General features: G+C 67.6%; 50 protein-coding genes and 2 tRNA genes. 23 read left to right on the top strand and 29 right to left on the bottom strand.

From position 1 onward, the window contains the following. The coding region (locus tag CEF10_RS13015; RefSeq protein WP_269801323.1) for a sugar phosphate nucleotidyltransferase at nt 1–229 on the bottom strand (229 nt) is incomplete at its 3' end. A 133-nt stretch (nt 230–362) separates the two neighbouring features. Then, nucleotides 363–578 (bottom strand): hypothetical protein, encoded by a 216-nt coding sequence (locus tag CEF10_RS13010; RefSeq protein ID WP_101068600.1) that lies wholly within the window; start codon nt 576–578, stop codon nt 363–365. Between the two features lie 133 nt (nt 579–711). Here CEF10_RS13010 and CEF10_RS13005 point away from each other — a divergent pair, with 133 nt between their 5' ends. After that, a complete protein-coding gene (locus CEF10_RS13005) occupies nt 712–981 on the top strand; it encodes a DUF2312 domain-containing protein (RefSeq protein ID WP_101068599.1) in 270 nt (89 codons plus the stop codon). A gap of 18 nt (nt 982–999) precedes the next feature. Here the strand turns inward: CEF10_RS13005 and CEF10_RS13000 are convergent, their stop codons facing one another. Continuing rightward, the gene (locus CEF10_RS13000; protein WP_101068598.1) at nt 1,000–1,875 is read right to left on the bottom strand and encodes a hypothetical protein; all 876 of its coding nucleotides are present in this window, start codon (nt 1,873–1,875) and stop codon (nt 1,000–1,002) included. A gap of 170 nt (nt 1,876–2,045) precedes the next feature. Between CEF10_RS13000 and CEF10_RS12995 the strand changes: the two genes are divergently transcribed. Further along, nucleotides 2,046–2,121 (top strand) — tRNA-Thr (locus CEF10_RS12995). 46 nt (nt 2,122–2,167) lie between these two features. Here the strand turns inward: CEF10_RS12995 and CEF10_RS12990 are convergent. The 4 genes from CEF10_RS12990 to CEF10_RS12975 form a co-directional block, all read right to left on the bottom strand. Beyond that, on the bottom strand, nt 2,168–2,770 hold the full coding sequence (locus CEF10_RS12990; protein ID WP_232796505.1) for a hypothetical protein: 603 nt from the start codon (nt 2,768–2,770) through the stop codon (nt 2,168–2,170). A 241-nt stretch (nt 2,771–3,011) separates the two neighbouring features. After that, the gene (locus tag CEF10_RS12985; RefSeq protein ID WP_101068611.1) at nt 3,012–4,157 is read right to left on the bottom strand and encodes a UDP-galactopyranose/dTDP-fucopyranose mutase family protein; all 1,146 of its coding nucleotides are present in this window, start codon (nt 4,155–4,157) and stop codon (nt 3,012–3,014) included. Nucleotides 4,158–4,238: 81 nt separating this feature from the next. Then, complete coding sequence (locus CEF10_RS12980; protein ID WP_101068596.1) at nt 4,239–4,892, bottom strand: ABC transporter ATP-binding protein; 654 nt, start codon at nt 4,890–4,892, stop codon at nt 4,239–4,241. A gap of 3 nt (nt 4,893–4,895) precedes the next feature. Beyond that, nucleotides 4,896–6,215: a sugar transporter gene (locus CEF10_RS12975; RefSeq protein ID WP_157933028.1), complete on the bottom strand. Its 1,320-nt coding sequence runs from the start codon at nt 6,213–6,215 to the stop codon at nt 4,896–4,898. Nucleotides 6,216–6,304: 89 nt separating this feature from the next. On the opposite strand from CEF10_RS12975, the gene CEF10_RS12970 reads away from it, so the two are divergent. After that, nucleotides 6,305–7,132, top strand: coding sequence for an ABC transporter permease (locus CEF10_RS12970; RefSeq protein WP_101068594.1), 828 nt, complete (start codon nt 6,305–6,307; stop codon nt 7,130–7,132). A 67-nt stretch (nt 7,133–7,199) separates the two neighbouring features. Here the strand turns inward: CEF10_RS12970 and CEF10_RS12965 are convergent, their stop codons facing one another. Beyond that, nucleotides 7,200–7,409 carry a hypothetical protein gene (locus tag CEF10_RS12965; RefSeq protein ID WP_101068593.1) on the bottom strand — a complete coding sequence of 70 codons (210 nt, stop codon included), beginning with the start codon at nt 7,407–7,409 and terminating at the stop codon, nt 7,200–7,202. 96 nt (nt 7,410–7,505) lie between these two features. After that, nucleotides 7,506–7,829, bottom strand: coding sequence for a TraR/DksA family transcriptional regulator (locus CEF10_RS12960; RefSeq protein ID WP_101068592.1), 324 nt, complete (start codon nt 7,827–7,829; stop codon nt 7,506–7,508). Nucleotides 7,830–7,966: 137 nt separating this feature from the next. Between CEF10_RS12960 and CEF10_RS12955 the strand changes: the two genes are divergently transcribed. The 4 genes from CEF10_RS12955 to CEF10_RS12940 all read left to right on the top strand — a co-directional run bounded on the left by CEF10_RS12955 (nt 7,967) and on the right by CEF10_RS12940 (nt 10,206). Further along, complete coding sequence (locus CEF10_RS12955; RefSeq protein WP_101068591.1) at nt 7,967–8,830, top strand: MBL fold metallo-hydrolase; 864 nt, start codon at nt 7,967–7,969, stop codon at nt 8,828–8,830. 81 nt (nt 8,831–8,911) lie between these two features. Then, nucleotides 8,912–9,337, top strand: a complete 426-nt coding sequence (locus tag CEF10_RS12950; RefSeq protein ID WP_101068610.1) for a YeeE/YedE family protein — start codon at nt 8,912–8,914, stop codon at nt 9,335–9,337. Further along, nucleotides 9,337–9,774 (top strand): DUF6691 family protein, encoded by a 438-nt coding sequence (locus tag CEF10_RS12945; protein WP_101068590.1) that lies wholly within the window; start codon nt 9,337–9,339, stop codon nt 9,772–9,774. The genes CEF10_RS12950 and CEF10_RS12945 overlap by 1 nt, the downstream gene beginning before the upstream one ends. A 225-nt stretch (nt 9,775–9,999) precedes the next feature. After that, a complete protein-coding gene (locus tag CEF10_RS12940) occupies nt 10,000–10,206 on the top strand; it encodes a hypothetical protein (protein ID WP_101068589.1) in 207 nt (68 codons plus the stop codon). Here the strand turns inward: CEF10_RS12940 and CEF10_RS12935 are convergent. The 5 genes from CEF10_RS12935 to CEF10_RS12915 all read right to left on the bottom strand — a co-directional run bounded on the left by CEF10_RS12935 (nt 10,203) and on the right by CEF10_RS12915 (nt 16,127). Further along, on the bottom strand, nt 10,203–11,294 hold the full coding sequence (locus CEF10_RS12935; RefSeq protein WP_157933027.1) for a FliM/FliN family flagellar motor C-terminal domain-containing protein: 1,092 nt from the start codon (nt 11,292–11,294) through the stop codon (nt 10,203–10,205). The genes CEF10_RS12940 and CEF10_RS12935 overlap by 4 nt on opposite strands. A gap of 123 nt (nt 11,295–11,417) precedes the next feature. Then, a complete protein-coding gene (locus tag CEF10_RS12930) occupies nt 11,418–14,102 on the bottom strand; it encodes a sensor histidine kinase (protein WP_101068587.1) in 2,685 nt (894 codons plus the stop codon). Continuing rightward, the gene (locus CEF10_RS12925) at nt 14,102–14,386 is read right to left on the bottom strand and encodes a hypothetical protein (RefSeq protein WP_101068586.1); all 285 of its coding nucleotides are present in this window, start codon (nt 14,384–14,386) and stop codon (nt 14,102–14,104) included. The genes CEF10_RS12930 and CEF10_RS12925 overlap by 1 nt, the downstream gene beginning before the upstream one ends. Further along, a complete protein-coding gene (locus CEF10_RS12920) occupies nt 14,383–14,751 on the bottom strand; it encodes a response regulator transcription factor (RefSeq protein ID WP_101068585.1) in 369 nt (122 codons plus the stop codon). The genes CEF10_RS12925 and CEF10_RS12920 overlap by 4 nt, the downstream gene beginning before the upstream one ends. A gap of 71 nt (nt 14,752–14,822) precedes the next feature. Then, nucleotides 14,823–16,127 (bottom strand): helix-turn-helix domain-containing protein, encoded by a 1,305-nt coding sequence (locus CEF10_RS12915; protein ID WP_101068584.1) that lies wholly within the window; start codon nt 16,125–16,127, stop codon nt 14,823–14,825. 222 nt (nt 16,128–16,349) lie between these two features. Between CEF10_RS12915 and CEF10_RS12910 the strand changes: the two genes are divergently transcribed. The 7 genes from CEF10_RS12910 to CEF10_RS12880 all read left to right on the top strand — a co-directional run bounded on the left by CEF10_RS12910 (nt 16,350) and on the right by CEF10_RS12880 (nt 24,066). Next, complete coding sequence (locus CEF10_RS12910; RefSeq protein WP_101068583.1) at nt 16,350–17,693, top strand: substrate-binding protein; 1,344 nt, start codon at nt 16,350–16,352, stop codon at nt 17,691–17,693. A gap of 105 nt (nt 17,694–17,798) precedes the next feature. Continuing rightward, nucleotides 17,799–18,830: a branched-chain amino acid ABC transporter permease gene (locus tag CEF10_RS12905; RefSeq protein WP_101068582.1), complete on the top strand. Its 1,032-nt coding sequence runs from the start codon at nt 17,799–17,801 to the stop codon at nt 18,828–18,830. Between the two features lie 3 nt (nt 18,831–18,833). Next, nucleotides 18,834–20,042, top strand: coding sequence for a branched-chain amino acid ABC transporter permease (locus CEF10_RS12900; protein ID WP_101068581.1), 1,209 nt, complete (start codon nt 18,834–18,836; stop codon nt 20,040–20,042). Nucleotides 20,043–20,054: 12 nt separating this feature from the next. Further along, entirely contained in the window at nt 20,055–20,810 is a 756-nt protein-coding gene (locus CEF10_RS12895; protein WP_101068580.1) for an ABC transporter ATP-binding protein, read from the top strand. Nucleotides 20,811–20,826: 16 nt separating this feature from the next. Then, nucleotides 20,827–21,582: an ABC transporter ATP-binding protein gene (locus tag CEF10_RS12890; protein WP_101068579.1), complete on the top strand. Its 756-nt coding sequence runs from the start codon at nt 20,827–20,829 to the stop codon at nt 21,580–21,582. Nucleotides 21,583–21,665: 83 nt separating this feature from the next. Continuing rightward, nucleotides 21,666–23,615 carry an acetate--CoA ligase gene (gene acs, locus CEF10_RS12885; RefSeq protein WP_101068578.1) on the top strand — a complete coding sequence of 650 codons (1,950 nt, stop codon included), beginning with the start codon at nt 21,666–21,668 and terminating at the stop codon, nt 23,613–23,615. A 178-nt stretch (nt 23,616–23,793) separates the two neighbouring features. Continuing rightward, on the top strand, nt 23,794–24,066 hold the full coding sequence (locus CEF10_RS12880) for a glucose-6-phosphate isomerase (RefSeq protein WP_101068577.1): 273 nt from the start codon (nt 23,794–23,796) through the stop codon (nt 24,064–24,066). Between the two features lie 264 nt (nt 24,067–24,330). Here CEF10_RS12880 and queF read toward each other — a convergent pair whose 3' ends face one another. From queF to rlmB, 7 genes are all read right to left on the bottom strand, one after another. Next, on the bottom strand, nt 24,331–24,798 hold the full coding sequence (queF, locus tag CEF10_RS12875; RefSeq protein ID WP_101068576.1) for a preQ(1) synthase: 468 nt from the start codon (nt 24,796–24,798) through the stop codon (nt 24,331–24,333). Nucleotides 24,799–24,810: 12 nt separating this feature from the next. After that, nucleotides 24,811–25,557 (bottom strand): 7-carboxy-7-deazaguanine synthase QueE, encoded by a 747-nt coding sequence (gene queE / locus CEF10_RS12870; RefSeq protein ID WP_101068575.1) that lies wholly within the window; start codon nt 25,555–25,557, stop codon nt 24,811–24,813. Next, the gene (queD, locus tag CEF10_RS12865) at nt 25,536–25,892 is read right to left on the bottom strand and encodes a 6-carboxytetrahydropterin synthase QueD (protein WP_198586198.1); all 357 of its coding nucleotides are present in this window, start codon (nt 25,890–25,892) and stop codon (nt 25,536–25,538) included. The genes queE and queD overlap by 22 nt, the downstream gene beginning before the upstream one ends. Next, complete coding sequence (gene queC / locus CEF10_RS12860) at nt 25,892–26,584, bottom strand: 7-cyano-7-deazaguanine synthase QueC (protein ID WP_101068573.1); 693 nt, start codon at nt 26,582–26,584, stop codon at nt 25,892–25,894. The genes queD and queC overlap by 1 nt, the downstream gene beginning before the upstream one ends. Nucleotides 26,585–26,695: 111 nt before the next feature. Then, the gene (locus CEF10_RS12855; RefSeq protein ID WP_101068572.1) at nt 26,696–27,169 is read right to left on the bottom strand and encodes a CoA-binding protein; all 474 of its coding nucleotides are present in this window, start codon (nt 27,167–27,169) and stop codon (nt 26,696–26,698) included. Nucleotides 27,170–27,376: 207 nt separating this feature from the next. After that, a complete protein-coding gene (locus tag CEF10_RS12850; RefSeq protein ID WP_101068571.1) occupies nt 27,377–27,742 on the bottom strand; it encodes a hypothetical protein in 366 nt (121 codons plus the stop codon). Continuing rightward, nucleotides 27,742–28,542: a 23S rRNA (guanosine(2251)-2'-O)-methyltransferase RlmB gene (rlmB, locus tag CEF10_RS12845; protein WP_101068570.1), complete on the bottom strand. Its 801-nt coding sequence runs from the start codon at nt 28,540–28,542 to the stop codon at nt 27,742–27,744. The genes CEF10_RS12850 and rlmB overlap by 1 nt, the downstream gene beginning before the upstream one ends. Nucleotides 28,543–28,677: 135 nt before the next feature. Here rlmB and CEF10_RS16930 point away from each other — a divergent pair. Further along, a tRNA-Tyr gene (locus CEF10_RS16930) sits at nt 28,678–28,761 on the top strand. A 12-nt stretch (nt 28,762–28,773) separates the two neighbouring features. On the opposite strand, the gene CEF10_RS12840 is transcribed toward CEF10_RS16930, so the two are convergent. Continuing rightward, the gene (locus tag CEF10_RS12840) at nt 28,774–29,262 is read right to left on the bottom strand and encodes a hypothetical protein (protein WP_101068569.1); all 489 of its coding nucleotides are present in this window, start codon (nt 29,260–29,262) and stop codon (nt 28,774–28,776) included. A gap of 97 nt (nt 29,263–29,359) precedes the next feature. On the opposite strand from CEF10_RS12840, the gene CEF10_RS12835 reads away from it, so the two are divergent. From CEF10_RS12835 to CEF10_RS12825, 3 genes are all read left to right on the top strand, one after another. Further along, nucleotides 29,360–30,364, top strand: coding sequence for a hypothetical protein (locus CEF10_RS12835; RefSeq protein WP_101068568.1), 1,005 nt, complete (start codon nt 29,360–29,362; stop codon nt 30,362–30,364). Nucleotides 30,365–30,619: 255 nt separating this feature from the next. Next, entirely contained in the window at nt 30,620–30,976 is a 357-nt protein-coding gene (locus CEF10_RS12830; RefSeq protein WP_101068567.1) for a hypothetical protein, read from the top strand. 93 nt (nt 30,977–31,069) lie between these two features. Continuing rightward, the gene (locus tag CEF10_RS12825) at nt 31,070–31,705 is read left to right on the top strand and encodes a ParA family protein (protein WP_101068566.1); all 636 of its coding nucleotides are present in this window, start codon (nt 31,070–31,072) and stop codon (nt 31,703–31,705) included. 59 nt (nt 31,706–31,764) lie between these two features. On the opposite strand, the gene CEF10_RS12820 is transcribed toward CEF10_RS12825, so the two are convergent. Next, nucleotides 31,765–32,178 carry a VOC family protein gene (locus CEF10_RS12820; protein ID WP_101068565.1) on the bottom strand — a complete coding sequence of 138 codons (414 nt, stop codon included), beginning with the start codon at nt 32,176–32,178 and terminating at the stop codon, nt 31,765–31,767. 90 nt (nt 32,179–32,268) lie between these two features. Between CEF10_RS12820 and CEF10_RS12815 the strand changes: the two genes are divergently transcribed. The 4 genes from CEF10_RS12815 (at nt 32,269) to CEF10_RS12800 (ending at nt 39,044) form a co-directional block, all read left to right on the top strand. Then, a complete protein-coding gene (locus tag CEF10_RS12815) occupies nt 32,269–33,549 on the top strand; it encodes an O-acetylhomoserine aminocarboxypropyltransferase/cysteine synthase family protein (protein ID WP_101068564.1) in 1,281 nt (426 codons plus the stop codon). A 137-nt stretch (nt 33,550–33,686) separates the two neighbouring features. After that, nucleotides 33,687–36,308, top strand: a complete 2,622-nt coding sequence (locus tag CEF10_RS12810) for a hypothetical protein (RefSeq protein ID WP_101068563.1) — start codon at nt 33,687–33,689, stop codon at nt 36,306–36,308. Nucleotides 36,309–36,664: 356 nt separating this feature from the next. Next, entirely contained in the window at nt 36,665–37,120 is a 456-nt protein-coding gene (locus CEF10_RS12805; protein WP_101068562.1) for an Lrp/AsnC family transcriptional regulator, read from the top strand. Nucleotides 37,121–37,139: 19 nt separating this feature from the next. Then, nucleotides 37,140–39,044: a monovalent cation:proton antiporter-2 (CPA2) family protein gene (locus CEF10_RS12800; RefSeq protein WP_101068561.1), complete on the top strand. Its 1,905-nt coding sequence runs from the start codon at nt 37,140–37,142 to the stop codon at nt 39,042–39,044. 151 nt (nt 39,045–39,195) lie between these two features. Here the strand turns inward: CEF10_RS12800 and cobT are convergent, their stop codons facing one another. Next, complete coding sequence (gene cobT, locus CEF10_RS12795; RefSeq protein ID WP_101068560.1) at nt 39,196–40,212, bottom strand: nicotinate-nucleotide--dimethylbenzimidazole phosphoribosyltransferase; 1,017 nt, start codon at nt 40,210–40,212, stop codon at nt 39,196–39,198. A 76-nt stretch (nt 40,213–40,288) separates the two neighbouring features. On the opposite strand from cobT, the gene cobS reads away from it, so the two are divergent. Beyond that, nucleotides 40,289–41,053: an adenosylcobinamide-GDP ribazoletransferase gene (cobS, locus tag CEF10_RS12790; RefSeq protein WP_101068559.1), complete on the top strand. Its 765-nt coding sequence runs from the start codon at nt 40,289–40,291 to the stop codon at nt 41,051–41,053. Nucleotides 41,054–41,124: 71 nt separating this feature from the next. Here the strand turns inward: cobS and CEF10_RS12785 are convergent, their stop codons facing one another. The 5 genes from CEF10_RS12785 to CEF10_RS12765 form a co-directional block, all read right to left on the bottom strand. Then, nucleotides 41,125–41,634: a CarD family transcriptional regulator gene (locus CEF10_RS12785; RefSeq protein ID WP_101068558.1), complete on the bottom strand. Its 510-nt coding sequence runs from the start codon at nt 41,632–41,634 to the stop codon at nt 41,125–41,127. Nucleotides 41,635–41,925: 291 nt separating this feature from the next. Then, entirely contained in the window at nt 41,926–42,264 is a 339-nt protein-coding gene (gene fdxA, locus CEF10_RS12780; protein WP_101068557.1) for a ferredoxin FdxA, read from the bottom strand. Nucleotides 42,265–42,316: 52 nt separating this feature from the next. Further along, nucleotides 42,317–42,697: an RNA-binding S4 domain-containing protein gene (locus CEF10_RS12775; RefSeq protein ID WP_101068556.1), complete on the bottom strand. Its 381-nt coding sequence runs from the start codon at nt 42,695–42,697 to the stop codon at nt 42,317–42,319. Between the two features lie 13 nt (nt 42,698–42,710). Then, on the bottom strand, nt 42,711–45,566 hold the full coding sequence (locus CEF10_RS12770) for a helicase-related protein (RefSeq protein ID WP_101068555.1): 2,856 nt from the start codon (nt 45,564–45,566) through the stop codon (nt 42,711–42,713). Between the two features lie 22 nt (nt 45,567–45,588). After that, a complete protein-coding gene (locus tag CEF10_RS12765) occupies nt 45,589–46,107 on the bottom strand; it encodes a tetratricopeptide repeat protein (protein WP_232796503.1) in 519 nt (172 codons plus the stop codon). Nucleotides 46,108–46,190: the final 83 nt, after the last annotated feature.

The raw sequence follows: 46,190 nt of genomic DNA, 5'->3' as shown, positions 1-46,190 counted from the left end.
GCTCGAGCTGCGGCGCCGCGTCGAAGTAATCCTCCAGCGCCCCCTTGCCGCGCGACGTCACGAAGATGAATTCCTTGATCCCCGCCGCGCGCGCCTCGTCGATCGCGTACTGGACCAGCGGACGGTCCACCAGCGTCATGATCTCCTTGGGTACCGACTTCGTCGCCGGAAGAAAACGGGTCCCCAGACCCGCAACCGGCAAAATCGCCTTCGTCACCTTGTTCTGCATAATGCGCTCCGGGCTACAAAATCCTGAAAAACGACAAATACACGCGCCGCGGTGGCAGGTCGCGCACCTCGACATGGCATGGTGTCATAACGCCAAACCGCCACCATTCCAAGAGCCGCGCCCGCCGGCGGCCTCAGCCGAGAAGGATGCCCACGACGACCATCATCAGCCCCAGCGCGGACAACAGGAATGCACCCAGGTTGACCGGCAGAACCGACTGGATGCGCGCGCGCAGTTCCTCGTCGCTCAACCCGGCGCGCCGCGCCCGCCAGACACGCAGGATGCACCACACGAGCCCGCCCAGTCCCGCCAGCGACACCGCCGCGCCGATCCAGATCAGTATGTCCATGGCCACCTCCGCCGCGCTCCTGCCGCGCGTCGTCGCCTAGACGATCCGGCGGCGCACCGCAAGCCGCCCGCGCCGCCCTTGCAGGCGCCCGGCACGCAGGCTACGAGGACGCCGGGCAGCCGAGGGATCAGAGATGACCGACACCAGCACAGACGCCAGCACCGAGGCAAACTACCGCGTGACCGCCGAGGAGCTGCGCCAGTTCGTCGAACGCTTCGAGCGGCTCGAGGCGGAAAAGAAGGACCTCGCCGACCAGCAGAAGGAAGTCATGGCCGAGGCCAAGTCGCGCGGCTACGACACCAAGGTGATGCGAAAGCTGATCGCGCTACGCAAGCGCGACAAGGAAGACATCGCCGAGGAGGAGGCCGTGCTGGAAATGTACAAGGAAGCGCTGGGCATGTGAGCCGCGGGCGGCCGCGCCTCAGGGCGCGATCATGGTGACGCCCGGCATTCGCTGGATCTCGTAGACATCCTCGTCGTAGATCTCCGACAGCCGGTCGACGAAGGCCTCGGTCCAGCCGGGAACGTCGAGTTCCTCCTCGATCTCCGTCTCGCGGGCGAACTTGTCGAGGAACGCGGCGATGACCCGGCGCTTCTGCACCTCGGGCATGCCGGGGTGGCTTTCGAGATAGGCGTTGAAACGCTGCATGCCCGTATCGGTCATGATCTCCGAGAGCAACGCGTGCTCGCCCTCGAAGGGCACCGTCGGGTCGAGGCCGGCCATCTCGCGCACGATCTCCGCCCAGATGAACGGCGTATCCTCGTTGCACCAGACGGTGATCTGCAAGCCGGGGACGGCCGCGCGGATGCGTGTCAGCATCTCGGACCACCGCATCTCGAGCGGGTCCACCCCGTCCATGAAGTCGGTGAAATTCTCGAAGGGGGTTTCACGGAAGATCGCGGGCAGGAACGTGGCCGGGTTGCGGATGGCAAAGAAAAGCTCGACCTCGTCGGGACCGAAGAGCCTGTTGAAAACCTCCATGCGCGGCCCGGCGGCACGGTAGAACTGGCCGCCCGAAACAGCCATCTTCGGCATCCCGAAAAAACCGGGGTTGCCCAGCACCAGCCGGTCGACCGCCGCGCCCTGAACAATGGCGTCGAGCAGGACGTCGCGCGCGTCATCGCTCACGCCGTTGCCCTGCGCGGCATGGATCGCGTCGCGCAGGAGCTTGCGGTAGCTGCCGGTGCCGGGGACGACCGTGCCGTGGCGCGACAGCAGGTCCCGGTTCTTCATCAGACACTTCAGCAGCCGGTCCTCGTCGGTCTTGTGGGCGCCTGCGTGAAGAACGACCTGCATGCGAAAAACGAACCCCGTGTCCTCTCTGACGGTCCGGCACACTATAAGAGCTTTTCCAGTCAGTTAAACCGATTTCGCTCGCGCGCGGCAGGCACCACCGCGGTCGCCGCAGCGGCGGCGCCCGGTTTTCGCTTGCGACCTGCCGGCTCAGCGCCTATCCAGATGCCCGGGCCCCTATAGCTCAGCTGGTAGAGCAACTGATTTGTAATCAGTAGGCCGGGAGTTCGAGTCTCTCTGGGGGCACCAACGCAGCCCAACCTGCATGTCCAGCCCCTGAACACCGGCCCGCGGGTCAAAACCCCCTGCGCACGCCCACCGCGAGGGCGTTGGAGCCCGTGTCGGTCGCGAACAGCCCGTAGGCGTCCGAACGATGGTGCAGGCGCAGGAAGGCTGAATCGCCGGTATCGTTGAGCGCGAACGCGGTTTCGAGGAAGAAGTAGAGCAATCCCCGCTGGGACGCGCCGCGGGTGGCCACCTCTACCCGCGGCGTTTCGGTCGCGTAGGACATTCCGATTCCGAACCCGAAACTGTCGAAGGCCGGCACCCAGGGATCGCGCGGGCTGTAGCGGATCGTGGCCGGCACCACGAATTCCTGGTACTCCTGCTGCCCGAAATGCTGGTTGAGCTGGAACTCGACGCCCAGATCCCAGCGCATGTCGCGAAGCGGTCTTTCGTACCCCACGACAAGCCCCGCGAGACCGTTGTCGGCGAAATCCGTCTTGCCGGGGACAAGGACTTCGTCGATGCCGTTCGTTGTCATCTGACCTGCGACGACCGCGACGGACCAGCCGCCATCGTGCCGGTCGCGGTCCTGCGCGGTCGCGATGCGGGGATCGATCAGGGAAACTGCCGCGACCAACGCAACGGCAAGCTGCGTGTTCTCAGGGAATGACAAAAAGCGGTCCTCACCTTCTTGACGGACATCCCCCAGGCGCCGCGCCTTTGATTCTACACGCGCTTCGCCGCGGGGAACAAGCCTCAAGACGCCGGTTGCGCGGCAATATGGCCGGCGGCGCACGGGCGGGACGTTGGCCGGGGCCCCGGGCGCCGTTCCTCGGGCCCGGGCGGTGTTTATCCGGGCGCGCGTCTTCCCGGCGGCCGCACGCACGCCTGACGCGCGCGGCCCGAGCGCCGCCTCACAGAGGCGGCTTGACGAAGGCGGGCATGGCCTTGCCCCGTTTCTCGCAGTCGAGAAAGGTTCGCGCGGTGTCCAGTGCCTCGCGGATCGTCACGTCCATGTCGAGGTAGCGGTAGGTGCCCAGCCGGCCCACGAATGTCACCCCGCCGGTGGCCTCCGCGCGGTCGATGTAGTCGGCCAGCAGCGCCTTCTCCTCGACCAGCCGGATCGGGTAATAGGGGATGTCGCCGGCGTCGCAGGCGCGGGAATACTCGCGGTAGCACACGGTTGCGTCGTGGCTTTCCCACGGCGAGAAATACTTGTGCTCGGTGATGCGGGTATAGGGCACCTCGGCATCGCCGTAGTTCATCACCGCGCAACCCTGGTAGTCGCCCGTGTCGGTGAACCGTTCGAAATCGAGGGTGCGGTACCCCAGCCGGCCCAGTTCGTAGTCGAAGAACCCGTCGAGCGGCCCGGACCAGAAGACGTGGTCATACCGTGCGCCCATCCCTGCGCCGTAGGGCGTGTCGAGGTGCACGTCGATGCCGGGATGGTCGGCCATCGCTTCGATCATGTCCGTGTAGCCATGCTCGGGCATGCCCTGGAAGCGGTGGAAGAAGTAGTTGTCGTCGTAGGTGAACCGCAGCGGCAGCCGCTTGAGGATCGAAGCGGGCAGCTGCGTCGGCGAACAGCCCCACTGCTTCTCGGTGTAGCCCTTGAAGAAGGTCTCGTAGATGTCGCGGCCCACGAAACGCAGCGCCTGTTCCTCGAAGCTGCGGGGATCGTCGATCCCGGTCTCGGCGCGGGCCTCGACGAAGGCGCGCGCCTCGGCCGGGCGCATGGTGGCGCCGAAGAACTGGTTGATCGTGTGGAGGTTGATGGGCATCGAAAAGACCTGCCCGCGCGCGGTGGTCTTCACCTGGTGGCGGTAGGGCATGAACCTCTGGAAGCGCGTCACGTACTCCCAGACCTCCGCGTCATCGGTGTGAAAGATGTGCGGGCCGTAGACATGCACCTGCACCCCCGTCTCACTGTCGCGTTCGGTATGGCAGTTCCCGCCCAGGTGCGGCCGGCTGTCGATGATCGTGGCCTTGTGGCCCGCTTCGGCCAGTTCCCGGCCGATGACAACGCCGGACAGCCCGGCCCCCACAAGCAGAACGTGCAATGCCTTCACTCCCCGTTACTCTCGCTTCCGGGTGATGTCAGAGTTCGCCGGGCGAAACAACTCGGCACTTGCCGGCGCATGTCACGCCGTCAGTTGCTGGTGGCGTTCGATCGCCTCGTCGAGGTCATCATAGTATTCCAGCCGCCCGTTGTTGAGCACGACGCCGGAATCGCAGAAATCCCGCACCTGCTTCATCTGGTGGCTGACCATGATGGCGCTGGCGTTCTTGACGCGGTGCTTGAAGACCGCCCGGCTCTTGCGGTTGAAGGCCGGGTCGCCCACGGCGGTGGTTTCGTCGATGAGATAGGTGTCGAACCTGATCCCCATGGACAGGCCGAAGCCCAGGCGCGCCTTCATTCCCGAGGAGTATGTGCGGACGGGCATGTCGAAATGCGCCCCGATCTCGGCAAAGTCGGCGACGAAATTGACCAGCTGCTCGGTGTCGACCCCGTAGACGCGGGCGACGAAGCGCACGTTCTGCGTGCCTGTCATCTGCGGGTGGAACGACCCGCCGAAGCCGACGGGCCAGGACATCGTTCCGTCGGTAATCACGCGGCCGGTATCGGGGGCCTGGATGCCCGCGACGATTTCGAGCAGCGTTGACTTGCCCGCGCCGTTGCGCCCCAGCAACGCGAGCGACCTGCCCGTCGGCAGGGTCAGGTTGAGGTTGTCGATGACGGTCTTGCGCCGCCCCTTGATCCAGAAGCTCTTGGACAGGTTCTCGAACTTGATCATCGCTTACCGGCTGTCACGCACCGAGTAGAAGATCAGCGTGGCGATGGCCCATGCCAGCAGAAGGAACAGAGCCGACAACCCGAAGAGCATCCAGCGCTGGGGGAACTCCGAACTGTGCGGGTAGGTCGGCTTCACGTAGGCGGCCAGGTAGCGCGTCTGCCGCATCGCTTTCGAGCGCGCCTGCTCGAGCGCGGTCAACGCCGCACCATAGCTTTTCTCGGCGAATTCCCGCTCAACGACAAGGCCCTCGTACTCGGAAATCAGCTTGGGATACCCCGGGCCACCCTCGGTGGGCGTTTCGGAGGTCACGTTCGCGCGCTCTTCGGCGATGCGTTCGCGAATCACTTCGATCCGCCGTTTGGCCTGCTGGATGCGGGGGTCATCGCCGTTGTTGCTCTCGCGGATCAGGTCGAGCTGGATCAGCGCCTCCGCCAGCTGTTGCTGGAGGGTGTTGAGCACCCCCATGCGGCCCTGGATATCGGTCTCGGGATCCACGATCTGGGTTTCCGTCCGGTAACGTGTCAGCGCCTCGCGCGCTGCCTTCAGCCTTGCCTGCGCTTCTTCGAGGTCAGCCTTGGCATACTGGATCATGTCCTCGCGCGCGTTCGCGTTAAGATCGTTGATCAGGTCCTGGCTTTCGCTGACGACGCTCTGCGCGATCGTCTGCGCCATGTCCGGTTCGAAGGCGAGGACTCGCAACTCGATCAATCCCGTGGACTGGTCGTAGGAGATCCGGATGATGCTACTCCAGAAATCCACGAGGTCCGACATGCTGGCCTCGGGCGACAGCCCGAAGATCGGATCGCTGTCGTAGTGGGACTGGTAATGCTCGGAGATCGAAAGATCCTCCTCCAGCCGCTCGACCAGCGCCGGGCTCTGAATGAACTCGTAAAGGATATCGGTGTCCGAACCAGAGCCGCTGGCACCGGCGAACTGCGCAAGGCCGCCGATCAGGTCCGACGCGGAGGTACTGTTTTCCTGCCGGACGGTGAACCCGACCTTCGAGGCGTACTGGTCGTCGGCCACCATCCAAAGGTAGGACGCCACGGCGATCAAAGGCACCAGAACCATCAGCCCGAAGGACGCGACCAGCCCCCAGTGCCGCTGCTTCATCTTTGCCGGTTCGGCCGGCGGCGCGATCTCCACGACCCGGGGCGCGGGCTTGTCAGCGGCTTTCTGCCCGCCTTTCCCCGCTTTCCGCTTCGCACCACCGCGCGACGGCTGCTTCTGCTCGGCCTGTGTCTCGGCCTCCTCCGACTGCGTCTGTGACGCAGCGTCCTCCGTCGAAGGATCCGGGGCGACCTTTAGTCTGTCGTTGGACATCAAATCCTATTACTGCTCAGGTTGCCGTTGAACATGCTCGTGCGACTCTACATAATGGCGCGTGCAAACACCAGACGCATGGCGTTTCCTTGTCAGACACCGCCGACGACGAACACATTCCCCAGCCGCTGGAGGCCCGCGGGCCCGACAACCTACTCTGGGTGCGGACGCGCACGATCTTCGCGCTCATGCTGCGCGAGATGTCGGCGCGCTACGGCAAGTCGCCGGGTGGCTACATGTGGGCCGTGCTGGAGCCGCTTGGCATGATCATCGTGCTGTCATTTGCGTTCTCGCTCGTGTTGCGGTCACCCTCGCTGGGCAACAGCTTCATCCTGTTCTACTCGGCGGCATACATTCCGTTCATCTTCTATTCCAACATCCAGCGGTTCGCAGGCGCCGCGATCAACTTTTCCAAGCAACTGCTGAAATACCCGATCGTCAGCTGGCTTGACGCCGTCATGGCGCGCGTGGCGCTCAACGCCCTGACGGGCCTGCTGGTCGCCTACATCATCATGACCGGGATCCTGGCGCTGAACGACACGGTCGCCGTGCTCGACTTCGAGCCGATGATCGTCGCCATGACACTGGCCCTGCTACTGGGAACCGGCGTGGGCCTCACGAACTGCGTTCTCTTCGCCTTCTTCCCGGCATGGCAGAACACCTGGAGCATCGCGACCCGCCCGTTGTTCCTGGCGTCCGCGATCCTCTACATCTACGAGGATCTGCCGCCGATGGCGCAGGCCGTGCTGTGGTACAACCCTCTGGCGCATGTGACCGGGATGATGCGCACGGGGTTCTTCCCGATGTACGAGGCACAGTACATCTCGACGATCTACGTGCTTTCGTTCGCGCTGATTCTCAATGCATTGGGCTTCATGCTGATGCGGCGGCACCACAAGGAGGTGCTCAACCGCTGAGTGCGAGGCGGGGCATGCCGCACTCGCTCCTGCCTGCCGCGCGCCCGCACGCAGAGGCGCCCGGAATTCAGACCGGCATGTTGTCGAATTCCGCCTCGATCGCGTCCTCGGCAAGCTGATCGTCCAAATCGCGCAGTTTGCTCGGCACCGGCTGGCCGCTGTGCGACAGCTTCTCGATCAGACGGTGCAGTTGCGACTGGAACTTGTAGCGGTTCGCGGGATCGGCCGCGCGAATCCGGATTTCCAGCGCTTCGAGTTCCTTGTGGAGGTCTTTCATCACATCGCCTCTTGCTTGTCCGTCCCGTCGGCCCGCGCGACCCGAGGCGCCGCGACCGGAAGTCGTGGCGTACCACGCGCCTGCGACGGTTTCGTGTCAGCCACCCGCGGCGCAGGTACGGCAGAACGGCGTGTCCGGCAGGATCTCCAGCCTTGCCTCCGAGATCTCCTCGCCGCAACGCACGCATTCCCCGTACACGCCGTCGCGGATGCGCTGGAGGGCTGCACGGATACGCGCGATTTCCGCCTCGCCGCTGTGGCCCAGCTGCTCGAGCACCTCGTCACCCTCGCGTTCGACGGCCTTTTCTTCCCAATCCTTGGGTGGGGGGGTGTCGAGCTCGGATTCGATCTCGTGAAGCCGCGAGTCGAGCTCGGCCAGCCGGTCGAGCAGCATGCGGCGGTACTTTTCGGTGTCGTGCATCAGTTCCTCCCTGACAGCGGATAAAATGTCAGATTGACGGTCTTGCAACCTTGATGCAGGTCAACCGCATTTCTCAACTCGCCCCTTGCGACATATGCAGTTTTTGCTATATGAGCGGTGGAAACGGAGGTCCCAACATGTCACCAGACGTCAAAGCATTCTTCGACGACGCAACGAACACGATATCCTATGTCGTCCGCGACCCGGCGGGCAGCGCCTGCGCGGTCATCGATTCCGTGCTGGACTTCGATTATTCGTCGGGCCGCACCGACACGAAGTCGGCCGACGAGATCATCGCCTACATCAAGGCCGAAGGGCTCGACGTTCAGTGGCTGCTCGAAAGCCATGTCCACGCCGACCACCTGTCGGCTGCGCCCTACATCCAGCAGGAACTGGGCGGCAAGATCGGAATCGGCGAAAAGATCCGCGTGGTGCAGGACACCTTCGGCAAGGTGTTCAACGAAGGCACCGAGTTCCAGCGCGACGGCAGCCAGTTCGACAGGCTGTTCGAGGAAGGCGACAGCTTCCACATCGGCCAGCTGCGCGGCGACGTGCTGCACACGCCCGGCCACACGCCGGCCTGCCTGACCTACGTGATCGGCGACGCAGCCTTCGTGGGCGACACGATCTTCATGCCCGACTTCGGCACGGCGCGCTGCGATTTCCCCGGCGGCTCGTCCGAGAAACTCTACGAGTCGATCCAGAAGATCCTCGCCCTGCCCGACGAGACGCGCATCTTCGTCGGCCACGACTACAAGGCGCCCGGCCGCGACGATTACGCCTGGGAATCGACGGTCGGTGAACAGAAGGCCAAGAACGTGCACGTCGGCGCCGGCAAGAGCCGCGACGAGTTCGTCGAGATGCGCGACACCCGCGATGCGAAACTCGGCATGCCCAAGCTGATCATCCCCTCGCTGCAGGTGAACATGCGCGCCGGCCAGATGCCGCCCGCCGACGATCAGGGCGACGTCTTTCTCAAGGTGCCCGTCAACAAGATCTGACGAACCGCCGGTCGGCGGCGGGCGCGAACACCGCCGCCGACCGGGTTCTATTCTCATGGACCAAAAGGAAACGCGACAATGATTGACCCCGACTGGATCTGGGGGCTGGTGGGCGGCGTGCTCATCGGCCTCGGCGGCGCCGTCTACCTGCTGGGTAACGGCCGCATCATGGGTGCCAGCGGCATCCTCGGCGGGCTGGTGGACGGCTCCGGCCGCCGCTCGGCCGGCGAACGGCTGGCGTTCCTCGCCGGCGTGGTGCTGCTGCCCGTCCTGCTTCTGCCCCTCTACGGCACGGTGGATACCCACATCACGGAAAACGCGGTGGTGCTGATCGCCGGTGGCCTGCTGGTGGGGCTCGGCACGCGCCTGGCCAACGGGTGCACCTCGGGCCACGGCGTCTGTGGCATGTCACGCCTGTCGGCACGCGGCATCGCGGCCACGGTCGTCTACCTTGCCGCCGGCGGGCTGGCCCTGCTGATATTCCGTCACGGACTGGGGGTGGTGTGATGCGCATACTTCTTGCTCTCGTCGCCGGCGGGCTGTTCGGTGCCGGGCTGTTCGTCTCGGGGATGACCGACACCGCCAAGGTCCAGGGCTGGCTGGATGTCTTCGGCAACTGGGATCCCACGCTTGCCTTCGTGCTGGGCGGCGCCTTGCTGCCGATGGCCGTGGCGTGGCGGTTGGCGCGCGCGCACCGTCCCGTTGTGGGCGGAGAGATCCCGCAGCCGCCAACGTCGCCGGTGGACGCGCGGCTTCTGGCGGGCTCGGCGCTTTTCGGGGCCGGCTGGGGTCTCGTGGGCCTGTGCCCCGGCCCCGCGATCGCATCGCTGACCTACGGCGGGACCGGCCACATCGTCTTCTTCGTGGCGATGGTGGCAGGCATGATCCTGCTGCCCCTGGTGACACGCGCCGCGGCACGCCGCAGCACTGTCGCCGCCGAATAAGGCCCGATTCCGAAACAGGCGGCGCGGGCAGGATTCCGCGCCTCAGGACGGGCGCCGCCAAGCGGCGCCCGTTTTCCCGTTTTCGCAGAATCAACCAATTTCTGCCACTTTCTGAAGAAATTTGATGAGCTATTTTCAACCGAGGCGGGTTCCGTTCCGGCGCGGTTGGCACCGCCTTGTCTTTGCCAAACCCGCGCCGCCCGCGGGCTCGGCAAGGAGGTTGACATGCGCCCCACCCGTCTTTTCGTTTCGATCGCCCGGGACGAATCCGGCGTGGTCAACGTGGACTGGGTCGTGCTGAGCGTCGCGATCCTGGGCGGCACGGTGCTGGGCCTCGCCGTGCTCAACCACGGCGTCGCCGGACTGAGAAACGAGATCGTCAGCGGATTCGACCGGACAATCACCGCCTCGGAGACGGTCAGCGGCCCCTAACCGTCCACGTCCGCGTGTCCGCCAGTCAGGGTTGGCCGCGGGTCGGTCGCCTCGCGCGCGGCGCCTTCCCCGGTCGCACCGAGCGCCGGCACCTCGTTGCCCGTCTCGCCGGACCTGCCGTCCCCGTCGGCGCCCGTTGGCGGTACCGCAACCTCGCCCGCCTGATCCTGCTCGGCGCCGGACCTTCCGGTGTCCGGTACCGCGTCGTCGGCCGCCGCCGGGCCAGGCGCCCTGCCCTGTGGCAGGCCGCCGCCCATCCGCACCGCCCGGGCGCCGTTCAACTGTCCCAGCCGCACCTGCGCGACGCTGACGTTGCCGGTCGTCACCAGGTCCGTGGCATCGAAATCGGCCCCCGTCACCGGCACCACGTCGCCAACGCGCAGCCCGGCAACGGCATCCAGCGGCAGGCTGACACGGGCAATCACGGCGTCGAACGTCGCGCGGGCGCCCAGGACGTTGGCGGCGATGCCCGGGCAGGGCGCGCCATGGGTTTCCTCGCTTGCGCGGTCCGCTGCGGCATCTGCCGGCGGCGCCGCGGCGGGCACCGGCAGGACAAGCACGATCTGCCCGGTCCGTGCCCCGCCCGCGATATCGAGCGACACGCGGAACACGTCGTATTCCGGCATCTCCAGTGCAAGACAAAGCGCCCGCGCCGCGCCGACGCGGTCGCCGAAGCGATAGGGCGTCGCCCACCGGTCGACACCCGCCTCCTGCATCGTGGCCTCGAACCGCCGCAACGTTTCGTCCACGTAGGGCGCGGCGATCGCGGCGTCGGTCCGCGTCATCTCGCGCGCGGGCACGGGCGCGCCGGCGACCCGGCCCATCGTCTGAACCTCGATCAGCGCCGCGACAAGCTGAGGGTCGAGCGCGGCACCACCGCGCCGGCCGCCCTGTCCGTCCAGCAACACCAGCAGCGCATCGTCGTCGAAAAAACCGTGCAGGGCATCCTGAGGCACGCGCGTCTGTTCCACCGTCGCGACGGTCATCGCGAGGTCGAACAACGCATCGGCGGCCTTCGCGAGCGCCAGACGCAGCGCCTTGGCCGGCGAGGTCGCCCGCCCGTCAAACCCGTCCCGGGCGATCTTCACCTTGCGTTGCAAAGCCGGGTTATGCGTCACCGTAACCAATTCCTCCGCCGGGGCCCGCCGCGGGGGCTTGGCAGCATCCTAGCGGGCGCATGGTTACCAGTGTGTTGACCGTCGCGAAGGCGGCTACTGCGCGGCCATTTGCTCGCCCAGCGGCAGAATCACCCGGAAGGCCGCCCCGCGCTGGCCCGGCAAATAGGTGATCGAGCCGCCAAGCCGCGCCATGATCTCGCGGCAGATGGCCAGCCCCAGCCCCGCGCCGGCCACCCTGGTCTGCCGCACGCGCGAGAACTTCTCGAAGATCATCGCGTGCTGGTCCGCGGGGATTCCCGAGCCGTTGTCCGAGAAATCCACGACGAGCTGGCCATCACGTTCAGCCGCCGAGATGGTCAGCACCGGGGTTTCGGCATCGCAGTATTTCCGGGCGTTCGAGATCAGGTTGATGAAGACCTGCGCCAGCCGTTCGGGGTCGGTCGTCAGCGCGATGTTCTCGGCCGCGCGATTGCGCTGGATCCTGAAACCGCCGGCTTCGCCGCCGGTGGCGTCCACCGCCCGGTCGAGCATCCCGGCCAGCGTGCCGTGCTGGATGTTGAGGTTGACCCGACCGCTTTCCAGCACGCTGAGATCGAGAAGATCGTCGAGGAGCCGGGTCAGGCGCACAGCCTCGTCGTGGATGATCGACGAATACTTGCTCTGCTCGTCCGCGCCGAGCCCCTCGGTATCGCGCAGGATTTCCGAAAAGGACCGGATCGAGGTCATCGGCGTGCGCAACTCGTGACTGACCTGGCTGAGAAAGGCATCCTTCTGCAGCGACAGTTGCGTGAGTTTCTCGTTCGCTTCGCGCAACTGCCGGGCGGTGCGGGCCTGTTCGGCCGACTTGGCCTCGAGCCGGCTGGAGTACTCCATGATCTGGGCGGTCTCGTCGGCCACCGCCATGAGATCCTCGACCGAGACCGAGGTCCCGCCCACGATCTGGGAGATCATCGCGTGGGCCGTGGCGGCGCCGACCGAGCCCGACAGTTCACGCTCGAGCTCGCGCAGGAAATCCGGCGTCGGATCGGGCAGGTAGCCCGCGATCCCCTGCCGCCGCGCGGCATCCGAAAACAGCTTCTGCGCCTGCGGCGCCCCCATGATCCGCTGCGCCATGATCAGAAGGTCCTCGGTCTCGCCCTTGCCGGCGCGCCAGCTGCCGCCGGTGTTGGAATGCTCGAAGACGTTGACGAACTGTGCCCCCTGAAGCCGCTCGATCGGCTTGGGGAAGGTGATGAGAGAGACAACCACGAAGGCGCCCGTGTTGAACAGCATGCTCCACATGACCGCGTGCACGACCGGGTCCATCCCGTCCGCGCCGAACAGCGCCTGCGGCCGCAGCCACGCCATCCCGAAAAGCCCCGAGTCCAGCACGTGCTGCGGCAGGAAGACCGTCGGCCCGAAACTGGGCAGGAACATGCTGTAGAGCCAGACGACGAAGCCCAGCGCCAGCCCCGTCACGGCACCGTTGCGCGTTGCGCCACGCCAGAACAGCCCGCCCAGAAGCGCGGGCAGGAATTGCGCGACCCCCGCGAAGGAGACCAGCCCGATCGCCGCCAGCGCGGCGCCCCCGCCCGACAGGCGGTAATAGAGGTAGCCCAGCAGCACCACACCCGCGATGCTAAGCCGCCGTGTCAGCAGGGCGACGCTGCGCAGATCGCCAGAGACGACGGCCGAGCCGCCGGTCGCCCACAGCCAGATCGGCATGACGATGTGGTTCGACACCATAGTGGACAGCGCGATGGCGGCGACGATCACCATCGAGGTGGCCGAGGAAAACCCGCCGAGGAATGACAGGATCGCCAACCCCTCCTGCCCCTGGGTGAGCGGCAGCGACAGCACGAACAGGTCGGGGTTGGCGTCGGCCGGCAGAAGATCGAGGCCCACCGCGGCGATCGGCACCACGAACAGGCTCATCAGCATCAGGTAGGCCGGGAAGGCCCAGGCGGCAGTGCGCAGGTGGCTTTCATCCTCGTTTTCCACCACCATCACCTGGAACATGCGCGGCAGGCACAGGAACGCCGCTGCCGACAGCAGGCTCAAGCCGATCCAGCGGCTGCCGGAGACCTGCCAGGCAGCGATGTTCGAGGCATCGATGCGCGCCATCGTGTCGGCGATCCCGTCGGTCAGCCCCCATACGACGAAGACGCCGACGGCCAGAAGCGCGAAGAGCTTCACGATCGCCTCGAGCGCGATCGCCATGACCACGCCGTGATGGCGTTCATTGGCATCGAGGTTACGGGTGCCGAACAGGATCGTGAACAACGCCAGCCCCAGCGCGACCAGCAGCGCGGTGGACTGGCGGCTGGGCTGCGTGGCGGTCGTCGGATCCAGCTCGGCAAATGTCGCGAAGGAAAGCGTCACCGACTGCAGCTGCAACGCGATGTAGGGCGTCGTGCCGATGACCGCCAGCAGGGTGACGATGATGGCCAGCAGGTTCGACTTGCCGAACCGGGACGAGATCAGGTCGGCGACCGAGGTGATCCGCTGGCTGCGGCCAAGGCGCACCATCTTGCGCAATGCCCACCACCAGCCGATCATCACCAGTGTCGGCCCGATGTAGATGGTCAGATACTCCAGTCCCGACCGGGCCGCGAAACCCACCGCGCCGTAGAACGTCCAGGCCGTGCAGTAGATCGACAGCGACAACGTGTAGACGACCGGGGAGCGCAGCCACCGCCCCCGGCCACGCCGGGCCGCGCGGTCGGCGCCGAAAGCCACCGCGAACAGCAGCACCACGTAGAGAAGGCAGAAGACGACGAGAAGATTGAGCGTGGGCATCAGCCGTCTCCCGCGTCGGAGCGGTCCTTTCTCACGGCCGGGTCGTCATGGCCGGGCAGGCGCGCCGAAATGACCGCCGAGAGCGCCACGAGCCCCGCCCAGACACCGAAGACGTACAGCATCACCGTGGTGGTGCGCGCCGGCTCGGCCTCCGGCGACCGCCACAGCAGCGGGATGCAGAACAGCACAACGCCCAGCAGCGGCAGCATACGCGCGGCATCCGTGAGCCGGCGCCGCCGGTAGGTCCGACGGGCCAGGAAGACGGGACCGGGATCGCGGCTCATGACTCCACCAGGCCGCGCACCGCGTCGAGAACATCGGCGTTCGAGAACGGCTTGGTCATGAAACGGCTGGCGCCGGCACGCTCGGCGAATTCACGATCCTTGGTCTGGCCGCGCGCGGTCAGCATCAGCACGGGCATTTCGGCCAGCGCGTCGTCCGCGCGCATCTCGCCGAGGATGTCAAAGCCGCTTCGCCCGGGCAGCATCACGTCGAGGATGACCAGCTGGGGCGCCGTCCGTCGGATGGCTTCCATCGCGTCGTGACCGTTGGAATGCGTCTTCACCTGCCAGCCGTCGCGGGACAGGATGAAGCTCACGGCCTCGATGATATTCGGTTCATCCTCGATCAGCAGGACTGTCTTGCCCATCCAGCCGGCCTCCCCTCCGAGCAGGATCGCGTCTTGACGCCCGGTCACTATCGTAAAAGCCCGGCGGAGTGTCAAAACCCGTCCTTGACGACCGAGGGTTCGCGCCGGGCATGGCAGGCCTGCCGGGGGCAGACGCGGCAACTCTTTCCGACCTCCTCGGCAGGGTCCGCGTGGTCGGCGCCGTCGTGCGGAATCACGAGCATGTAGGCGCGCAGCAGCGGCGGCTCGTTGAACCGCACCGGCTGCACCGTCTGCGATGCCGCCATGGCGACCACCGCCGGATCGTCCCGGCCGGCGTGGCGCAGGCGCGCGCGCATGGGCGCCCCCGGCTGCCCCAGCACCCGGAACAGCGGCCAGAGCGGACAGGCGCCGGTCATCCGTGGCACCTCGAATCCTTCCAGCGGCTTGTGCAGCGTGATCGCGCCGGATCCGTCGCACCCGACAAGCCCGGTCGGCCCCGTCACATGGGCCGGCAACGCGGCCAGCCGGCGCAACATGCGCGCGGGATCGACCCCGAACCGGGCGGCCAGGTCCTGCGGCGACACGCCGGTGTCCCCGACGGCGCCGACCAGCGGTTCCAGCGGCACACGCCGTGCGTCCTCGGCATAAAGCTGGAGCAGGTCCTGCGCGAGCTTGAGCGCGGTGGCCGACCGCAGCGTCCCGTCGGCTTGCAATACCTCCTCGATGGCATCGGCGCCGCCCGTCTCGATCGCGGGAAAATGATAGTCGTGGGCCTCGACGAAGGCTTCCAGCTCGTCCTGGGGCAGTTTCATCGACGTTTCGGCCTCCGGTGCGGCGTCGAGGTATTTCACCAGCGCCTCGGCGCCCTCGGCCAGGCGCTGGCTGTCCTCGTTGATGTTCCGGTGGAACCGTTGCTGCCACTCGGCCTCGAGCGAGCGGGTATCCGCAAGGATCGCCGCGGTCGAGCGGATCGCGGTAACCACCGACAGCACCTCGTGCAGCGAATCCGCCAGGTGCGGGTCGTGCGCCAGCCGGTCGGTGAGCGCCTTGACGGTCGTCTCGAGGCCCTGCTGGTCGCGGAACACCTCCACGACAAGTTCCGCCCACCCCGGGAAACGGGTTGCGAACTCCTCGATCCCCTCCACCGCGTCCTCGGGCGTCTCGCGATGCTCGAGCACCTCGCGCAGCCCGGCGATCAGCGTCGCCTCGGCGCCTTCCGACAGGAGTGCCGGCTCCACCTCCAGCGCGGCCGCGAGATCGAGCAGCGTCTTGCCGCCGATTCTGCGCCGGTTGTGCTCGATCAGGTTGAGGTAGGATGGCGAAATGCCCACCGCGCGTGCCAGTTCGGTCTGGCGCATGCCCTGTGAAAGCCTGCGTTCGCGCACACGGCTTCCCGTTCTCGAGCTCTCGACCATGGAATTTTCCCGTTCTTTCAAGGCATTTCCGCGACGCGGCGGAAAGTTTTTTACAGTTTTCCGCGCCTTCCTGTGTATATTTTTACAAAAAAGTTGTTTCTTGGAAACCGGTTGTTGCGCAATTTTCCCTCAACAGGCGATACTGCTTTTGCACATCTGTGCCATCTGGGGGAGGCATAGAGGAGGCTCTCCCCCGGGTTTTTGCTTAACGGGAGGATATCAATGTCCAAGAGCAACCTGACTCGCCGCGGCGTGCTGAAGACGGGAACGCTGGCCGGTGCCGGCCTCGCCGTGCCGACCATCTTCACCTCGCGGGCTCACGCTTTCACGAACGAGCCCACCGGCGGCACCGTGACCCTGGGCTTCAACGTGCCCCAGACCGGCCCCTATGCCGACGAGGGCGCCGACGAGCTGCGTGCCTACGAGCTGGCGGTCGAGCACCTCAACGGCGGAGGTGACGGCGGCATGCTGAACACCTTCAGCTCCGACGCGCTGGAGGGGGCCGGCATCCTCGGCAACAAGGTCGAGTACGTCACCGGCGACACGCAGACGAAGTCGGACGCCGCGCGCGCCTCGGCCAAGTCGATGATCGAGAAGGACGGCGCGATCATGATCACCGGCGGCTCGTCGTCGGGCGTGGCCGTGGCCGTGCAGGCGCTGTGCCAGGAGGCCGGCGTGATCTTCATGTCCGGTCTGACGCACTCCAACGACACCACCGGCAAGGACAAGCGGGCCAACGGCTTCCGCCACTTCTTCAACTCCTACATGTCGGGCGCGGCGCTGGCGCCGGTGCTCGAGGCCAACTACGGCTCCGACCGCAAGGCCTATCACCTGACGGCCGACTACAACTGGGGTTACACCACCGAGGAAGCCATCGTGTCCTCGACCGAAGCGATGGGCTGGGAGACGGTCAACACCGTCAAGACCCCGCTGACGCAGACGGACTTCAGCTCCTACATCGCGCCGGTCCTGCAGTCGGGCGCCGACGTTCTGGTTCTCAACCACTACGGCGGCAACATGGTGAACTCGCTGACCAACGCGGTCCAGTTCGGCCTGCGTGACAAGATGGTCAACGGCAAGCAGTTCGAGATCGTCGTGCCGCTCTACTCGCGCCTGATGGCCCGCGGTGCCGGCGAGAACGTCAAGGGCATCTTCGGCTCGACGAACTGGCACTGGTCGCTGACCGACGCGGGCTCCAAGGCCTTCGTCAAGTCCTTCGGCGAGAAGTACGGCTTCCCGCCGAGCCAGGCGGCGCACACCTGCTACGTGCAGACGCTGCTGTATGCCGACGCCGTGCAGCGCGCGGGCAGCTTCGAGCCCTGCGCCGTTGTCGAGGCGCTCGAGGACTTCGAGTTCGACGGCCTGGGCAACGGCCCGACGCTGTATCGCGCCGAGGACCACCAGTGCTTCAAGGACGTGCTCGTGGTGAAGGGCAAGGAGAACCCGCAGAGCGAGTTCGACCTGCTCGAGATCGTCGAGAAGACGCCGGTCGAGCAAGTGACCTATGCGCCGGATCACCCGCAGTTCTCGGGCGGTTCGCTGGGCACCTGCAACAACGGCGGCTGATCGAGGCCCACACACCGGCCGCGCGTTCACCGCGCGGCCGGACGCGCGTGCCGACGCCTAGGCGTGCACGCCCCACGTTACCCCTCACTTGCGAAGGATGGACTGATGGACGCTATCATCCTGCAGATCCTCAACGGGCTGGACAAGGGCTCGGCCTATGCGCTCATCGCGCTCGGCCTGACCCTCATCTTCGGCACGCTGGGCGTTGTGAACTTCGCGCACGGCGCGCTGTTCATGATCGGCGCGTTCTGCGCCGTGACCCTGTCGAAACTGCTGAACGCCAGCTACACCACGATCGACGAAACGAAAACCGACTTCCTCGGCAATCCGCTCAAGGTCGAAACCCCTTACGTCATGGACTGGTTCGGCCCCGAGGCCGGGGCGGCGATCATCGATTGGTCCGTGCCGCTGGCGATCCTCTTCGCAATCCCGATCATGATCCTGATCGGCGTGATCATGGAGCGCGGGCTGATCAAGCATTTCTACGCGCGCCCGCATGCCGACCAGATCCTCGTGACCTTCGGCCTGGCGATCGTGCTGCAGGAGATCATTAAGTATTACTTCGGCGCCAACCCGATCCCGACGCCCGCGCCCGACGCCTTCACCGGAAGCTTCGACTTCGGGCAGCTGATCGGCTTCGAGGCCAACCAGATCATCTATCCCTACTGGCGCCTGGTCTATTTCGCCTTCGCCGCGGTGGTGATCGGCGCAGTCTTCGCCTTCCTCCAGTTCACGACCTTCGGAATGGTCGTCCGCGCCGGCATGTCCGACCGCGAGACCGTGGAACTGCTGGGCATCAACATCAACCGCCGGTTCACCATCATGTTCGGCATCGCCGCCGCCGTGGCGGGCCTTGCCGGCGTGATGTACGTGCCGATCAACCCGCCCAACTATCACATGGGGATGGATTTCCTCGTGCTCAGCTTCGTCGTGGTCGTCGTCGGCGGCATGGGCTCGCTGCCCGGTGCCGTGTTCGCCGGCTTCCTGCTGGGCATTCTCGAAAGCTTCGCCTCGATGGGCGCGGTGATCGACGTTCTCCCCGGCATCAACCAGATCATCATCTATCTGGTCGCCATCGTCATTCTGCTGACGCGTCCGCGGGGCCTGATGGGCCGCAAGGGCGTGATGGAGGAATAAGCCATGCTAGGCCTCGGAAAAAAAGACACCCTTCTGCTTGGCATCGTCGCCGTACTGACGATCCTGGCCCCCTTCATCTTCAACCCGTTCCCGGTGAACAGCGCCATGGCGCAGTTCAACGCCGGCTACCCCGACCTGCTGCAGCGGTTCGTGATCTTCGGGATCTTCGCCATCGGCTACAACCTGCTGTTCGGGCTGACGGGCTACCTCAGCTTCGGGCACGCGGCCTTCCTCGGCGTGGGCTCCTACGCGGCGGTCTGGATGTTCAAGCTTCTGTCGATGAACGTGATCCCGGCGATCGCGCTGTCAGTGCTCACCGCGGGCCTCTTCGCGGTGCTCATCGGCTACATCAGCCTGCGTCGCTCGGGCATCTACTTCGCGATCCTCACGCTGGCCTTCGCGCAGATGACCTATGCGCTGGCCTACTCGGTGCTCACCCCGATCACCGGGGGCGAGACCGGGCTCCAGCTCGCGCTGAGCGACCCGCGCATCCTTGACGGGGCCGCCTCGGCCGAAGGCAACCTGCCGGTGCCCGGGCTGTTCGGGCTGGAGATGCGCGACAGCGTTCAGCTCGCCGTGGGCGACTGGCTGTTCACGTTCTCGGCCGGCTACTACTTCTCGGGGCTGGTCATGCTGCTCGCCTTCTACCTCGCGATCCGGATCTTCCGTTCCCCGTTCGGAATGATGCTGCGCGCGATCAAGTCGAACCAGCAGCGCGTCAACTACACCGGCCTGAACGCGCGGCCCTACACGCTCGCGGCCTTCGTGATCTCGGGCATGTACGCCGGGCTGGCCGGCGGCCTGATGGCGGCGATGGACCCCCTGGCCGGCGCCGAGCGGATGTACTGGACGGCTTCGGGCGAGGTGGTGCTGATGACCATTCTCGGCGGCGTCGGCACGCTGATCGGCCCGGTCCTCGGCGCGGGCCTCATCAAGTACATGGAAAACATCGTGTCGAAGATCAACTCGGACATCCTGCACGGCTGGTTCGCCTTCATGCCGGATGGTCTCGAGGACTTCATCGTCTCGATCATCTACCCGTTCATCGGCAAGGGCTGGCACCTGACGCTGGGCATCATCTTCATGCTCGTCGTGATCTTCCTGCCCGGCGGTCTGGTCGAGGGCGGCCAGCGGATCGCCCGCCTGCTGAGGCGCCGCAAGTCCGACAAGGACGAGGATGCGGGCCAGGCCAAGACCGAAGCCGCGGAATAAGGAGAGACTTCAATGGGAATTCTCGAAGTCAAGAACGTCAACAAGCGCTTCGGCGGCCTTCAGGCGCTGGGGGATGTCAACCTCAGCGTGGCCGAGAACAGCGTTCACGCCATCATCGGGCCCAACGGGGCCGGCAAGTCGACCCTGCTCAACTGCCTGGTGGGCAAGCTGATCCCGGACACCGGCAGCGTCATGTTCGACGGCCAGTCGGTGCTGGGGCGCAAGCCCTACGAGATCAACCAGATGGGCATCAGCCGCGTGTTCCAGACACCCGAGATCTTCGGTGATCTCTCGGTGATCGAGAACATGATGATCCCCTGTTTCGCCAAGCGCGACGGTGCCTTCCGCATGCATGCGATCGAAAGCACCGCCACCGAGCAGGAGATCATCGACCACGCCGAACAGGTCCTGGAGGAACTCAACATGGCCGACAAGCGGCACATGCAGGCCGCCTGGATGAGCCGTGGCGACAAGCGCCGGCTGGAGATCGGCATGTGCCTGGCACAGGACCCGAAGCTGCTGCTGCTCGACGAGCCGACGGCCGGCATGGCGCGGGCCGACACCAACAACACCATCGACCTGCTCAAGCAGATCCGCGACGAGGGCAAGATCACCATCGCGATCATTGAACACGACATGCACGTCGTGTTCTCCTTGGCCGAGCGGATCACCGTGCTTGCCCAGGGTCGTCCGCTGGTGGAGGACACGCCGGAAAACATCAAGGGCCATCCCAAGGTGCGCGAAGCGTATCTCGGCGAGACGGCGTGAGGGAAGGAGACTCGCGATGAATGTCAAACCCGACTTCTCCAAGAACAGGAACGTCGCCGAGACATCGGCCGCGTTCCTGTCGATCTGGGAGCTGAAGGCCTACTACGGCGAAAGCTACATCGTTCAGGGCATCAACTTCAACGTCCACGAAAGCGAGATTCTCGCGCTTCTGGGCCGCAACGGCGCGGGCAAGACCACCACCCTGCGCGCCATCGCGCGCATGAAAAGCCCGCAGGTGACGCACGGCGAAATCTGGCTCGACCACCAGCCGCTGCACAACATGAACGCGCACGAAGCCTCGCGCGCCGGCATCGGCCTCGTGCCCGAGGACCGCTGCATCATTCCCGGCCTGACGGTCGAGGAGAACCTGCAGCTTGCCCAGATCGCACCGCCGTTGGGATGGTCGATCGAGCGTATCTACGAGCTCTTCCCGCGACTGGCCGAGCGGCGCAAGCAGGAAGGCGTGACGCTCTCGGGCGGTGAACAGCAGATGCTCGCCGTCGCCCGCTCGCTGGCGCGCGACATCAAGGTGCTGCTTCTGGACGAGCCGTACGAGGGCCTTGCGCCGGTGATCGTCGACGAGATCGAGAAAACCCTGCACACCATCAAGGAACAGGGCATCACCACGGTCATCGTCGAACAGAACGCCATCCGCGCACTCGAGCTGGCCGACCGGTCCGTGATCCTCGACACCGGCGGAATCGTTTTCGACGGCACCGCCAACGAGGTGCTCGAGAACGAGGAACTGCGCGCGGAATACCTGGCCATCTGAGGGCCACGGCGCCCGCCCCGGCGTGCGCCGCCGGGGGCGGGGCCGTTCACATCCGACCGAACTCCAAAAGACAAAGGTCCGACATGTCCGACAAAACCTATCCGCCCAATCCCGAATTCGCCGCCAAGGCCCATATCGACGCGGCCAAGTACGAGGAGATGTACGCGGCGTCGATCAATGACCCCGAGGGCTTCTGGTCAGAACACGGCAAGCGCATCGACTGGATCAAGCCGTTTTCAAGGATCAAGGACGTGAACTTCGACTACGGCAACGTGTCGATCAAGTGGTTCGAGGACGGCACGCTCAACGTCGCCGCCAACTGCATCGACCGCCACCTCGAAGAACGCGGCGACCAGACCGCGATCATCTGGGAACCCGACGAACCCGGCGACGAGGCCCAGCACATCACCTACCGCGAGCTGCACGGCCACGTCAGCCGCATGGCCAACGTGCTCAAGAACCTCGGCATCGGCAAGGGCGACCGCGTGATCATCTACCTGCCGATGATCCCCGAGGCGGCCTATGCCATGCTCGCCTGCGCGCGCATCGGCGCGATCCATTCGGTCGTTTTCGCCGGCTTCTCGCCCGACGCTCTGGGCGCGCGGGTCAACGGCTGCGACGCCAAGCTGGTCATCACCGCCGACAGCGCCCCGCGCGGCGGCCGCAAGACCAAGCTGAAGGACAACGTGAACCAGGCGCTGCTGCACGACATCCAGGACGTCAAGTGCCTTGTCGTCCGCCGCACCGGCGACCAGGTCGCCTGGCGGCAGGATCTCGACTTCTGGCTTCACGAGGAAGTGGAGAAGGTCTCGGACGACTGCCCGGCCGAGGAGATGAACGCCGAGGATCCGCTGTTCATCCTCTACACCTCCGGCTCGACCGGCCAGCCCAAGGGCGTCGTGCACACCTCGGGCGGCTACCTCGTCTGGACGGCGATGACGCACCAGTACACGTTCGACTACCACGCGGGCGACATCTTCTGGTGCACGGCGGACGTGGGCTGGGTGACCGGCCACAGCTACATCGTCTACGGGCCGCTGGCCAACGGCGCCACGACGCTCATGTTCGAGGGCGTGCCGACCTACCCCGACGCGGGCCGCTTCTGGGCCGTCTGCGAAAAGCACAAGGTCAACCAGTTCTACACCGCGCCGACGGCGATCCGCGCGCTCATGGGCCAGGGCGACGAATACGTCACCCGCCACGACCTGTCAGACCTCAAGGTGCTGGGCACGGTGGGCGAGCCCATCAACCCCGAGGCCTGGAACTGGTACAACGACGTTGTCGGCAAGGGGAATTGCCCCATCGTCGATACGTGGTGGCAAACCGAGACCGGCGGCCACCTCATCACGCCGCTGCCCGGTGCCACGCCGACCAAGCCCGGGTCGGCGACGAAACCGTTCTTCGGCGTGCAGCCCACAGTGCTGGAGACCGAAAGCGGCAAGGAGATCGAGAGCACCGAGGCCGAGGGCGTACTGGTGCTCAAGAACAGCTGGCCGGGCCAGATGCGCACCGTCTGGGGCGACCACGAGCGGTTCGAGAACACCTATTTCCAGCAATACAAGGGCTACTACTTCTCCGGCGATGGCTGCCGTCGGGACGCCGACGGCTACTACTGGATCACCGGCCGCGTGGACGACGTGATCAATGTCTCGGGCCACCGCATGGGCACGGCAGAGGTCGAAAGCGCGCTGGTCGCGCATTCCAAGGTCGCCGAGGCGGCCGTGGTCGGCTACCCGCACGACATCAAGGGACAGGGCATCTACGCCTACGTCACCCTGATGGCCGGCGAGGAGCCCAGCGAGGAACTGCGCAAGGAGCTCGAAGGCTGGGTGCGCCAGGAAATCGGCCCCATCGCCAAGCCCGACCTGATCCAGTGGGCGCCCGGACTGCCCAAGACCCGCTCCGGCAAGATCATGCGCCGCATCCTGCGCAAGATCGCCGAGAACGATTACGGCAGCCTTGGCGACACGTCGACGCTGGCCGATCCCGGCGTCGTCGACGAACTGATCGAGAACCGGATGAACCGCGGCTGACACGCCCGTCGAACCGGACGCCAACGCACAAGGGCCGGCCCGATATGGGCCGGCCCTTTCCCGTTCGCGTCCGCGGAATCTTGCCGGGTTGACGCGCATCAATTTTCTGGCCCGCCAAACCGGTTAGGCTGGGTATGAAGGCGGGGCATGATGTACCGCCGAGGATTTGGAGGTTGTTATGAAAAAGACGATAGTCGCCCTGGCCTGTGCGGGGTCTCTCGCGCTTTCGGGCTGCATGACGATGAACCAGCAACGCCAGGTCGCCGGCGGGGTCGCCGGCGGCACGATCGGCCTGATCACCGCCAAGGCACTGGACGCCAGCGACGAGTGGACGATCGTTTCCACGCTCGCCGGGGCGACCGCCGGCTCGATGGTCGCGCGCAACACCTCGAACGATCGCTGCGCGTACAAGACGACCACGGGCGAATACCGCGTGGCGCCCTGCCCCTGACGCGGGGCGTTTCACCGGAATGAACGCGGGGGGCGCGGCAATGCCGCGCCCCCCGCGTCGCGTTGATGGCGCCGCCACCTTCACCGGGACACTCGTTCGGCGCTGAAATCGCTCCCCGGAGCGATTTCCGGGCGCGCCATTTCCGGGGCCCCGCCCGTTCGGCGCTGAAATCGCTCCCCCGGAGCGATTTCCGGGCGCGCCATTTCCGGGGCTCCGCCCGTTCGGCGCTGAAATCGCTCCCCCGGAGCGATTTCCGGGCGCGCCTCACCCCCGGCCGCGGTAGGGCGCGACGCCTTGCTCGGGGATCCAGACGCCCTCGGGCGCGGGGCCGGTCTGGTAGAAGACGTCGATCGGAATGCCACCGCGCGGATACCAGTACCCGCCGATGCGCAGCCATTGCGGCGCCAGCGTGTCCACCAGCCGCCGCGCGATCGTCACCGTGCAATCCTCGTGGAACGCCCCGTGGTTGCGGAACGATCCCAGGAACAGTTTCAGGGACTTCGATTCCACCAGCCAGTCCCCCGGCACGTAATCGATCACCAGGTGCGCGAAATCCGGCTGCCCGGTCATCGGGCAAAGCGAGGTGAATTCGGGCGCCGCGAACCGCACGCAGTAGGCCACGTCGGCCTGCGGGTTGCTCACCCGCTCAAGCTGCGCCGCCTCGGGGCTTTGCGGCATTTCCGTCTGCCCGCCAAGCTGGGTCAGCCCGGTATAGATGTTTTCCTCGGTCATCCTTTCCTCCTGTCACACGCCGCGCTTGTTGCCCCACAACATGACATGCAGCTGCGGCAGCACCCGTGCCCCGAACCAGCCGTCCTGCACGACGCGGTCCACCAGCCAGCGCATCCGCGCGTCCACACCCGCCTGGTCGACCGTCGCCGCGTCGTCGTCGGGCGGGGGCGGCGTGTGGTTGCCCGGCTGCAGGTACACCGGAAGCGCGGGACAGCGCGCCGCGACATTCCGCGCCCACCGGTAATCATCCTCGTCGAACACCACGATCTTGAGGATGGTTTCGGCACCTTGGCCGGCGGCAACGCAATCGTCGAAGGCCGGCCAGTCCACGGTCATGCCGCTTGACGGCGGCTTGGGGCTGAGCACCAGCACGTCGAGTTGCGCGAACCAGTCGCGCGCGACCGAACCCTGCGTTTCCAGCGCAAAGGAATAGCCCTTCTCGTGCCCGATCGAGATCAACCCGCCCAACGGCTGGATCGCCGGATTGCCCCCCGACAGCGACACAAGGATGGGCCGGCCGCCCGACAGGGTCTCGACGCGCGCCATGACCGAGTCCGCGCTCATCGGCGTCCAGCTCTCGCGCCACTCGGACTCGACGGCGTGCAGGCTGTCGCACCAGCTGCAGCGGTAATCGCAGCCGCCGGTGCGCACGAAGACCGTGGGTTGCCCCGTGAGTGCGCCCTCTCCCTGGATCGTGGGGCCGAAAATCTCGGCCACGCGGATGTCGCGGGTGTCGGTCACGGCCGGTATTCCGCCCATGTCTTGGGCGTTTCGCTGACGCGCACGGCCACCGTCTCCGGCCAGCGCGCATGGCACCAGTCGTAGAAATGCCGCGCCATCTGTTCGGCCGTCACGCAATCGTCGCCGAGAACGTCGTTGAGGTGACGGTGGTCGAGCGCGTCGTCGATGTACCGCTTGAGCGGCGCCAGATCGAGGTAGTCGCGCACGAACCCCTGCGCGTCCAGCACATCGGACGCCAGTTCAACGGTCACGACGTAGTTGTGCCCGTGCAGCCGCGCGCACTGGTGCTCCGCGGGCACCTGCTTGAGCTGGTGCGAAGCGGAAAAGTGGAATTCCTTGGCGATCCGGTACATCAGGCCACCCCCGTCGCCGCGCGCCAGTAATCAGGATCGGCATACTCGGTCGGGTCCGTCACGCCGGCAAGGTGGAACGCCTCGCGCCGTTCCACGCAGGTGCCGCAGCGCCCGCAGTGCACCGTGCCGCCCTTGTAGCACGACCACGTGTCGGCAAAGGGCGTGCCGTGCCGGGCGCCGTCGGTGACGATGTCAGCCTTCGAGACATGGACGTAAGGAGTGTGCAGATGCACCTTCGCCAGGCCGTCGAGCGCATGGGCCTGCATTGCCTGGAACGCCTCGATGAAGCCGGGCCGGCAGTCGGGATAGATGAAGTGATCGCCGCCGTGGACCGCCGCGGCGACAGTGTCGGCCCCCTGCGCGGCAGCCATCCCGAAGGCCACGGCCAGCATGATGGCGTTGCGGTTGGGAACGACCGTCAGTTTCATCGTCTCCTCGGCATAATGGCCGTCGGGAACGTCGACCCGATCGGTCAACGCGGAGCCGGTCAGCGCCCGGCCGACGCCTGCAAGGTCCACGACCTCGTGCGGCACCCCGAGGCGGTCGGCACACCGCGCGGCGAAATCGAGTTCCTTGGCGTGCCTCTGGCCGTAGTCGAAGGAAAGCAGGGCGTGCAGGTCGCCCTCGGCGGCGACCCGGTGGGCGAGAGACACGGAGTCGAGCCCGCCCGAGCAGATGACGATCGTCTTCATGATGTGACCCTTGTTTTGGCGATGCGGGTAGGCTGCGACCGCATGGGGCGCACTTAAGGGTTCGTGCGGGTCTTGGCAAGCGAGGCGACCGCGCCGCGTGCCCGGCCCGGGCTAGAGTTTCGAGGAAATGACGCCGGTGTTGAAGCCGCCCATGCGCAACTCCCCGAAAAGGCGCTGGTACTCGATCTTGGGGCAACGGTTCATAACCACCTCGACACCGCGGGCGCGCGCCACCGTTGCCGCCTCCGGATGCTCGACGCCGATCTGCATCCAGATCGTGCGCAGGTTCGGGAAGGCTTCGAGCGCCTCCTCGACGATGGGCGGGACATGTTCGGACCTGCGAAAGATATCGACCATGTCCACGCTGCCCTCGATCTCGGACAGGGCGGACTTGACCTCGCGATCCAGCAGCGTGCACCCGGCATTCACCGGGTTGACCGGAACCACGTCGTAGCCCTTGAGCCCGAGGTAGCGCGCCACGTAGTAACTGGGCCGCACAGGGTTGGACGACACGCCAACCACCGCGATGCGGCGCGTGCGGGTCAGGATTTCGCGCAGGTGGGGGTCTGTGTAGGTTTCGCTCATGCCGGCACACTAACCGGCGAAACGACCGGAAAAAAGAGCGCCCAAGGGCGAACCTTGGGCGCCAGTCACGGAACGAGGGACAGTGATGCAGAACGCTGACGTTCCATAACCAGCGTTCTCAACAGGATAGATAGGTCGCGTATTCAGAATAAAAAGGGGATGTAATAGACCTGTGAACACCGCTCGCACGCATCGCGCGCGGTCGCGTCAGTCGAAGATGTCCTCGACCGCGTCGAAGACCTCCTCGAAGATCTTTCGGCCCAGGCTCTTGCGCTTGCGCGGTTTCTTCCATTTCTTCCTGCCGGGCCACCCGGAACGCTCGCGGCCGGCGACCTCGTCGTAATGCGGCACCTTGCGGCGTTTCTTGCGGCGCCGCGGATCGGCTTGCGCGGCGGCCGGCGGCCGGTGCGTCTCGGCCGGCTTGCGCTCGGTTGTGCGCGCGGGCTGCGGCATCGCCTTGAGATCATGCAGCGGCGCACCGCAGGCCTGACAGGCCAGTTCATGGCGCGCCTGGTCCAGCACCAGCGCGGCACGGGTGCCGCAATAGTTGCAGGTGGCGATCTTGTGCCCCATCAGCGTGATCCGTCGTTGCCTTGCCGGGTAGCATATAGGGCGACCGCGGCCGCGTTGGAGACGTTGAGCGAACCGAATTCGCCGGCGTGCCCGATCCGCACCAGCCGGTCGCAGACCGCGCGGGTGCGCGCGCGCAACCCCGGGCCTTCGGCGCCGAGAACCAGCGCCACCGGCCCGCCGTCGGTGCCGGCAACCGCGTCCTCCAACCGGTCCGGCGCATCGCCGTCGAGGCCCAGCACCGTGTAGCCCATGCCCTGCAGCTCCGTGATCGCCTGCGCGAGGTTCGTCACGCGAAGATAGGGCTGGCGCTCAAGTGCGCCGCTTGCGGTCTTGGCCAGCGCCCCGGTCTCGGGCGCCGAATGACGCCGCGGCGCGATAACGGCGCGCGCGCCGAAGACCTCGGCAGAGCGCAGGATCGCACCGACGTTGTGCGGATCGCTCACCCGGTCCAGCAGCACGGCCCGCGCCGGAGAGGCGCCGGGCCGCGCGGGCCCGCAACGGTCCGCCAGCCCGCCCCAGTCCAGCGGACGCACCTCGAGCGCCGCGCCCTGGTGGACCGAGCCGGGATCGAGGGGGGCGGGAAAGCGCCGCGCATCGGCAATCTCGGGCGTCAGCCCCGACGCTGCGATGGCATCCGCCAGGCGGTCGGCGGCGTTGCGGGTCGCGACCAGGCGCAGCTTGTCGCGCGCGGGGTTGTCGAGGGCGTCGCGCACCGCGTGCAGGCCGAACAGCCACAGCGTCTCGGCCGCCGCGGCCTTTCTCGCACGCTCCTTCTCGACCACCCAGTGCGGTTTCTTCATCGCCCGTCTCGCCCCGTCCGAAAGAGGCGCTAGGATGGGCCGAGCACGCGGGGCACGCAAGCCATTTTCCGGTTGACGCCTCCCGGCCCGACTTGTAATTCGCCGATCACGCCGGTGGCGATGGCCACCGCGCGAGGGCGACGAGCTGCAAGGTGCGGCAGCGGACTGTAACTCCGCCGGGGAGACCCATGCTAGGTTCGATTCCTAGGTCGCCCACCACCCCTTTACCGATCACGGCATCAGGACATCGGACCGCTCGTAATGCGCGCTGTCGCGGGTCAGGTCGTCGTAGATGATCTCGACCTGCACCGACTGCACGTGCCCGGGCCCGAAGGCGACGTAGGGCAGCCCGTCCTCGGCCCGGATGGCATTGGGCTGGGCCGTGTCCGTCAGGCAGGGCGGCATGTCCCACGCGCGCATTTCCCCGCCGTTCACGCCGTAGTGCAGCCCGACCAACCCGCAACGCCAGCTCAGGATCTGGGTAAAGTAAAGCAGATCCTGCCCGTTGAATTCGCGCACGGCGACCCAGTCGGGCTTTGTCGCGGTCAGGATCGGCCTGACCTCGGTCGCGGTGGTGAACTTGCCGGTGGGCGTCTGCGGCTCCCCGGTATAGGCTTGGTCATTCGACTGTTCGGCGAGGGCCGGACCGGTCGTGCCGGACTCCCCGACGGGTCCACCGCCAAGGGCCAGCGCGAGACCCGCGAAAAACCAGTGCAGCATGTTTCTCCCTCCCTGTCGCCTCGGGGCAACTTGCCCCTTCTGCCCGGCCGCCGCAGCCCCTATACTGCGGTCCAGTACGGGCAGGGCACGCGAAAGTATGGCCGGGCGGGCAGACAAAAGCCAGAGTTTCAACGTCGTGGTCGTGGGCCAGGCCGGGCGCCTGCAGTACGAGGCCGTCGTTTTCGCCGCCTCACTGCGCGCGATGAGCCCCGATTTCACCGGGCGGCTGTTCGTGGCCGAGCCCCAGCCCGGCCCGCTGTGGGGCGCCGACCCGCGCATGCGCGGCGACGACACGCGCGCGGCGCTTCACCGTCTGGGCGCCGAGATCCTGCCGTTCGAGGCGCGCCACTTCGGGGACGCCTACCCCTACGGCAACAAGATCGAGGCGCTGCTCGCGCTGCCCGAGGGCGAGCCGTTCGTGTTCTTCGACACCGACACGCTGGTCACCGGGGACCTGTCCGCGGTGCCATTCGATTTCGCGCGGCCCACCGCCTCGCTGCGGCGCGAGGGCACCTGGCCCGAGATCGAGCTTTACGGCCCCGGTTACACCGCCATCTGGAAATCGCTCTACGACCGGTTCGGGCTGGATTTCGAAAGTTCTCTGGACCGGGGCCAGCCCGACGAACACTGGCGGCGGTACCTCTATTTCAACGCGGGCTTCTTCTTCTACCGCTGCCCGCGCGTCTTCGGGCAACGCTTCCTCGATTACGCCCTGTCGATCCGCGACGACCCGCCGGCCGAACTGGTGTGCCAGAGCCTCGATCCCTGGCTCGACCAGGTCGCGCTGCCGCTGGTGATCCACGCCCTTGGCGGCGGACGCGACACCCTTCCGCCCGGGCTGCTGGATGGCGAGGTCACCTGCCACTACCGGCTGTTGCCGCTGCTCTACGCGCGCGAATCCGACCGGGCGGTCGAGGTGCTCGAGCAGGTCACCGCGCCCAACTGGATCAAGAAGGCGCTCAAGGGGCACGACCCGATGAAGCGCATGATCTTCCAGGGCCGCGGGCACAAGGTGCGCGCGCTCTTCGACCGCGAGAACCTGCCGCACAAGGAAAAGGCCATCCGCAACACGATCAAGCGCAACGGCTTCTGGATGCGGTGACCCTCGATTTCGCGCGGGCGTCTCGGCGCTTTCCTCAGCAGGATCCGCCGGCCGGGGAAACCCCTGCGCGCTTTCGTCGCGGGGGCCGTGTCTGGTAGATTGACACCAGAAGGCGGGGCATCGGGCGAGGCCGGAGCGACACGTGAAGCGGGGAGGTATCGGAAATGATTCATCGCGGCGCAACCGTCACCCTGTCCGCGGCCCTGGTCGGGCTTCTGTCCGGTTGTGGGCTGGGAACGACCTTTTTCCGGGACCTTGGAAGTTGACGGCAAGATCTACACCACGCGGGATTACGTGCCGCAATCGCTGGCGGCCGGTGCGGACTGGACGGAGGTCGTCATCAACGCAGAGGCCTACCGGTGCCCGGGCGGAGATTGCAGGAAAGTGGTGCGGCGGATCGTGGGCGAGCCGCCTGACACCCCTTCGGATGAGGCGACCGACCTCGGCACCGGGCCGCGCAATTATGAGCAGACTGGCGGGCGCTGGCATGACACAGCCATTGTACACGGTCTTGCCCGCCACCACCCTCGCGACGTCGCGGGCCGGCTGCACGCCGCCGGATCCGGCCGCCTAGCCGGCGCCGACTCCCCCGATTATGACGGGCGCGACTAGGGATTGACCGATCCGCCCGGGCCGGCAACGGTCGCTCCGCCCGGGGGGCGCACGACGCGCGCGGCGACTGACCGGCACAAGGAGGACGGGCCGATGAAGACGATCCTTGTCGCCAACCCGAAGGGCGGGACCGGCAAGACAGTGACAGCGGTCACGGTGGCCGCCGCGCTTGCGGCGCGCGGCGATCGCGTGGCATTGGCCGACGCCGACCGGCAGAAATCCGCGCTGCGCTGGCTGAAGCGCCGCCCCGAGGACGCCGCCCCGATCAAGCGGCGCGACTGGAGCGCGTCGACGGCCGTGGGCGACGCGCCGAAAAAGGCCGACTGGCTGGTGGTGGATTCCCCGGGCAGCCTGAACCGCGGCGGCGCCAAGGATCTGGTGGCCGAGGCCACGCTTGTGCTGGTGCCGCTGACCCCGTCGTGGATCGACGAGGACAGCACGCGGCGTTTCCTCAAGAAACTCCGCGAGATCAAGCGCGTGCGCAAGGGCAAGGCGGACATCCGCGTGATCGCCAACCGCGTGCGGCCACGTTCCCGGGCCTTCGAGGCCCTGGCAGACGCCCTGGCAGGTATGGGCGAACCGCCGCTGGCCTGCATTTCCGAGCGCGCGGCCTACGGCGAGCTGGCGCGGAACGGGCTGAGCGTATTCGACCGCACGCAGAAACCCTATCGCGAGATGCAGGCGCAGTGGCAGCCGATCCTGGCGCTGCTGGACGCAGAGGCCGGGTAGGCGCGCGGTGCCACCGGGGCAGTCCGGGCAACTGCCCCGCCGCGAAGGCCAAGGCGCGGTCAACTTGCGAAAAGCGCGCTCTCGTCGGGCAGCCCCTTGATCTCGATGGGATTGCCCGCCGGGTCGCGAAAGAACATCGTCCACTGCTCGCCCGGCTGGCCCTCGAACCGCACCTGCGGGGACAGGACGAAATCGATTCCGGCCTCTTCCAGCCGGCGCGCCAGCGCGCGCCACTCGGCCAGCGGCAGCACGACGCCGAAATGGGGCATGGGCACCATGTGCGCGCCCACCTTCCCGGTCGTGCGCGTCTCGAACGGCGTCCCCAGATGCAGGCTGAGCTGATGGCCGAAGAAGTCGAAATCGACCCATGTCTCGGCCGAGCGCCCCTCGGTCGCGCCAAGCGTGTCGCCGTAGAAGGCCCGCGCGGCATCCAGATCGTCGACGTTGAAGGCAAGGTGGAACGGGTGCGGCATGGCGGCTCCTGTCGCCGGGAGGAATGGCGAGAGTTGTGAGGGTCACCGCGATATCCTACACAATTGTCCAAGCTTCAACAGGAGGACTCCATGGCCTACGGCTTCGACACCCTGCAGATCCATGCCGGCGCCCGCCCCGATCCCGCAACCGGAGCACGGCAGACACCCGTGTACCAGACCACGGCCTACGTGTTCCGGGACGCGGACCATGCCGCGGCGCTGTTCAACCTCCAGGAGGTCGGCTACATCTACTCGCGGCTCACGAACCCGACGGTCGCGGTGCTGCAGGAGCGCATGGCGACGCTGGAAGGCGGCGCCGGCGCGGTCTGCTGTTCCTCGGGACACGCGGCGCAGATCATGGCGCTGTTCCCGCTGATGGGGCCAGGGTGCAACGTGGTCGTTTCCACCCGGCTCTACGGTGGCTCGGTCACGCAGTTCAGCCAGACGATCAAGCGCTTCGGCTGGTCGGCCAAGTTCGTCGACATCGACGATGCCGACGCGATCCGCGCCGCGATCGACGACGACACCCGCGCGGTGTTCTGCGAATCCATAGCCAACCCGGGCGGCCATATCGCCGACCTGAACGCCGTGGCCAAGGTCGCGGACGAGGCCGGGCTGCCGCTCATCGTGGACAACACCTCGGCCACGCCCTACCTGTGCCGCCCCATCGAGCACGGCGCGACGCTGGTCGTGCACTCGATGACCAAGTTCCTCACCGGCAACGGCACGGTCACCGGCGGCGTGGTCGTGGATTCGGGCAATTTCAACTGGTCGGCCAGCGGCAAGTTCCCCTCGCTCTCCGAACCCGAGCCGGCCTACCACGGGCTGAAATTCCACGAGACGTTCGGCCCGCTGGCCTTCACCTTCCACGGCATCGCGGTAGGGCTGCGCGACCTGGGCATGACGTTGAACCCGCAGGCCGCGCATTACACGCTTCTGGGAATCGAAACGCTGAGCCTGCGCATGGAACGCCACTGCGAGAATGCCCGCAAGGTCGCGGGATGGCTGGAAAAACACCCGGCGGTGGATCACGTCACCTATGCCGGGCTGGACAGCTCGCCCTACTTCTCGCGGGTCAAGGACATCTGCCCCAGGGGCGCGGGCGGCCTGTTCACCGTGGCACTCAAGGACGGCTACGACGCCTGCGTGAAACTGGTCGACAGCCTCGAGCTGTTCAGCCATGTCGCCAACCTTGGCGACACGCGCTCACTGATCATCCACTCCGCCTCGACCACCCACCGCCAGCTCACGCCCGAGCAACAGGCCGCCGCCGGCGCCGAGCCGGATGTGGTGCGCATCTCCATCGGGATCGAGGACGCCGACGACATCATCGCCGACCTTGATCAGGGGCTGGCCAAGGCCACCGGTTGACCCCCGCGGGGCAAGCCCGGCGGCGCCGTTCGTCGCGCCGCCGGGCTTGCCCTTTCCCTCGGCGATAACCTGCTGTAATATCGCGCAGAACCGGAGGGGATTTTCGCGCGTCCGCGCGCGATGTTACTGCTGTGACGATGAAACCGAATTTTGCCCTGACCCTGTCGTTCGAAGGGATCGGCCTTCTGCACCGGGCCCATCGCGGCTGGCATCTGGTCGGCGAGGCCGCGCTGGAGTCGGACGATCTCGCAGGCGCGCTGGCCGCGTTGCGCGACAAGGCGGGCGCGCTCGACGCCTCTGGCCTGCGCAGCAAGCTGGTGATCCCCGTCGAGCAGATACGCTATCTCGACATCCCTGCCGCGGGCGAAGGTCAGGACACCGAGCAGGCCGTGCGCGATGCCCTCGACGGGGCCACACCGTATGCGGTGGACGACCTCGTCTACGACTGGTCGACGGACGGAACGCGCACCTACATTGCCGCCGTTGCGCGCGAGACCCTGCAAGAGGCCGAGAGCTTCGCGCTCGACCACCGCTTCAACCCGCTCGGCTTCGTGGCAGTTCCGCCCCCCGGCGCCTTCGTGGGCGAACCTTTCTTCGGCCCGACGGCTCACGCCGCCGAAACCTGCGGCAACGAAACCATCGAACGCGACTCCGCGCCGGTGGAGATCGTGGGCGCAGCGCATCTGCCCGAGCCGCCCGAAGTGCCCGCCGACATCCCCGCCGCCGCCGCGTCCGAAAGCACCGCGACGCCGGCGACGGGTGCCACCGGACCGGCAAGACCGGAACAGCCGCCAACGCCCGCTGCCGAGCCGCCGGCCGCCTCTCCCTCAGACCGCGGGGACGCGCCGGAGCCTGAACCCGCCCCCGCGACGGCCTTCACCAGCATCCGTGCCGCCGACGACGCGGCCAGCTCCAAGGGCAAGTCCGGCAAGGCCGCGCGGAAGGCAAAGGGCAAACCCGGGCAGAAGCCGGCCGGATCGCGCCCCCCCGTGGCGCACACGCCGCACCTTGCGGGAACTTTCGCGCAGTGGCGGAAGGGCGCCGGTGATGAAACCCCGCACGAGGCCACCACGCGAACGCGGCAGCCGTCCGGCGGCCTCCGCAAATCCCCCGCTGCGGGGAACGGTGGCAAGGCGCGGATCGCGGAAGCGGTCCGCAAGGCGCGCCCGGCGGCACGGCGGGTCGTCGAGGCCCCGCAGAAGCTGCACCGCCGGGCACTCGGGTCCACGCTTGCCCGGCAGGCAACCGCGGCACCGGGCAAACTGCACAGGAAGGCGCGCGAGCGAATCGCCTCCATCGGCAAGCGCGAAGAACCCGAGCCCATCGCCGGGCCGGTCGGACCGCCCGCCGGCCTGAACGTCGAGCGGCAGGACACCCGGCGCAACGGCGGGCTGATCTTCGCGGTGGCCCTGATCGCCGTGCTGTTGGCCGTGGGCGGCTGGGCCGCCCTGTTCCTGGACACGCCGCTGTCGCGCGCGCTGCGTGGCGACACGGCCGGCACGACCGAGACGGCGTCCGCCGAGGTCCCTGACGCCGGGATCGCCGACGCGCAGGACACGAGCCCATCGACGGCTGATCCCCCGGCGGCCGGCGCGCAGCTTCCGGCACCTGAAGAGGCCGCGAGCGAAGATCCCGCCGCGCCGGAGGCGGACACGGGCCGCGAGGTCGCGGCACTGCCGGACGATACCGGCGCCGCGGACCCTGAACCGGCCCCGCAGGCCGAGGAAGAGATCACCGCCCCTGCCCCGCCGGACGAGCCCGAGCCGCTGACGCCGGACGAAGCCCGCGCGCGCTACGCCGCGACCGGCATCTGGCAGCGCGCGCCGCCGGAAATGGCCGCGCCGCAAGCGGCGCGGCTGGAGGATCTCTCGATCGCGACGATCGACGGGGACGTGCCCAAGCTCGATGCCGTGGCCCTGCCCGACCCTGCCGACGCCCGGACGGACCGGCGCCCGGTCAGCCCCGGCATTCCTCCGCCGCCGGACACGGAATACGAATACGACGACCGTGGTTTCGTGCAGGCCACCGAGGAGGGCGCGCTGACCCCGCAGGGCGTGCGAGTCTTCCTGGGCGACCCGGCCGCGGTGCCGCCGCCGACGCCGCGGCGCCTTGGCCCGGGGGTCGGGCTGATCTCGGAAGAGGATCTCGCGCGGATGGGCGAGGTGCGCCCGCGGGTTCGTCCCGCGGCCTTGCCGGAGCGCGCCGGCGAAGAGGCCGCCGACAGCGAATTGCGGCCCCGCGTGCGCCCCGAGGCGCTTGCCCCCGAAGAGATCACGAACGATGCCGAGGCCGCCCCGGCCGCGCCGGACCCTGACGCCGTCGAGGAAGCGATCCGCGAGGCCCAGGACGAGGAGGCCGGTTTCTTCGAGGACACCACGCCGCAGGCCGTGACCGCCTCGCTCAAGCCCAGCGCGCGCCCCGGCGACCTCGCGGAGCGGGCCGCGCGGCTGCGCGCCGAGGACCGCGACCGCGCCGAGAACACGCGGGCGGCGGCCCTCGCGCCCGAGCAACCGACGCGCGCGTCGGTGGCAAAGCAGGCCACCGAGCGCAACCGAATCAACCTGCGCCGTATCAACCTGATCGGGGTATACGGCGAGACGGCCGACCGGCGCGCGCTGGTGCGGCTGGCCAACGGGCGCTACCGCAAGGTCAAGGTGGGCGACGAGCTCGACGGCGGCCGCGTGGCCGCGATCGGCGCGGAGCAACTGCGCTACGTCAAGCGCGGTCAGAGCGTCATCCTGCGGATGCCCCAGGGCTGAGGCACGGCCGCACCGCGCCGGGGCTGCAGGTTCCGCCATGCGCCTTGCCCGGATTCATCGCACGGCAAGGCGCGAAGCCGGATCACCGCCAGTCGGGGCGAATGCCTCGGCCCGCCGGTGCGATCCGGCCCGCGCCCGATCGCCCCGGAAACGCCGGTTCGCGCGCGGCCCCTTCGGTGATCGGCGTCTGCAGCGCGCCGTGCGCGACCGGGCGCGCGGGGTTTGCTGTCGTATACGGCACGCACGCTGCACGATGGGTGCCTCGATGCCCAAGGATCGCGCGGAGTCCTCGCCATTTGCGGCAACGGGCGCGCCGGATTTGCGTCGCTGTTACAAATCGGGCTAAATGTCCGCATATGCTTGACGAAACCGATACACGCCTTCTCGCCGCCCCGCAGAAAACCGCCCATCCGACCGCGCAGGAACCGGGTGAACGGCTCGGCCGTTCGCCGAGCCAGGCGGGCCGCCGGCGCCAGCGATTGGAGGCGGCGGGCGTCATCCGCAGCGACACCGCGCGGCTGGACCCACGGCAGCTGGGGCTGGCCCTGCAGGCCTTCGTGCAGGTACAGCTCAACGCGCGCGGCAGGGATCATGCCCGCAGCTTCCTGCGGCTTGTCGAAACCCGGCGCGAGGTTGTCAGTGCCTGGACGCTGACGGGCTGCGCCGAATGGCTCTTGCGCGTCTCTTGCCCCGACCTGGGCGCGCTCAACGCACTTGTGCACGATGTTCTTCTGCCGCACGACGCGGTGGACCGCGTGCACAGCCGGATCGTGATGGACCAATGCAAATCCGACGCCCCCCTGCCCACCTGACCCCGCGAAGGAGCCGCTGATGGAAGGTTTCCTGTTCCAGGCCTCGATCTACCTGGCCGCGGCGGTCATCGCCGTGCCGCTGGCCGCGCGTCTGGGGCTGGGCTCGGTGCTGGGGTACCTCGCTGCCGGTATCCTCGTCGGGCCGGCGCTGGGCCTGGTGGGCCACGAAACGAAGGAGATCCAGCATTTCGCCGAATTCGGCGTGGTCATGATGCTGTTCCTCATCGGGCTGGAGCTGGAGCCACGCGCGCTGTGGGACATGCGCCACCGCCTTCTGGGGCTGGGCGGCTTGCAGATCGGGGTGACCACGCTGGCGGTTATGGTGGGCGCCATGGCGCTGGGCCAGCCCTGGAGCATCGCCCTGGCCGCCGGACTCATCTTCGCGCTGTCGTCAACCGCGATCGTGTTGCAGACCCTTTCGGAAAAGGGGCTGATGCAGACCGGCGGCGGGCGGTCAACCTTCTCGGTCCTGCTGACGCAGGACATCGCGGTGATCCCGATGCTGGCGGCGCTGCCGTTGCTGGCCATGCCCAAGCCGCCCGAGGTGGTGCTTGGCGAAGTCCTGGAACGCGGGGCAGAAGGCGACACGGCCGAGGGGGCGCACGGCGCAGCGCTTTCGCTGGTGGAGGGTCTGCCCGGCTGGGGGGTGACGCTGGTCACCCTCGGCGCCGTGGCCGCGATCATCCTGACCGGCATCTACCTGACGCGGCCGGTCTTCCGGTTCATCCACGCCGCGCGCCTGCGCGAGATGTACACCGCGCTGGCGCTTCTGATCGTGGTGGGCATCGCCTTCCTGATGAACCTGGTCGGGCTGTCGCCGGCGCTTGGCGCCTTCCTTGCCGGGGTGGTGCTGGCCAGCAGCGAGTTCCGCCACGAGTTGCAAAGCGACATCGCCCCCTTCAAGGGGCTGCTGCTGGGCCTGTTCTTCATCACCGTGGGCGCGGGCATCGATTTCGCCACGCTGATCGGCGCGCCGGGAACGATCATGGGCCTCGCGCTGGCCGTCATCCTGGTCAAGGGTTGCATCCTCTACCTGCTGGGGCGTGCCTTCGACCTGCGCGGCCGCGACCTGTGGCTGTTCACGCTGGGGCTGGCGCAGGCGGGCGAATTCGGCTTCGTGCTGATCGCGTTTTCCGATCAGCAGCACGTCCTGCCGCCCGCGCTGTCGGAAACGCTTCTTCTGGTGGTCGGCATGACCATGCTGATCACGCCGCTTTTGTTCATGACCTACGAATGGCTGTCGCGGCGCATGACAAGCGAGGCGGCCGAGGCGCGGGAACCCGACCATATCGACGAACGCGCCCCGATCATCATCGCGGGCATCGGCCGGTTCGGGCAGATCGTCAACCGTCTCGTGCGTTCCTCGGGTTACCGGACGGTGGTGCTTGACCACGACCTCAACACCATCCAGCGCATGCGCCGGTTCGGCATCAAGGGGTTCTTCGGCGACCCCACCCGGCCCGAGCTGCTGCATGCCGCCGGGCTGGACGAGGCGCGGATCCTCGTGGCCGCGCTCAACAACCCCGAAGACACCACCCGGCTGGTGGAATACGCGCGCCGCGAACGCCCCGACCTGCGGATCGTCGCCCGGGCGCGCGACCGCACGCATGTTTTCCGGCTCTACAAGGCGGGTGCCGACCACATCGTGCGCGAGCTGTTCGACAGCTCGCTGCGCGCGGGGCGTTACGTGCTCGAGAACATCGGCCTCAGCGAATTCGAGGCCGCCGAGCTGGAGCAGACCTTCTACCAGCACGACCGCCAGTCGGTGCGCGAACTGGCCGCGCTGTGGGACCCGGACATTCCCACCGCGGAAAACGCGGCCTACATCCAGCGTGCGCGCGATCTGGAAAAGGACCTGGAGACGATGCTGCTGTCACAGCTCGAGGACGGCGCGGCGGAGGCCGCGCGCGAAGCCGGGGAATGACCGCCCCGCCCCGCCACGGGTAAAGAGCGCCAGCGTCCGGCCCCGTGACGGGGCCATCACCGGGCCGGCGGCACGACAGCGCATCCGGCCCGGCAGCGACGCGTTTCCGTGCGGCCAAGCGCGAAACCGCGTGCCCCGACGCGCCCGCCCCTCAGGCGCCGGAGACGCCGGCCTCCGAGAAGGTCGCCATGCCCGAATGGCAGGCCAGTGCACCGCGCAGCACACCGATGGCCAGCGCCGCGCCCGAGCCCTCGCCCAGCCGCATGCCCAGATCGAGCAACGGCGCCTTGCCCAGCCGCGCCAGCAGTGCCCCGTGCGCGGCCTCGGCGCTGCGGTGGCCGGCCACCGCGTGATCCAGCGCCCCGGGCCGGGCCCGTTCCAGACAGGCCGCCGCGGCGGTGCATATGAACCCGTCCAGGATGACGGGGATACGCAGCTGCCGTGCCCGGGCGATGGCGCCAGCCATCGCCGCCAGTTCGCGCCCGCCGAGGCAACGCAGCGCAGCCAAGGCGTTTCCCCGTGCTTCCGGGTTGGCTGCCAGCCCGCGCGCCACCACCTCGGCCTTGTGCGCCACCCCCGCCTCGGGGACACCGGTGCCGCGGCCCGTCCAGTCGGCCGCCTGCCCGCCGAAAAGCGCATGGGCCAACGCCGCGGCTGAGGTCGTGTTGCCGATCCCCATCTCGCCGGTGACCAGCAGGTCCGCCGCCGGATCGACGGCCTGCCAGCCGGCTCGCAGCGCTGTTACCGCCTCGGCCTCGGTCATCGCCGGGCCCCGCGTGAAATCGGCCGTCGGGGTCTCCAGCGACAGCGCATGCACGTCCACGCGCGCGCCCGATATCTCGGCAAGCTGGTTCACCGCGGCACCGCCATGACGAAAGTTCCCGACCATCTGCGCCGTCACCTCGGGCGGGAAGGCCGATACGCCCTGCGCCGTCACCCCGTGGTTGCCGGCAAAGACGATCACCTGCGGCGCGGTGATGCGCGGGCGTTCATCGCCGCGCCAGGCGCAGTACCATGCGGCCAGCTCTTCCAGGCGGCCCAGCGACCCCGGTGGCTTCGTCAGCTCGGCGTCGCGGGCAACGGCACGGTCGCGCGCCGCGGCGTCGGGTCCCGGCACGGCTGCGAGCCGGTCCGCGAACGCGTCGAGGCTGTCGAAATCCTGCGTCATGGTCCCCTCGTTGAACTTTGCGCCGCGCCTGTGTATCGCGGACAGCACGCGAGCACAGCCTGAAACGGACCCTCGGATGAGAAAAACCGACCCCTTCGCGACCGCTCTGCGCGACGTCTCGGCGGCGCTCGGGCTGCTCAGCCGGCTGCCCGTTCCGCTCGACGCCGCGGCGATGCACCGTGGCGCTGCGGCCGCGTGGGCCTACCCCTTGGCGGGGTTGATGCTGGGCGGTGTCGCCGGCCTGGCCGCGGCCGTGGCGCTGGGCCTTGGCCTGCCGGCGCAATTGGCGGCGCTCGCCGCGCTGGCCGCCGGCATCGCGGCCACGGGCGCGATGCACGAGGACGGGCTGGCCGATTGCGCCGACGGGTTCTGGGGCGGCTGGGACCGCGCGGACCGGCTGGCGATCATGAAGGACAGCCGCATCGGCGCCTACGGCGTGATCGCGCTGGTGCTGGGGCTCGCGGCGCGCTGGGCCGCGCTGTGGATCGTGCTGGAGGCCGGTTCGGGCGCCGGGCTGGCCGCGCTGATGGCGGCCGGCGCGCTGTCGCGCGCCGCGATGGTGCCGCTGATGGCCGTCCTGCCACATGCCCGCGACGGCGGGTTGTCGCGCGGTGTCGGCGCGGCCACGCCACGCGCGGCCGTGCTGGCGGCGGCGGTCGCCGCGGGCGCCGCGCTCGTCCTGCTGGGATGGGCGGCGATCCCGGCGGCAATCTGGGCGGCGCTGCTCACGTGGGGGCTGGGCGCACTCGCGCGCACCCGGATCGGCGGGCAGACGGGCGACGTGCTGGGCGCGGCCCAGCAACTGGCGGAAATCGCGGTTCTGGCGACTCTTGCCGCCTGACGGCCCATGCAACGCGCAGGGCCGCGCCCCGTGGGGACGCGGCCCGGAATATCACCCTCCGTCGCGGCCCGTCAGGCCGCCCGGGATACCAGAACCTCGTCAACTTCCTTGGCCGCCTGCACCTCGTCGCCGCCGCTCACGGCCGCGAGTTCGCGTGTCAGCCGCTCCAGCGCCGCCTCGTAGAGCTGACGCTCGGAATAGCTCTGCTCGCGCTGGTCGTCGGCGCGGTGCAGGTCGCGGACGACCTCGGCAATGGCGATCAGGTCGCCGGAGTTGATCTTCTGCTCATACTCCTGCGCACGCCGCGACCACATCGCGCGCTTCACCTTCGCCTTGCCCTTGAGCGTCGAGATGGCCTTCGACACCACGTCGGGGCTGGACAGCGAGCGCATCCCGATTTCGCTTGCCTTGTCGGTCGGCACGCGCAACGTCATCTTGTCCTTCTCGAAAGAGATAACGAAAAGCTCCAGCGGCAGGCCGGCGATTTCCTGTTCCTCGATCGAGACGATCTGGCCCACGCCGTGCGCGGGGTAGACGACATAGTCGTTGGGACGAAACTCGGATTTCTTGGTTTTGCTCATTCAGGTCTTCCTCGCAAGCACATGTCCGGCGCAAACACCGCCCCCCAAGGCCCCCACCGAGCCAGGGAAGCAGCATTACCGGGCGAAAGGCGTCCATCACCGGTGGCGGCGCCCGGGACAATGAACAACGGCAGCTTTCCTCTTCTGTAACGGAAATGTATCACATTTTGCGCCGCCCCGGAAGGCCGCCGCGCCGGGAACATTTGTTTTGCGTGAATTATCTGGGAACTGCGCCGCGAAATTCAAGTCCGGATGCCGCACCGCGGCGCGAATCGGTCGCGCGCGCGGGTGTCAGCCACCCTCGCCCGGGTTCTCGGAAAAGTACTTCTCCAGCTTTCCGGTCTCGCCATCGCGGGGCTCGGCATTGGGCAGTTCATCCTTCTTGGTCACGATCACCGGCCATTTCTCGGAGTACTTGCGGTTGAACTCGACCCATTTCTCCATGTCCGGTTCGGTGTCCGGGCGGATGGCGTCGGCGGGGCATTCGGGTTCGCAGACCCCGCAGTCGATGCATTCGTCAGGATGGATGACCAGCATGTTCTCGCCCTCGTAAAAACAGTCCACGGGGCAGACTTCGACGCAGTCGGTGTATTTGCACTCGATGCAATTGTCGGTGACGACATAGGTCATTTCGGTCTCTCATGATAGACGTCTTGCCGCCTAGCTAATCCAGCGACGGGGGTCAATCAAGCGCCCCGGGATCATTCCGGTCGAGTTTGCGCCGGTCGCGTTTCGTCGGCCGACCCTTTCCCTCGTAGCGCGGGGCGCGGGGAACATCGTTTTCCGGCGCGTCTTCCGTCATGTCCTCGTAAAGCGCGCGGGCCTCGGGCGCCGGGCCGCGACGCTCGCCAAGGGCGAGGATGCGCACCACGCGCACGCGCCGTGCCTGCGGAAACGTCAGCACGTCCCCCGGCGCCACCTGGTGCGCGGGCTTCTCGATGCGTGCGCCGTTCACGCGGATGCGCCCGCCACCCGCCAGCCGCGCCGCGATCGCGCGCGTCTTGAAGAAGCGCGCCTGCCACAGCCACTTGTCGAGGCGGGTCTTTTCGGCCGGACCGGTCACGGCTCGGGCCGCCTCACGACTTGTCCTTCAGCCCCATGAGCGCGGCGGCGAAGGGATTGTCGGGATCGATCATGTCGGCCTTGCCGCCCTTGCCCTTCTTGTCCGGTTTGGCCGAGTACTGGCGCGACCGCTTGCCGTCATCCGCGCCGGCTGCCGCGCCCTTGGGCTTGCCGCGTTTCTTCTGCGGCTTCTGGCGCGTCTTGCCGGCCGCGTCGGGCTTGCCGCCCCGCGTGCGCGCCCAAGTGAAAACGTAGTACACCTCGCGCTCGGCCGCGTCGGCATCCGGCGTCTCGCCGGGGGGCAGCTCCGGCGCGTCCTCGCCCGCGGCGGGGATCTCGGCGGGGACTTCGCCCGCCTGTGGCGGCTCCTCGGCCACCGGCGCCGCCCCCTTGTCGGCAATGGAATCCACGGCGTCGTCCGCGGTCGGGGCGTCGGCACGGGCCGGCGGGGCGGCCTCCTCGGCGGGCGCGGCCGCCGCGGCATCGGCCGGTTTCACCTTCTCGCGTTCGCCGCGCTCGGCCCGGTACCCCAGGCCCTGCATCAGCTCGGCGAACTGCTCCAGCGTCATGCCGGTGATCGACAGCATGTCGGCGGTGGCCTCGAAGCCCGCGCGGCTGTCCTCGGCGCGCAGCAGGTCAGCCAGCCTTTCCAGCATGTCGATGCGGATCGCGCGGGTTCCGGCCGCGCGGTAACCGGCCATGGAATGATAGCCGCGCGGCGCATCGCTGGCCGCGGGGACGGTCACCAGGCCCGGCGGAGGCGCCTCGGGGAAGGTGTCCAGCCCGTTGTGCAGCGCCCAGAGCACCAGTCGCAGCCGCGTCGGCGCCGGTTTGAGCAACAGGGGCATGAAGATTGTGAACTGGCCGAAGCGCACGCCGTGCTTGCGCAGCTGGCCGCGCGCCTCCTGATCGAGGGCGCGCACCTCCTCGGCAACCTCGCCGCGCGGGATCACGCCCAGCGCCTCGACCATGCGGAACCCGAAGCCGCGCGCGAGCCCGGTGAGCGTCTCGTCGCGCTGGATGTTCAGCAAGGGCTCGAACAGCGTGGCGATGCGCCGGTCGATGAAATGTTGCAGGCGGCGCTGCACCTTCTGGACGACCTCGGCACCGGCCTCGTCATCCACGAAGGCCTCGGCGCGCGGCCTGAGCGGATCCTCGCCGGCGACGAGCTTGCCCACGGCCTGCTCGCCCCACATCAGCCCGCCCTGGTCGGTGAAGTCGATCTCGGTGTCCGGGGCGTTGTAGAACCGGTCGGCCTTGAGGTGGAAATGCGGGGCCAGCGCCTTGAGGCTGGCCTGCCGCAGCGTCTTGGCCTCCTGCCCGGTGGCCGCCTTGTCCTGGATGAAGCGGAAGCCCTCCATGCGGCCGGCGAACTCGCCCTCGACCGTGACTTCGCCTGCGTCGTTCACTTCGGCCACCATGGCCTCCTTCTGCTTGAGCCGGCGCATCAGCACCGAGGTGCGCCGGTCCACGAACCGCTGGGTCAGACGCTCGTGCAACGCGTCCGACACCCTGTCTTCTATCGCGCGCGTTGCTTCGCGCCAATGGGTTTCGTCCTCCACCCAGCCGCGGCGCTGCGCGACATACGTCCATGTGCGGATATGCGCAAGCCTGCGCGACAGCGTGTCGATGTCGCCGTCGGTGCGGTCGATGCGCCTGACCTGCCGCGCCAGCCAGTCCTCGGGCAGGCGCCCGTGTTCGTTCAGATGGCCGAAAATCGATTCCAGCAGGCCGGCGTGCTCGGCATGGCTGATGCCGCGGAAATCCGGAATCCGGCAGACATCCCACAACAGCCGCACCGAGGGGCCGTCGGTGGCGCGGGCGCGCACGGCCTCGCGGCCGGACAGCGTCTTGAGCGCGCCGAGGTCGTCGGCCTCGCGCGCACGCATCAGGAGCGGGTTGTCCGGCTTCGCCTCGAGCGCGGCGATCAGCGCGTCGATGTTGCCGAACGGCAGCCTGGGGTTGCGCCACTGCAACTTGCTTACCGGGGTGAAGCGGTGATCCATGATCGCCTGCGCCACCTCGTCGGGCAGGTCGGGGGCCTCGCCGGTCACGCCGAAGCTGCCGTCGCGCATCCCCCGCCCCGCGCGGCCGGCGATCTGGGCAAGTTCGTTGGGCGCCAGCGGGCGCATCCGGCGGCCGTCGAACTTGGTCAGGGACGAGAACGCCACATGGTCGATATCGAGGTTCAGCCCCATGCCGATGGCATCGGTGGCCACCAGGTGATCGACATCGCCGTTCTGATAAAGCGCCACCTGCGCGTTGCGCGTGCGCGGGCTGAGCGCCCCCATGACCACCGCCGCGCCACCCTTCTGCCGGCGCAGCAGCTCGGCGGTGGCATAAACGCTTTCCACCGAGAAACCCACGATGGCGCTTCGGCTTGGCATCTTGGAAATCTTGCGCCGCCCCGCGAAGGACAGCCGCGACATCCGCTCGCGGCCCACGAACTCCACCCCCGGCACGAGCGCCCCGATCGTGCCGCGCATGGTGTGTGCGCCCAGGAACTGCGTCTCGTGCTGGCCGCGCATGCGCAGGAGCCGGTCGGTGAAGACGTGCCCGCGCTCGGGATCGGCGCACAGCTGGATCTCGTCAATGGCCACGAAATCGGCGCCGAGCCCCTCCGGCATCGCCTCGACGGTACAGACCCAGTACTGGGTGCGCTCGGGCACGATGCGTTCCTCGCCCGTGACCAACGCCACCACCGACGGGCCGCGTGCCGCCTTGATGCGTTCGTAGACCTCGCGTGCCAGCAACCGCAGTGGCAGCCCGATCACGCCGGTGCGGTGGGCCAGCATGCGGTCGATCGCGAAATGCGTCTTGCCCGTGTTCGTCGGCCCCAGGACCGCGAGGATCCTTGACTGCTCGGCCATCGGTCGGCTCCGTCGCTTGCCGTCAGAGCGTGGCCCCGCCGCGCTGGCGGTCCAGCCGTTCCAGGGCCTTGGGTACGTCCTTGAAATGCGGATGTATAGAGAGGACTTTCTCGAAGACCTCGCGCGCCATCCCGGGGCGTCCGACCTCCCCGAGGATGGTGCCCAGCCCGTAAAGCGCCGCGAAGTGCCGCGGCCGCAGCGCCAGCGCGCGCTCCAGGTCCGCGAGCGCGGGGCCATAAAGATCCTTCTTGGCAAAGGCGATGGCACGCAGGTGCCATCCCTGCGCGAAGTCCGGCACGTGGTCGGTCAGAGCGGTCAGATGTTCGATTGCCGCCCCGGTCTCGCCGGCCTCCAGGGCGTCGCGTCCGCGCTTGAGCAGAAGGTCCATCGCCGGCGAGCCGGATTTCGACAGTTCAAGCTCGATCTCCTTGGCGATTCGCCGTGCCTCGCCGGGGTCGGCCTGCTCCAGCCGCGCAAAGAGCTTGTCGAGCCGCGCCTCGTCCACCGCCGCGGCGGGGCCGGCCATTGCCACGGCGAGCACGACGGCGAGAAATGCCGCGACGGCACGTTTGAGATTATGCTTTACTGCGCCCATAACGCCTTTGAATGTAGCGCCGCACGCGG

The sequence above is a fragment of the Roseovarius salinarum genome (genome assembly GCF_002834145.1).
In the GTDB taxonomy this organism is placed as follows: Bacteria; Pseudomonadota; Alphaproteobacteria; order Rhodobacterales; family Rhodobacteraceae; genus Roseovarius; species Roseovarius salinarum.
The sequence above is the reverse complement of the archived record's forward strand: the minus strand, read 5'-3'. Positions and strand labels throughout refer to the sequence as shown.

Bases quoted from the DNA above. Each gene is read 5' to 3' on its own strand.
- CEF10_RS12800 (WP_101068561.1), top strand. From the start codon at position 37,140: ATGGAAGGTTTCCTGTTCCAGGCCTCGATCTACCTGGCCGCGGCGGTC.
- CEF10_RS12825 (WP_101068566.1), top strand. From the start codon at position 31,070: ATGAAGACGATCCTTGTCGCCAACCCGAAGGGCGGGACCGGCAAGACA.
- CEF10_RS12905 (WP_101068582.1), top strand. From the start codon at position 17,799: ATGGACGCTATCATCCTGCAGATCCTCAACGGGCTGGACAAGGGCTCG.
- CEF10_RS12770 (WP_101068555.1), bottom strand. From the start codon at position 45,566: ATGGCCGAGCAGTCAAGGATCCTCGCGGTCCTGGGGCCGACGAACACG.
- CEF10_RS12880 (WP_101068577.1), top strand. From the start codon at position 23,794: ATGAAAAAGACGATAGTCGCCCTGGCCTGTGCGGGGTCTCTCGCGCTT.
- CEF10_RS13000 (WP_101068598.1), bottom strand. From the start codon at position 1,875: ATGCAGGTCGTTCTTCACGCAGGCGCCCACAAGACCGACGAGGACCGG.
- queC (WP_101068573.1), bottom strand. From the start codon at position 26,584: ATGAAGACGATCGTCATCTGCTCGGGCGGGCTCGACTCCGTGTCTCTC.
- cobS (WP_101068559.1), top strand. From the start codon at position 40,289: ATGAGAAAAACCGACCCCTTCGCGACCGCTCTGCGCGACGTCTCGGCG.
- CEF10_RS12890 (WP_101068579.1), top strand. From the start codon at position 20,827: ATGAATGTCAAACCCGACTTCTCCAAGAACAGGAACGTCGCCGAGACA.
- CEF10_RS12925 (WP_101068586.1), bottom strand. From the start codon at position 14,386: ATGAGCCGCGATCCCGGTCCCGTCTTCCTGGCCCGTCGGACCTACCGG.
- queF (WP_101068576.1), bottom strand. From the start codon at position 24,798: ATGACCGAGGAAAACATCTATACCGGGCTGACCCAGCTTGGCGGGCAG.
- CEF10_RS13005 (WP_101068599.1), top strand. From the start codon at position 712: ATGACCGACACCAGCACAGACGCCAGCACCGAGGCAAACTACCGCGTG.
- CEF10_RS12920 (WP_101068585.1), bottom strand. From the start codon at position 14,751: ATGGGCAAGACAGTCCTGCTGATCGAGGATGAACCGAATATCATCGAG.
- CEF10_RS12855 (WP_101068572.1), bottom strand. From the start codon at position 27,169: ATGAGCGAAACCTACACAGACCCCCACCTGCGCGAAATCCTGACCCGC.
- acs (WP_101068578.1), top strand. From the start codon at position 21,666: ATGTCCGACAAAACCTATCCGCCCAATCCCGAATTCGCCGCCAAGGCC.
- CEF10_RS12895 (WP_101068580.1), top strand. From the start codon at position 20,055: ATGGGAATTCTCGAAGTCAAGAACGTCAACAAGCGCTTCGGCGGCCTT.
- CEF10_RS12805 (WP_101068562.1), top strand. From the start codon at position 36,665: ATGCTTGACGAAACCGATACACGCCTTCTCGCCGCCCCGCAGAAAACC.
- fdxA (WP_101068557.1), bottom strand. From the start codon at position 42,264: ATGACCTATGTCGTCACCGACAATTGCATCGAGTGCAAATACACCGAC.
- queD (WP_198586198.1), bottom strand. From the start codon at position 25,892: ATGTACCGGATCGCCAAGGAATTCCACTTTTCCGCTTCGCACCAGCTC.
- CEF10_RS12785 (WP_101068558.1), bottom strand. From the start codon at position 41,634: ATGAGCAAAACCAAGAAATCCGAGTTTCGTCCCAACGACTATGTCGTC.
- CEF10_RS12850 (WP_101068571.1), bottom strand. From the start codon at position 27,742: ATGGGGCACAAGATCGCCACCTGCAACTATTGCGGCACCCGTGCCGCG.
- CEF10_RS12815 (WP_101068564.1), top strand. From the start codon at position 32,269: ATGGCCTACGGCTTCGACACCCTGCAGATCCATGCCGGCGCCCGCCCC.
- CEF10_RS12940 (WP_101068589.1), top strand. From the start codon at position 10,000: ATGCGCCCCACCCGTCTTTTCGTTTCGATCGCCCGGGACGAATCCGGC.
- cobT (WP_101068560.1), bottom strand. From the start codon at position 40,212: ATGACGCAGGATTTCGACAGCCTCGACGCGTTCGCGGACCGGCTCGCA.
- CEF10_RS12915 (WP_101068584.1), bottom strand. From the start codon at position 16,127: ATGGTCGAGAGCTCGAGAACGGGAAGCCGTGTGCGCGAACGCAGGCTT.
- CEF10_RS12955 (WP_101068591.1), top strand. From the start codon at position 7,967: ATGTCACCAGACGTCAAAGCATTCTTCGACGACGCAACGAACACGATA.
- CEF10_RS12820 (WP_101068565.1), bottom strand. From the start codon at position 32,178: ATGCCGCACCCGTTCCACCTTGCCTTCAACGTCGACGATCTGGATGCC.
- CEF10_RS12810 (WP_101068563.1), top strand. From the start codon at position 33,687: ATGAAACCGAATTTTGCCCTGACCCTGTCGTTCGAAGGGATCGGCCTT.
- CEF10_RS12910 (WP_101068583.1), top strand. From the start codon at position 16,350: ATGTCCAAGAGCAACCTGACTCGCCGCGGCGTGCTGAAGACGGGAACG.
- rlmB (WP_101068570.1), bottom strand. From the start codon at position 28,542: ATGAAGAAACCGCACTGGGTGGTCGAGAAGGAGCGTGCGAGAAAGGCC.
- CEF10_RS12960 (WP_101068592.1), bottom strand. From the start codon at position 7,829: ATGCACGACACCGAAAAGTACCGCCGCATGCTGCTCGACCGGCTGGCC.
- CEF10_RS12975 (WP_157933028.1), bottom strand. From the start codon at position 6,215: ATGTCCAACGACAGACTAAAGGTCGCCCCGGATCCTTCGACGGAGGAC.
- CEF10_RS12965 (WP_101068593.1), bottom strand. From the start codon at position 7,409: ATGAAAGACCTCCACAAGGAACTCGAAGCGCTGGAAATCCGGATTCGC.
- CEF10_RS12900 (WP_101068581.1), top strand. From the start codon at position 18,834: ATGCTAGGCCTCGGAAAAAAAGACACCCTTCTGCTTGGCATCGTCGCC.
- CEF10_RS13010 (WP_101068600.1), bottom strand. From the start codon at position 578: ATGGACATACTGATCTGGATCGGCGCGGCGGTGTCGCTGGCGGGACTG.
- CEF10_RS12840 (WP_101068569.1), bottom strand. From the start codon at position 29,262: ATGCTGCACTGGTTTTTCGCGGGTCTCGCGCTGGCCCTTGGCGGTGGA.
- CEF10_RS12835 (WP_101068568.1), top strand. From the start codon at position 29,360: ATGGCCGGGCGGGCAGACAAAAGCCAGAGTTTCAACGTCGTGGTCGTG.
- CEF10_RS12930 (WP_101068587.1), bottom strand. From the start codon at position 14,102: ATGCCCACGCTCAATCTTCTCGTCGTCTTCTGCCTTCTCTACGTGGTG.
- CEF10_RS12945 (WP_101068590.1), top strand. From the start codon at position 9,337: ATGCGCATACTTCTTGCTCTCGTCGCCGGCGGGCTGTTCGGTGCCGGG.
- queE (WP_101068575.1), bottom strand. From the start codon at position 25,557: ATGGGCGGAATACCGGCCGTGACCGACACCCGCGACATCCGCGTGGCC.
- CEF10_RS12980 (WP_101068596.1), bottom strand. From the start codon at position 4,892: ATGATCAAGTTCGAGAACCTGTCCAAGAGCTTCTGGATCAAGGGGCGG.